We start from the raw sequence: 57671 nt of genomic DNA on the forward strand, positions 1-57671 counted from the left end.
GCTCGGAGATCGAGACTTCCGCCAGCGCGCCGTCGGTGGTGGAGTAACCGCCCGAGATCGAGAAGTCGCCGGTCGATTTCTCTTCCATGTCAACGATCAAAATGACGCGATCGCTGGAGGAGCCGGGCTCGGTGACGATCTTGACGCTCTTGAAGTAGTCGAGATTCTTCAACCGTCGCTCGGCGCGATCGACCAGCGCGCGATTGTAGGCATCGCCTTCCGAGAGATCAAATTCGCGGCGGATCACGTAATCGCGGGTGCGGGTGTTGCCGCGCAGATTGATGCGCTCGATATAGGTGCGCGGGCCCTCGTCGATGTTGAACACGACGGAGACGGTGTGCGCCTCGAAATTCCGGTCGCCGCCGGGACGGACCACGGCAAAGGCATAGCCGCGGCGCGAGGCCTCGATCTGCATCTCTTCGGTCGACTTCTCGACCAACTCGACGTTGTAGAGCGAGCCTGCGCTGACGCGCGAATAGGTGCGGAGCGAGCCCGTGTCGAAGTTGGGAATGCTGGAGCGGAAGTCGACGGAGCCGATGCGATATTGAGCACCTTCCTCGATCTTGAAGGTCACCAGAAAGCCCTTCTTCTCCGGATCGTATTCGGTGAGCGCGGCGACGACCTGGACGTCGGCGTAACCGTTCTTGAGATAGAAGCGGCGGATCAGATCGCGGTCGGCCTCGACGCGATCGGGATCGTAGATGTCGTTGCTGCCGAGGAAGCTGAGCAGGTTGCTCTCGTGCGTCTTGATGATGTCGCGCAGGCGCGAGGCCGAGAACGCGCTGTTGCCGACGAACTCGACTGACTTGACCGAGGTCTTGGCACCCTCCTCGACCGTGAAGATGAGGTCGACGCGGTTGTTCGGCTGTTCGATGATCTCGGGCGTGACGCGGACATCGTAACGGCCGGAGCGCCGGTAGATTTCGGCGATGCGCAGCGTGTCGGACTGCACCAGCGCCCGCGAGAATGATCCGCGCGGCTTGGACTGGATCTCTCCCGAGAGCTGCTCGTCCTTGATCTTCTTGTTGCCATCGAATGCGACGCGGCCGATCACGGCGTTTTCGACCACCGACACCACGATGCGGCCGCCGGCCTGATTGACCTTCACGTCCTGGAACAGGCCGGTCGCGATCAGCGCCTTGAGCCCGTCATCGACGGCGGATTGATCGAGACGGCCGCCCGGGCCGGGCTTGAAATAGGAGCGGACCGTCTCGGCCTCCACGCGGCGATTGCCTTCGACGATGATTGATTGCATCGCCTGCGCCGCCGCCGGCCGCGGCAACAGCGCAAGCGTGAGTGAACTTGCAATCGATACAGCACTCATCGCCACGACGATCAGCCCGGCCCGCAAAAACGACATTCCACACCTCAACGATACCTCGCCTGCTCTGAAACGAGACGGCTGTGGCCGCGGTGTGGCCTGGAGATTGCTGCATTGTTTCCGGTCGTTGAATTTGATTGGTCGATCGGACGCGTGAGCAGCGCGACCGCAATGACCGCGCGCATTGTGGGCGGCGACCGAGCCGCCTCGAAGCGGCCGCGCGGCCGCCTTGCCCATGCAGTGGCCCAGCAACATCGCGCAACGCCGGGATTCTTTACAGGCTCTTAAGTCGGTGCGAGAGGCGGCCGTGTCAGGAAATTCGCACAGGATGTTGTCCGATGAACGCGCATGTAACGACCCGAGCAGTGCTGGCCGCCCTCCTGGCCTCGACCCTCATCGCCCATCCCGCCACCGCCGGCAAGCGCGAGCCGCGAGCGGCCCGGGACGCGGTTTACGAGTACGGCCCGCGCGGCCCCAATCGTTCCTACCAATCCGGTCCGCGCACCCGCATCTATGTCAGCAAGCGATCGTGGCTCGACGGCGGGACCGAGGTGCTCCCCGGCGAGCGCAAGTTTACCGACTATGCCTTTCCGCCCGGCGCCTCCTTCGCACGCAGCAACAACAATCGGCCGCTCGACCGGCAGCCGCTGAGCCCCGACTCCGATCTGGGCGGATTTGCGCAGCGAATTCCGATTTCGTGGTGAGAGGTGTCCCGATAAAAGCGCAAGGCGCTTGAGCGTTGCGGCGCAGAGCCGGACCCACGAAGCAGAGCGTACCATCGCCGGCCTCCGTCGCTCGCTCAAATCGCAGACATGCCCTCGCGATCTCGCGGTGGATTTCACCCGAGCTTTGCTTCGTCTTTCGTCCCTCTTGAGCCAAGAGGGCACAGGGAAGGCCGGGTGCTGACAGACACCCGCGGTCCGCTGCGCGAAATGCACACGCAGAGAGAACCGCACAGCGGCATACAGGTGGTGCCGATCACTCGGCCTTCCCTGCGCGATGGTCGGACGGCTTATGCCGCGCTCTCCCGGGAGCCGAACTTTCCTTTGGCCTCCCTCGCCGTTCGAATTGAATGATGCCGTCCACCCGGTTGGGCTCGCGCGCATCTTCGATCCGGCTTGACCGTAGCAACGACGGTTAGGACCACACGGTTTTGCCGTACGCACGGCCCGCCATGTCGCCGCAGTATTTCCAGCCCTGTCGACGGAACTGAAGACTTACAGGCGAGACGAAGCCTAGCAGCGCCGCTCGTCTACACGCGGCCGCGGGCTCACAGGGACTACCCGCCCTGCCCGCACCTCTCATGCCGACGCTGCCGCGTCCACCGCAAGCCCGGCTCGCGATCAAGACGACCTCGAGATCGCCCCTCTTGGTGAGCCGGGATGGCCGACACATACGCCAAAACCGAATTTCGGTAAAGTGGAATCTTTTCGCGGCGACGGATTGACAGGGGCCGACACAGGGCGCGGACGCGTAGCCCGGATGGAACGCCAGCGCAATCCGCGACGGTGCCAAACACTGGCGAGCAGCCCCGGATTGCGCCTTCGCTCCACCCGGGCCACGGTCTATGGGGCGTCAGCTGTTCGGCCGCGCCGAGACGTCTGGCAATACCTGTTTACATTCAGCAACATTCCAGCTGCCGAAAGGCCACGATCGGCCGGCTAGTGGCGGTCGCCCTCGCTCCCCCCAGAGGACCGCAAGTCTCCCCCGGACCGAGGTCCATGGATTTCAGCCGATTGATGCCGCCATACGTGTTCGTCGCAAGTCCCCTGCCATTTGCCAATGAGGCTCCTCTTCCAAAGCCCGCGCCGTTGCGCAGCCCCAGGTCGCGCGCCGGATTGGCCTGCGCCGCGCTGTTGCTGGGCACGACATTGGCCGGCTGCGCTGTCGGCCCGGATTACGCTGGCCCGCCCCAACTTGCCTTGCCCTCGCACTGGAGCACCAGCACCGCACCGCACCGGGACACCGGCAAGCTCGATCGCTGGTGGCTGCGCTTGCGCGATCCCCTGCTCAACCGGCTGATCGAACAGGCCGTGGAAGCCAATCCCGACGTTGCGAAGGCAAAAGCCGTCGTGCGCGAGGCGCGCGCTACGCTGCAACAGACGGCGGCAGGCCTGTTTCCGTCCGTGAGCGGCTCGGCGTCGGTGACCGACAACAAGACCAGCGGGACCTCCGCCTCGGCCGTCGCCGACACAGCGCCCTACACGCTGCACCAAGGAAGCTTCGATTCGAGCTGGGAGTTCGACCTGTTCGGCGGCACGCAACGGAGCATCGAAGCGGCGGTGGGCGGGCAGCAATCGGCGGAGGAGGATCTGCGCAACAGCCTCGTCACGCTGATCGGCGACGTCGCCGCTTACTACGTTGACGCCCGTGGCTACCAGGCGCGGATCGCGCTGGCGCGGCAAACATCGGTCTCTCAGCGCGACACCGAAAAGCTGACCCGCAGCAAATACGAGGCCGGCAGCGGCAACGCTGTCGATCTCGCCAAGGCCACCGCGCAAGCCGCGAGCACGGAAGCCAACGTCCCGACCTATCGGGCGGCGCTCGCGGCCGACATTCATCGGCTGGGAATCCTGCTTGGGCGACCGCCTGACGGCGTCGCCTCGTTGATGGCCCGGTCCGCGCCCGTGCCGGCGCCGCGCATGCCCCTGCCCGCCGATCTCCTGATGAGCCGCCCCGATCTCGCCAGCGCGGAGCGCAAGCTGGCGCAGGCGACCGCCAGGATCGGCCAGGCCGAGGCCGACCGCTATCCGGCGGTGTCGCTGACCGGCTCGGTCGGCACCTCCGCGATACGCGCCGGCGATCTCGCCAAATATTCGAGCCTGAGCTGGTCGGTCGGGCCCTCGATCACCGTGCCGGTGTTCGACGCAGGCAAGCGCCTGGCCACCGTCAGGATTGCGGAGGCGCAACGCGATCAGGCGTTCGCCACGTTCCATTCGACCCTGCTCACCGCACTCGAGGACGTCGAGAACGCCCTGGTCTCGCTGTCGCGCGAACGCGTCCGTGCCACCAAGCTGTCAGAAGCGGCCAGGAACTACCGCGAAGCCGCACGGCTGTCGCGATCGCTGTTCGAGAGCGGCAGCGCCAGCTTCATCGACGTGCTGGACGCCGAGCGTTCGCTCTATTCCGCCGAGGATTCGCTGATCCAGAGCAAGGTGTCGGCGGCCAAATACTACATTGCGCTGGCAAAGGCGCTCGGCGGCGGATGGTCCGATCCGGTCGACGTGTCGAGGCCGATCATCGCCGACACCAACACGGGACCTCACTTGCGAGAGGCGCAGAAGTGACCGAGATCATCACCGCCAAACGCCTGAAGATCGGCGCGGCGATCGTTGCCGTCGTAACTGCCGGCGTGGTCGCAGCCACGCGCGTTCCGGGAACGTCGAGCAAGGCGCAGTCCTACATCACCGCGCCGGTCACCTTCAGCGATCTGCGCGAGGAGGTTCTCGCGAGCGGCACGCTGAAGCCGGCGCGCCTCACCGCTGTCGGCGCACAAGTGTCGGGACGGATCACCGCCCTCAACGTCCGCGTCGGCGACACCGTCAAGGCCGGCGACGTCATCGCCCAGATCGACCCCGTCACCAAGCAGAACGATCTGCGCAGCTCCGAGGCGTCGCTGAAGAACTACCGTGCGCAGAAGGTCGAGAAGGAGGCCGCGCTGGTTCTGGCCGAGGCGAACCTCGCGCGCCAGCAGGCGACGTTGGCGCAACGCGCCACCTCCCGCAGCGATTTCGACAGCGCCGATTCGACCGTGCGGCAGACCCGCGCCCAGATCGCCGCGCTCGAAGCCCTGATCGTGGGGGCTGAAGCCAGCGTCGAGACCGCGCGCGTCAACCTCGACTACACCCGCATCACCGCGCCGATCGACGGCACGGTGCTTGCCACCGTGGTGCAGGAAGGACAGACGGTCAACGCGGTCCAGTCCGCGCCCACCATCGTCGTGCTCGGCCAGCTCGAGACGATGACCGTACGCGCGGAGATTTCCGAAGCCGACATCGTCAAGGTCAAGCCAGGGCAATCGCTCCACTTCACCATCCTCGGCGACCAGGACCATCGCTACGAGGCCAAGCTGGAGCAGATCGAGCCCGCGCCCGAAGCGATCAAGAGCGACGCCAGCTTCTCCTCGACCACCACGTCGGGTTCGAGCACGAGTTCGAGTTCATCGAGTTCCACCAGCACCGCCATCTACTACATCGGCGTTTTCAACGTCCCCAACAACGAGCTCTCGCTGCGGACCTACATGACCGCCGAGGTGCACATCGTCACCGGCGAGGCCAAGCGCGTGAAGGTCATCCCCGCGCTCGCGCTGATCCGGAAATCCGACGGCCGCAATACCGTCCGCACCCTCAATGGGAGGGGTGACGTCAGCGAGCGCGAGGTCAAGACCGGACTCAACGATCGCACGACAGTCGAGATCAGGTCCGGCCTCGACGAAGGCGAGCGGGTCGTCACCGGAGAGGCCAACGAGCAAACCGCATCGCGCAGCGTGTCGGGCGGCCCGCCCGGAGGTCTCTGACATGGCCGATCCGATCATCGCAATCGAGAACGTTCGGCGGGAGTTCGCGACCGGCGACGTCAGCGTGGTCGCGCTCGACGATATCTCGCTGAGCATCCGGCCCGGCGAGCTGGTGGCGATCGTCGGCTCGTCCGGATCGGGCAAATCGACGCTGCTCAATATCCTCGGCTGCCTCGACCGCCCGAGCTCCGGCACCTACCGCGTCGCCGGCCAGAACGCCTCCGAGCTCGACGCCGATTCGCTGGCGGCGCTACGCCGCGAGCATTTCGGCTTCATCTTCCAGCGCTATCATCTGCTCGGCGACCTCTCTGCCGGCGAGAATGTCGAGATCCCCGCGATCTATGCCGGGATGAAGGCCCGCGACCGCCGTGCGCGAGCCGAGCAGCTTCTCGCAAGACTCGGCGTCAACGACCGGCGAGGCCATCGCCCGAACCAGCTCTCGGGCGGACAGCAGCAGCGCGTCTCGATCGCTCGGGCGCTGATCAACGATGCCGAGGTCATCCTGGCGGACGAGCCCACCGGCGCGCTCGACCGGCGCAGCGGCGAGGAGGTCCTGAAGATCCTGGAGGAGCTGCACCGCGAGGGGAGGACGATCATCATCGTCACCCACGATGCCGATGTCGCCGCACGGGCCGAGCGCGTCATCGAGCTGCGGGACGGCAAGATCGTCTCCGATCGCCGCACCGGAACAACGGACACCCCGGAGCGGCCCGTCACGGTAGCGCGGACGCCGTGGGGCAACGGCCGCCCGGGCTGGTCCGCCGCGTTGCGGCGCCTGCGCGAGGCCTCGCGGATGGCGCTGGTTGCGATGGCCGCGCACCGGCTCCGCGCCTTCCTCACCATGCTCGGCATCATCATCGGCATCGCCGCGGTGTCGTCCGTGGTCGCGCTCGGCAATGCGTCACAGCGCAAGGTGCTGTCCGACATTTCGAACCTCGGCACCAACACGATCGAGGTGTTTCCAGGCAAGGATTTCGGCGACGCGCGGGCGAGCAAGATCAAGACGCTGGTGCTGGACGACGCCCGCGCGCTCGACCGGCAGGCCTTCATTGCGGGGGTCACACCGACGGTTTCGACCAGCACCACGGTGCGGTATCGCGGCAACGAGTCCAACGTGCTGGTGAACGGCGTCGGCGAGAGCTATTTCAAGGTCAAGGGTGCCAAGCTTGCGAAGGGCCGTTTGTTCGACACCGAGGCGACCCGCAACATCGAGCGGCAGGCCGTCATCGACGACAATACCCGCAAGACGTTCTTCGCCGACGACCAGACCGCAGGCGTCGGCCGCGTGATCTGGCTCGGCAAGGTGCCATGCCGCATCGTCGGCGTGATCGCCCAGCAGCAGGGCGGGTTCGGCTCGAACCAGAACCTGTCGGTCTACCTGCCCTACACCACCGTGCAGGCCCAGTTCACGGGCGATCGTTCGCTGCGCAGCATCCTGCTGCGGATCAGCGACGATATCTCGACCAATCTGGCGCAGGACGCGGTGACGACGCTGCTGACGCAGCGGCACAACACCAGGGATTTCGTCATCCTCAACACCGACGACATCCGCCGCACCATCACCAGCACGACGCAGACGCTGGCGTTCCTGGTGGCGGCGATCGCGGTGATCTCGCTGGTCGTGGGCGGCATTGGCGTCATGAACATCATGCTGGTCTCCGTCTCGGAGCGGATCGGCGAGATCGGCGTGCGCATGGCGGTCGGCGCCAGGCGCAGCGACATCCTCCAGCAATTTCTGGTGGAGGCGACCCTGATTTCGTCCATCGGCGGCATCGCCGGCATCGTCGTCGCGGTGCTGCTCGGGCTCGCCGTCAACGTTGCCGTGCCCGGCTTCGAGGTCAGCTATTCGACGTTCTCGATCGGCGCAGCGTTCCTGACCTCGACCGGGATCGGGGTCGCCTTCGGCTTCTTCCCCGCCCGCCGCGCCGCGTTCCTCGACCCCGTGGTGGCGCTGAGCCGCGACTGACCCTAGGATTGCCCATGACCGCTGTGCTTCGGACGGGAGATCCGTCTGCAAATCGACCAACGACCGGCGCCCCCGATGCGATTTCAATCATGACCAGCGGCAGCCCGAACATCCTGATCGTTGAAGACGACAAGCCGACCCGCGAACTCATCTCGCGCTATCTGCGCGATCACGACTTCTCGGTCGACGCGGTCGCGAACGGCAAGGAGATGGACCGCCATCTCTCCCACGACCGGGTCGACCTGATCGTGCTCGACCTGATGCTGCCCGGCGAGGACGGCCTGAGCCTCTGCCGCCGCCTGCGGATGGACTCCACGACGCCGGTCATCATCCTCACCGCGAGGGGCGAGGATCTCGACCGGATCCTCGGCCTCGAAATGGGCGCCGACGACTATCTGGCAAAGCCGTTCAACCCGCGCGAGCTTCTCGCCAGGATCAACGCGGTGCTGCGCCGGCGATCGAGCGGCCTCGCCGCCGGCTCCGCCCCTGCCCGTCTCAAGTTCCAGGGCTGGACCATCGATCTCCGCTTGCGCGAGTTGCGCGACCCGCGGGGCGCGCAGGTGCCGCTGACCAGTGCCGAGTTCGATCTGCTGCAGGCCTTCTGCGAGCGGGCAGGACGCGTTCTCACCCGCGACAATTTGCTGAGCATGACGCGCGGCCGTTCCGGCGGAAGCTTCGGCCGCAGCATCGACGTGCTGGTCAGCCGGCTGCGCCGCAAGCTCGACCGCACGGAAGGCTCATCCATGATCAAGACCGTCCGCATCGGCGGCTACGTCTTCACGCCGCTGGTGGAGGAAGCATGAGCCGCGCCGCCGATATCGTCGCGCTGTTCAGCTTCAGGCGGATCAGCGGCCAGATCGCCGCCTTGATCCTGGGATCGCTGATCCTGATCCACGTCCTGATTGCCGGGTATTTTCTCCTCAACCAGCCGAAACTGCTGGCGGACACGCCGCTGGAGCAGATCGAGCTGATCGTGCGGATCATCGCCAACACGCCGAAAGCCGAGCGCGCGCTCGTCCTCGACAGCGTCAGCCGAACCTTTCCAGCGCTCAAGCTCCAATTGCGAGACGGCGGCTCGGCCTCCACCACGCCGCAGTCCATGCGAACGTCCCTGACCATTCCTTACGCGCTCGGGGTCAAGGCCGAGCTCGTTCGCGGCAGCGGCGCGGAGGACGAGCGCGTCTGGTTCTACCTTCCGGGCGACGACGTGCTCGAAGCCGCGATCGGATCACCGAAGATGCCGGCCTTCGTCAGCGGTCTCTGGACCTCGACGCTGCTGTTCCTCGTGGCGAGCCTGACGCTGCTCGGCGTCTGGGCCGGTCGCGCACTCTCCTCGCCCCTGTCGGCCTTCGCGCGCGCGGCGGAGGACTTCAGCCTGAGCCGGTCCTCCGCGCCGCTGCCCGAAAACGGACCGGAGGAGATCAGGTCCGCGGCGAGAGCGCTCAACCGGATGCGCGATCGCATCGCCACGCTGATGAACGACAGAACCCGCATGCTGGCGGCCATCAGCCATGATCTACGCACGCCGATCACGCGTCTGCGGCTGCGTTCGGAATATATCGAGGATCCGGCACAACGCACGCAGACCGTGCGCGACCTCGACCAGATGCAGTCGATGCTGGAATCGGTGCTGTCGCTCCTGCGCAGCGAGAGCCCGGTCAAGCCGACGCTGGTGGACGTCGCGGCGCTGCTTCAAATGGTTTGCGAGCAGTTTTCGGATTCCGGATTTGCCGTGACCTATTCCGGCCCGAACAGGGCCGCCTTCGTCCTGCGGCCCGACGAAATCACCCGCGCGGTCACCAACCTCGTCGAGAATGCAACGCGCTTCGGAACCCAAATCGACGTCGCGCTGACGACGGTCGAGGACCGGCTCGTCATCGACGTCTCCGACGACGGGCCCGGCATTCCCGACGAGAGCAAGGCGGCGATGCTGGAGCCCTTTGTGCGCGGCGAGGAAGCCCGCACCATGGACGAGGCGGCCGGATTCGGTCTCGGCCTCTCGATCGCGCAGGCGATCGTGACGGCGCATGACGGAACGCTCGAACTGCTCGACAACGCGCCGAAGGGCCTGCGCGTCCGCCTGCGGCTTTCGCGGGCTGCCCGCGGCGATGCGGAAGCACCGCGGACATAAAGCTGCGGCATTTGTCGGGCTTGTCGGTCATCCCGCCTCTGCTTCCCCCTGGAGTTCCCATGTCCTCTGCCGACCGGCCGGCGACGCGCCTTGCGACACGGCTTGCCTTCCTCGTCGCGGGCTTCGGCATCGCATGCTGGGCGCCGCTGGTGCCGTTCGCGAAGACGCGGCTCGGCGTCGACGATGGCGTGCTCGGACTGCTGCTGCTCAGCCTCGGCATCGGCTCCGTCGTCGCGATGCTGCTCACGGGAATCGTGAGCGCGCGCTACGGCAGCAGGCCGATCATCCTGGCGGGCGGGTTCGGCCTGGCGCTGGTGCTGCCTTTGCTCGCGGTCGCGAGCTCGCCCGCGACGCTGGCGCTGGCCCTGCTCGCATTCGGCGCCGCGCTCGGCTCGATCGACGTCGCCATGAACATCCACGCCGTGGAGGTGGAGCGCGCCGCGGCGCGCCCGCTGATGTCCGGCTTCCACGCGCTGTTCAGCATCGGGGGCTTCGCCGGATCCGCGCTGATGACGGCGCTGCTGTCGCTGCAATTCGGCACGCTCGCCTGCACGCTGATCTGCTCAGCCCTGATGCTGATCGCGATGATCATGACCTGGCCGCGCCTGCTGCGCAACGCGCAGGCGCAGGATGGCCCGCTGTTCGTGCTGCCGCACGGATCGGTGCTGCTGCTCGCGCTGCTCGGCGCCATCACCTTCCTGGTCGAGGGCGCGATGCTCGATTGGGGCGCGCTGCTCGTGATCGGCGCGGGCCTCGTCACCGAGGCGCAGGGTGGAGCCGGCTACATCGTGTTCTCGATCGCGATGACGATGGGCCGGCTCGGCGGCGACGCCATCGTTGCGCGCATCGGGGACCGCGCGACATTGCTGTGGGGCAGCCTGATCGCGATCGCGGGTTTTGTGGTCCTGCTGACCGCGCCGGTTGCGGCGGTCGCGATCACCGGATTCCTGCTGATCGGGTTCGGCGCTTCGAACCTCGTACCGGTGCTCTTCCGCCGGGCGGCCCGGCAAACGGTGATGCCGACCGGCCTTGCGGTCGCCGCGATCACGACCGCGGGCTATGCAGGAATCCTGATCGGCCCTGCCGGCGTCGGCTTCGTCGCGCATTTGGGTGGATTGCCGATGGCGTTCTGGCTGCTGGCTGCGCTGATGGGTCTCGTCACGCTGACGGCGCGTGTCGTCACGGCGGATTCGCGCCAGACCGCCGCGAGCTAACCCCTTCCATCTCAAGCATGATTCACGGGGCCGCCGCCGACCCAAGCCATCCACGCAGGTCTGTCAGCCATGCGGCTTTCGGCCGGTTTACTGGACGCCTCGTTCTGCTAGACCACAATAAAATACCTTTTGACTCCCTCGCGGGGGCAATGGCACGTGCCAGCTGATAGTAACCAAGACTCGGTCGTTTCATTCGGGCCATTTCGGCTGTTTCCAAAATCCCGACTCCTGGAGAAGGAGGGAGAGCCGCTTCACGTCGGCGGCCGTGCGCTCGATATCCTGATCCTGCTGGCCGAGCGTCCCGGCGAAGTCATCGACAAGAGAGAGCTGGTCAAGCGCATCTGGGCCGATGTGAATGTCGACGAGGGTAGCCTGCGCTTCCATGTCGCAGCGCTGCGCAAGGTGCTCGGCGACACCGGCAAGTCGGCCCGCTATGTCCTCAACGTGCCGGGGCGCGGCTATTGCTTTGTCGCGCCGTCCACTCAAGCGGCGCCGCAGGTCGCCGCGCCTGTCGCCGCCGACATCAGTCCGCCCCGCTCGTTGCCCGCTCCGCTCGCGAAGATGATCGGCCGCGAGGAGATCGTCGAGAGGATCTCGAACGGCCTGACGCTGCATCGCTTCATGACCCTGGTCGGCCCGGGCGGCATCGGCAAGACCGTCGTTGCCGTCACGGTCGGGCATCGACGCGCGGCGGATTTCGGCGGGCGCGTCTTCTTCGTCGATTTCGGTCCGCTGCGCGACGCCGGCCATGTCACGACCACCATCGCCTCCGTGCTCGGGCTGACGGTCAGCTCGGAAGATCCGACGCCGGCGATCCTGACATTCCTGAAGAGCGGACCGACCCTGCTGATCGTCGACGGTTGCGAGCATGTGCTGGACACGCTGGCGCCGATCGTCGAGCACATCGTTCGCGAGGCGCCGCAGCTTCGCGTTCTCGCAACCAGCCGCGAGTCGTTCCGAAGCGAGGGCGAGCGGATCTTCCGGCTGTTTCCGCTGGATTGTCCCCCCGAGCGCGAGAATCTCGACGTCGCCGAGGTTCTGGCCTATCCCGCCGCCCAGCTCTTCGTCGAGCGCATCGCGCAGAGCTCCGGGCCGTTCCAGCTCAGCGCCGAAGAGGCGCCGCTCGTCGCGAACATCTGCCGGCGCCTCGACGGCATTGCCCTGGCGATCGAGCTCGCGGCGGGCCGTGTCGATGCGTATGGCATCGCCGGCACGGCCTCCCTACTCGACAGCCGCTTTTCGCTGCAATGGCGCGGGCGGCGCACGGCGGTCCCGCGGCATCAGACGCTCGCGGCCGCCCTCGACTGGAGCTATGACCTGCTGCCGCCGGCGGAAAGCGCCATCTTGCGACGATTGTCGGTGTTCGCCGGGCCGTTCGCGCCGGAGGCCGCCGCCGCGGTCGCGTCCGGCGACGGCCTCGGCACCTCGGAGACGCTGGAGGCGATCGACAGCCTGGTCGCCAAATCGCTGATCTCGCCATCCGGCTCGCGAGCGCTGCGTTATCGCCTGCTCGACACCACGCGCACCTACGCACTCGGCAAGCTGCGCGAGCTCGGTGAAGTCGGGCAGTTCGCGCGGCGCCATGCCGAGCATTTTCGCGATGTCTTCGAGCGCGCGGGCGCCGATACCGCGACGCCGCTGCCGGAATGGCAGAGCGCCCATGGTGGGGAGGTGGACAATCTGCGCGCCGCGCTGGACTGGGCCTTCGGGCCCGACGGCGATGCCAAGCTCGGCATCGCGCTGACGGCGACCGCGGTGCCCCTGTGGGTGCGCCTTTCGCTGTTCGCCGAATGCCGCGAGCGCTGCAGGACGGCATTGGCGGCGCTGGGCGAGGACCGCGGCAACGACCGCGTCCGCATGCAACTGCTGTCCGCGCTCGGCTGGTCGCTGATGTATGGCGAGGGCCGCGCGCGCGAAGCGCGCCCGATCCTCGAGACGACGCTCGAAATCGCCGAGCGCCTCGACGACAAGGATTTCCGGCTGCGCGCGCTCTGGGGTTTGTGCATCGACCAGTTCAACAACGGGCAGTTCGGCAAGGCGCGTGCGCTCGCCGACCGTTTTGCGAACGCGGCTGCAAACTCGCCCGACACCACCGATCTCATGTTGGGCGACCGCCTGATGGCCGTCGCGCTGCATTATCTCGGCGACCAGAACGAGGCGCGCCAGCGGATCGACCGGGTCAACGCCTCGCTGCATGTGCTGGTAGCCAAGCCGAAAATCTTTCCGCTCGATCTCAGGATATCGACGCAATATTTTCGCGCCCGCATCCTCTGGCTGCAGGGCTTCGCCGATCAGGCCCAGGCGCTCGCGGCTGAGAACATCTGGGAAGGCCGGGCCAACGGCCATGCGCTGACCTTCTGCAGCGTGCTGGGCCAGGCGGCCTGCCCGATCGCGTTCTGGTCCGGCGATTTCGATGCCGCGGAGCGCCACGGCACCGAGCTGCTCGAGCACACCGAACGTCACGCCATCCGGCTGTGGAGCCTGTGGGCCCGGGCCTTCAACGCCGCGGTCATGGCCAGGCGGGGCGACATCGCGACCGGCCTGCCGCTTTTGCGCGAAGAGCTTAATCGCGCCGGCGATGCGCGCTTTCTGCCGCGCTTTCTCCCGCTGCTCGGCGAGCTCGCCGCATGTTGCCTGGAGGCCGGCGAGGTGAACCGTGGCCTCGAGATGATCGAGGACGCCCTCGCCCGTTGCAACGACCGGCAGGAGCTTTGGTATCTGCCGGAGCTGATCCGGATCAAGGCCGAGCTGATGCTCGCAAGCGCGCGGCATTCAGGGGACGCCGAGGCGCGATTTCGCGAGGCGATCGATATTGCCGTCCGGCAGGGCGCGCGCTTCTGGCAGCTGCGCGCTGCAACCGGTCTCGCGCGGCTCTTGATGGACGCAGGCCGCGGCCCGGAGGCTCATGCGGCTCTCGGTAAGGCCTGCGACGCGCTTAGCGAGGGCAAGGAGATCGCCGACCTGCGCGCGGCCCGCGCGTTGATGAGGCAACTCAGGAACTGACCGCCGCTTACCTCTCACGCTTGCGGGAGAGGGAGTGCACTTCCGGCGCGTCAGCGATCAAGCCTTCGTCGTTCGCGTTTCACTCTCCCACCGCGGCCGCGCGGCGCGGCAGCTTCCAGCCGGGCCGGATGAAGTGGCAGGTGTAGCCGTCCGGATAACGTTCGAGGTAGTCCTGATGCTCCGGCTCGGCCTCCCAGAATTCGCGAGCGGGCGCGAGCTCGGTCACCACCTTGCCCGGCCAGAGGCGTGAGGCCTCGACGTCGGCGATGGTGTCTTCGGCGATCTTCTTCTGCTCATCGCTCGTGTAGAAGATCGCCGAGCGATAGCTGGTGCCGAGATCATTGCCCTGGCGATTGAGCGTGGTGGGATCGTGGATCTGGAAGAAGAATTCCAGCATGGTCCGGAAGCTGGTCTTTGCGGGATCGAACATGATCTCGATCGCCTCGGCGTGGCCTTCGTGGTTGCGATAGGTCGCGTTCTTCACCTGTCCGCCGGTGTAGCCGACGCGGGTGGAGACCACGCCCGGCTGCCTGCGGATGAGGTCCTGCATGCCCCAGAAGCAGCCTCCGGCCAAAACTGCGCGCTCTGTCGTCATATCTCCGCTCCCGATTGATTGCTCGGTCCGTTCCATATCCGTAGCATAGGCTCTCGGCCGCCCGGCCGAAAGCCATGCTGTTCATGCGTGCCCAGGCGCGTCCCGGAGCCGGTGGGACCGCGATGCTCGCCTTAAGCCAGCTTGGCGTCGAGCGTGATCGCTGCGTTGAGCACTTTCGACACCGGGCAGTTTTTCTCGGCCTCGCCGGCGATCCTGGCAAAGCCGGCATCGTCGAGGTTCGGCACCTTCGCGCGCAGCGTCAGCGCGGATTTGCTGATCTTGAAGCCTTTGCCTTCAGGCTCGAGGGTCACGGCCGCTTCTGTCGAGAGCTCGTCCGGCGTGAATCCCGCCATTTGCAGGCCGAAAGCCAGCGCCATCGTAAAGCAACCCGCATGGGCTGCCGCGATCAACTCCTCGGGGTTGGTCCCCTTCTCATTCTCGAAACGCGTCTTGAACGAATAGGGCGTCTGAGTGAGCACGCCGGATTCGCTGGTCAGATGGCCGGTTCCATCGCGACCGGTGCCTTTCCAGACGGCCGTTGCTTTGCGGATCATGTCGGTTCTCCCTGTAAGATTTCAGTATTCGCCTCCCTACCGGAGCAAGGCGACATTGGCGTGGCGGGCGAGGAACGCTGCGCCTTCAGCTCGGCAGCGGTTGGCCGGCCTGCTCGCGCACAACGTAGTCGGCGTACCATTCCGCCCAGCTCTCATCATGTCCACCGGTCCGCCGCTCATGTTCGCCATGCGCTGCCGCCGCCCTGCGGAGTGCAGCCGCCAATTCCGTCTGCGAAGCGAATGTCGTAGCCCTGCCTGCGACGCGTCCCGGCAGTCGCGTTGTCACCTCCTGGAACAGCCAACCGTTGCCATCGGGATCGCTGAACGAGGCAAACGAGCTGTAGCTGCCGCGGTTGGGGTCGGCGCCACTGAGCCGAACACTGCCGAACAGGTACGGCTCGTCCGGCCCGGCGTGAACATCGCCGGCACCGTGGAATGGCGCGCTGACCTCGACACCGCGGTCGAGCAGATCCCGTCGTGCCGCCTCCAGATCGGAGACGATCAGGTAGAGCCCTCGCACCGAGCCGGGTGCGGCGGCCGTCACATTGGTTCCGAAGATCACCGAGCAGGCCGAGCCAGGCGGGGTGAACTGGATCACACGCCAATCGTTTCCAGAAGTGAAGTCGGCGTCCAGCCGCCAGCCAAGGCGCGCGTAGAACGCCTTGGCGCGATCGACATTGGACACGGGGATCACGACGACTTCGAGCTTCCAGTCGGCGCTGGGCGATGTCGAGAGTTCGGGATGGATTCCGAGAGTGGTCATGTCGAGCTCCCTGTCAGCGTGTTCTTCATGCGATGGTGGAACTCCCGCAGCACGAGCTCCCAATCACGACACTGCTCGTCGAGATTGCCAACGAATTGAGATCGAACGACACCGTCGTTCGCTGGAGGGCCGATTCCGGACCCCGCTGGAAGTGCGATTCAGCTCGAAGGCTATTGTGGATGCATCGCGCGCATCTGGCGCGTTAGACGTTGCAAGATTCTGTTATGATCGGCGTCGACCCGGCCGGCCCGCTCGCCCCGCCCGTCGCGAGGGACCAGGAGGGCCTTGCGGGGCGCGCCGTCAGATCGGCGCATCAAATCTGCCGAGCGGCCTGAATTGAGAGCATCTTCAACAAGATACCACCGCGCTCCCGGCTCGCAAGTCCTAACACATTCTAACACGCCAAGCCGCATGGGCGCCGCCATGGTGGAGACATTGCTCGGTGGACATGGCGGGACATGGCGGGACATGGCGCTTCTAGACGATGTGATCGATGCCAGCGGCGGAATGGCACGCTGGAACAGCTTGAGCCGTTTCACGCTCCACCTTTCCATCGGCGGAACGTTGTTCGCCGACGCCGGACATGCCCGGGAATTCAAGGACGTGACGGCGGAAGGCTCGACCCGGACACAATCGCTCCGGTTCACCGGCATCACCGGGGGCGAACGCTCCGGCTCTTTTCAACCCGACGCGATCACCATCGAGAACCTGGATGGTGAGGTCCTGCAGTCCTGGAGCAACCCCGTCCTTGCATTCGCCGAGGTCGGCCCGCCTGCGCTTGCGGATGAACTCTATCTCGTCTTCTTCTGCGGTGTCGCGATCTGGAGTTATCTGACGACGCCGTTCCTGCTTGCGCACCCCGATGTCGTCATCGAGGAGCTGTCGCCCTGGCAGGAAAGCGCCGAAACCTGGCGCCGGCTGCGCGCGCAATTCCCGGCGCACCTGACCATGCTGGCGTCCGAGCAGATCCTTTATTTCGACGAGAGCGCCCTGCAGCGGCGCATGGATCACGATCTCTTCGGGATGAAGATCGCACATTCCTCCTGGGCCCATGACAGCTTCGGCGGCATCGTGGTCCCGACGCTTCGACGCATTCAGACCCTGCGGCCGGACGGAACCGTGATCGCCAAGCCCGTGCTCATGGACGTCGAAATCTTCGATGCCGTGTTCGAATGATGGGTTGGATGGATCCGCGAGCACAGGAGTCACTGCGGCGGGCTGTCGCACCCGGACGCACAAGATCTAACAGAACCTCATCACCCCTAACGGGAGTCCTGGCTGGTTCACCTCTATCCTTCGAGCATGGAAAGCATTGGTTGCGCGCTGCCGGGGGTCGCAAGCAATTGCAACGCAGGAAAGGACGAGCGATGTCGAACAATCTGCAGGCGGCACATGCTGACGGCCCGGCCGGCCCACGGATGGAATCGCCGCGCGTCAGGGTCAATGCCTTGCCGAAATGGCGGCTGCGGCGCGTCGAGCACTACATCGCCGAACATTTCGGCCGCTGCATCAGTCTGTCCGAGCTCGCCAATGTCGCGGGCCTGTCCAGGATGCATTTTGCGGCACAATTTCGCACCGCGACCGGCTACCGTCCCCGCGAATATCTGCTGCATCACCGGACCGAGCATGCGAAGACGCTGCTCGCCACCACCGAGCGGCCGTTGGCGGAGATCGCGCTCGCCGTCGGCTTTAGCACGCAGGCGCATTTTTCGACCGTCTTCAAGCGCATCAGCGGCGAGTCTCCGGCGCGCTGGCGTCTCGCCAACAAGGGCAAACGGATCGCGGTCGAAGCGCGCCTTCCTTCCCCGGAGAACAACTGGGTCGCTGGTGCTCCCTACGCCGGATCGAACGCGCGGATCGGCGGCAGATTGCCGGTGAACTTCTCCACTTCGACCGTCGTCAGCTGACCGGTGCAGCCCTGCGCCAGGGATGAGGTGCCGACGTCACGGGTGAGCACGTTGGGATTGCCGTGAACGCAGAGTGGCGCCTCGTCTTGGGGATCCATCGGATCGTACCAGGCGCCGGTCGGAAGCTGCACGACGCCGGCCGCGATGCCGTCGGTGACGTGGACCGCGGCAAGACAGGCGCCGCGCGCGTTGAACAGGCGGATGATGTCGCCGTCCTTGATGCCGCGCGCGCCCGCATCGACCGGGTTCATGCGCGCGACCTCACGGCCGCGATGCTTCGAGCTAAGCGAATGGCCGCCGAAATCGAGCTGGCTGTGCAGGCGCGTCGCCGGCTGGTTGGCGACGAGGAAACACGGTGCGCCGGGCTTCGGCATGTCGGTCTTCTCCAGCCAGACCGGATGTCCCGGACAATCCGCATCGCCGTGGCCCGCGATCTTGGCCGAATAAATCTCGATGCGGCCACTCGGCGTCGGCAGCGCGTGATTGACGGGATCTTCGCGGAAGCGGCGCAGCCGGCCGCCGTCGTCGGGCTGCTGCGGCACGATGAGGCTGCCGCGCGCCCAGAATTCGTCGAAGCTCGGCGCTTCCAGCCCGCGCTTGGCGAGCGAGGCGCGGGTGGGCTCGTAGAGATGCTCCAGCCATTGCCGCGACGTACGCCCCTCGGTGAAGGGCTCGTGCGCCTCCAGGCGCTCGGCGAGATCGGCGAAGATGTCGTAATCGTCGCGCGCCAGCCCGAACGGCTCGGCGATCCGGTGCATGGCGACCATGAGGGGATCGTTGGTGGAATAGCCGATGTCCTCGCGCTCCAGCGTCATCGTCGCGGGCAGCACGATGTCGGCGTGCCGCGCCGTGGCGGTCCAGGCCAGCTCGTGCACGACGAACGTATCGAGCTGCGCAAACGCCTTGCGCAGGCGGTTGATGTCCTGGTGGTGATGGAAGGGGTTGCCGCCAGCCCAATAGACGAGGCGGATATCCGGATAGGTGCGGGTCTCGCCATTGTAGCGATAGGTGGTGCCGGGATTGAGCAGCATGTCGGCGATGCGCGCCACCGGAATGAAATCGGCAACGCCGTTGCGGCCCTGCCCGAGCGTCGGTCCCGGCACGTCGTTGACGCGGCGGCCGTAATAGCCGATCGCGCCGAGCGAATAGGCGTAGCCGCCGCCGGCAAGGCCGATCTGGCCGAGCGCTGCCGCCAGCACCATGCCCATCCACACCGGCTGCTCGCCATGCTCGGCGCGCTGCAGCGAATGCGAGACGGTGATCAGCGCGCGCTTGCCGGCAGCGCGGCGGGCCAGCTTTCGGATGGTATCCGCATCGACGCCGCAAATCGCGGCGGCCCAGTCGGCGTGCTTGGGCTGGCCATCGCTTTCGCCGGTGAGATAGCGCAGGAAGACCGGCCAGCCTTCGGTGTAGCGATCGAGGAAGGCCTGGTCGTGCAGGCCTTCGCTGACCAGCGTGTGGACGATGCCGAGCATCAGCGCCGTGTCGGTGCCGGGTACGCAGGTCATCCATTCGGCGCCGGCTTCAACGGGAAGATCCTCGCGCAGCGGGCTGACCAGGACAAACTCGCAGCCGCGCTTGCGCGCCGCCGCCATGGCGCCGCGCTCGACATGCTTGCTGATGGAGCCGCCGGCCACCATGGAGTTCTTCAGCGCCATGCCGCCGAAGGCCAGCACGATCTCAGTCTCGGCCGCGATCTGCTCCCAGGTGACGTTGCGCTTGGTGATGTCCTCATAGCCCGCCAGAATCTGCGGCAGCAGCACAGAGGACGCCCCCGAAGAGTAAGAGTTGACCGATCGCACGTAGCCGCCCATCGCGATGTTGAGGAAGCGATGCACCTGGCTCTGGGCGTGATGGAAGCGGCCGGCGCTCGACCAGCCATAGGAGCCGCCGAACACCGCGCCGGGACCGCGCGTATCGCGGATGCGGCCGAGCTCGTCGCCGAGCAGGTCGAGAGCCTTCTCCCAGCTCACCGGGACGAACTCGTCGCGACCGCGGCGATCGTCGGGGCCCGGCCCGCGCTCGAGCCAGCCGCGCCGGATGGCCGGCTGGGCGATGCGCGCCTGGTGGCGGAGCGCACCGGGGAAATTGTCGATGATGCCGTTCGGATCGGGGTCCCCTGCATAGGCCCTGACCTCGAGACCATCAGCGCCCTGACGCGCGGAAAACACGCCCCAATGCGAGGTGTGCGGCTTGAAGCCGTCCGAGAGGTCCAGACCCGGGTCGGGGAAGCCAATCGTATCGTCCATCGCGTATTCCTTGTTCCGGCACGTGGCGCCAGTATACCGATCCCGCCCGGGATGTCGCCGAGATCAGCGCTGACGGAAACGCCGGGCTGTCGTGCGCGAACATGGGATGGTGGCCATCGCCAGATCAGGAGGCGCCGATTCGCGGACAGTGCGCCGGAAACGTGCGATATCTCGCTCCTCTCACAGCGACAACGGACACCTCATGATCAAACGCGATTTGCCGGACGTAGCGGAGATTCACGCAGTGGTCGAGCACAATGGTGTGCTTTACATCGGAGGCATCGTCCCGGAGGACACCAGCCTCGACATGTCGGGACAGGCCAAGGACGTGCTCACCCAATTGACGCAGCTCTTAAAGGATCTCGGGTCCGATCCACACAGCGTCTTGCAGGTGACGATCTACATGACAGATCTGAAGGAGAAGGCAGAGTTCAACGCGGTCTGGAAGGCGGACTTCGCGGAAGTTGATCTGCCGGCTCGCGCCACAATCGGCGTGGCCGACCTCGGTCCGGGCGTCAAGCTCGAGATGACCGTGATCGCCGCCATGCCATAGCGGCGCCCACCAACACCCGGCCTCGGGGGCGCGCCGGCATCAGCCACGAGCGCAGCAATCGACCAGCAACTGCCAGATCCGCTGTGCTTCACTCCTCTGGTGCCCCTCCGGCACCTTCTCGGAGTTGGACTGGCCAAATGCGGCGATGGCGTGCGCCTGGCGCGGCACGATCCATCGTTCCGAGATCGGGTCGTACCATTTTCCGATGTTCACCTCAGTCACGGCGATCAACTCACAGATTTGATCAACGGTTGGCGATGCGCCTGCCGCGGCTTCATTCGAGCCATTTGGCGACGCGCCACCTCAGTTTACCAATCATGAGCTGGCGCGTTCGTTCCGATTGCCTGCATCATCCTGGCCGGGCCGGATGAAGCGTGCGCGGATGCCGCTCGTGCAGCAGCCGGGCGAGCTCCTCACGCTCGGTCTCGCGTCCCTTCATGGCGGTCTCGAACAGCGCCTCCTGGATGTCGCGAGGCATGTCGCCCCACACGTCCATCGCCGCGCGCCCGAGCAAGCCCGCAAGATGATCACTGCCATTGTTCATTCGGCCCTCCTCGTCTGCACACGGAAATGGAACAGCTAGGGCCGGCTAGCGTTCCAGTGTCATCATTGTGAAAAGGAGGCGTCTTTTATGGGATTCTTCACCAAGGACATCAAAACGATGGAAGACCTGCTGCTGCACGGGCTGCAGGACATCTATTACGCGGAGCAGCAGATCCTGAAGGCGCTGCCCAAGATGATCGACAAGGCGACCAACAGGGATCTCGCCGCCGGGCTGAAAGCTCATCTGGACGAAACCAACAAGCAGGTCGAGCGGCTCAACAAGGTTTTCGCCAAGCTCGGCAAGGAGCCGAGCGGCACGCAGTGCCCGGCCATCGACGGCCTGATCGAGGAAGCCGACGCAACCGCCGGCGAGATCGAGGACAAGGCCGTGCTCGATGCGGCGATCGTCGCCAACGCGCAGGCCGTGGAGCACTACGAGATGTGCCGCTACGGCACACTGATCGCCTGGGCGGAAGAGCTCGGCCACGACGACATCGTGCGGTTCCTCACCACCAATCTGAACGAGGAGAAGGCGGCCAACACCAAGCTGAACACGGTGGCGCTCCGCAAGGGCGTCAACGCCAAGGCGTCCAACGCCGCCTGATCGAGATTCGGCGATTGCGAGATGGCGGCCCGGCTTGCCGGCGCCGCCACCTGCTCCTCAGATGAACGGTTTCCCGCCGGTGACGGCGAGCGTGGCTCCCGACGTGTAGCTCGAGAGCGGATCGGCCAGCATGACATAGGCGGTCGCAAGCTCGGCCGGCTGGCCGGCGCGCTGCATCGGGACCTGCTTGCCGAAATTCTTGACCCTTTCCTCCGACATGGTCGAGGGGATCAGCGGCGTCCAGATCGGACCCGGAGCCACGGCATTGACCCGAATGCCCTTCTCGGCCAGCATCTGGGCAAGTCCGCCCGTGAAATTCTGGATGGCGCCCTTGGTCGTGGCGTAGGCCAGCAGCGTCGGGTTCGGCATGTCCGAGTTCACCGACGCCGTGTTGATGATCGCAGCGCCCGGCCGCATGTGCGGCACGGCGGCCTTGGTCAGATAGAACATGGCGTGGATGTTGGTCGCGAACGTCAGCTGCCACTCCTCGTCGCTGATATCCCCGATGTCCTTGAACGTGGCCTGATGCGCCGCATTGTTGACGAGGATATCGATGCCGCCGAGCTCCTCCACGGCCCGGCGCACGATGGAGCGGCAGTGCTCGGGCTCAGAGATGTCGCCGGGAATCAGGACGACCTTGCGCCCTTCCCGCTCCACCAGCGCCTTGACCTCGGCCGCATCCTCGTCCTCGTTCAGATAGGACATGACGATGTCGGCGCCTTCGCGGGCGTAAGCGATTGCCACGGCTCGACCGATGCCGCTGTCGCCGCCGGTGATGAGCGCCTTCTTCCCGGCCAGACGTCCCGAGCCTCGATAGCTCTCCTCGCCGTGATCGGGACGTGGCTTCATCGCACGCGTCGAACCGGGCATCGGCTGCTGCTGCGACGGATAAGGCGGTCTTGGATAGTCGGTCATGAAGCGGCTCCAGCAATGTGCTCCGCTAACAGGGGCCTGCCGGAAGCGTTCCTGTGACCGCACTGCTGCAGCGCGGAACCATTTGCGCCGCAGCATTCGAAAATGAGACTGCCCGTCAAGCCGGGCGAGGCCCTCACGCATGCACCGCGGGCGACTTCGGTTAGCTTCCTTTCAAAGCCGCGGACCTTCGAGAGCCAGCCCTCGAAAGTCACGGGGCGCCGCACCGCCCGGTGCGGCAATAATCGACGACACAGGGAGGAGCACAATGTCGAAATGCAGCATAGGACTGCTCGCGCTGAGCAGCCTGTTTCTTTCAAGCGCGGCGATCGCCCAGGAGAAGATCAAGGTGGGCGTGACCGCGACCCTCGAAGGCACCTACACGGTGCTCGGCGAGGACGGCATGCGCGGCCACCAGACCGCGCTCAACGTGCTGGGCAAGAAGATCGGCGACAAGGAGCTCGAATTCATCGTCGCCTCGACCGACGCGACGCCGGACTCCGCCGTGCGCGCCGTGCGAAAATTGATCGAGCAGGACAAGGTGCAGATCCTGCTGTCGCCGCTCTCCGGCGACGAGGGCATCGCGGTGAAGAACTTCGCCAAGACCCATCCGGAGCTGACCTTCATCAACGCCGCATCGGGCGCGCAGGAAACGACCTATGTCGACCCCGCCCCGAACTTCTTCCGTTACAACATGGATGGCGCGCAGTGGCAGGTGGGCCTCGGCAAATACGCCTATGACGAGAAGAAATATCGCAAGATCGCAACCGTCGGCGAGGACTATTCCTTCATCTACACCCAGGTGTTCGGCCTCGTGCTCGAGTTCTGCGGCGCCGGCGGACAGGTCACCAACCGGCAATGGGTGCCGCTCGGCACCAAGGATTTCGCTTCGGTGATCGCCGCTCTGCCCGACGATGTCGATGCGATCTATCTCGGCCTCGGCGGCGCGGACGCCGTCAACTTCCTCAACCAGTATCAGCAGGCCGGCGGCAAGGCGCATCTGATGGGCGGCTCCATCATGATCGACCAGACCATCCTGTCGTCCAAGGGCAACGCCAAGAACGCCCTGATCGGCACCATCGCGGCGAGCGGCCAGGCCGACACCTGGGAGGATCCGGGCTGGCAGAAATTCGTGAAGGCCTATCAGGACGCCTTCCCGCCCAACAAGCGCTTCCCCAGCCCGTCGCTGCTGGCCACCAATTATTACGGCTCGACCATGGCGCTGATTCTGGCCCTGCGTGAGGTCAACGGCGATCTCAGCGACAATCAGTCGAAGTTCAAGGCTGCGCTGGCGAAGATCGAGATCGACGCGCCGAACGGCAAGATCAAGCTCGATTCCAACCGCCAGGCGATCGGCACCAACTTCGTCACCGAGGTCGTGGATGACGGCAAGGGCGCGCTGTTCAGCAAGGTCGTGAAGGTGATCCCGAACGTGAACCAGACGCTTGGCTACGATCCGGCCGTGTTCTCCAAGATCGGACTGCCGAGCCGCACCGTGCCGGAATGTAAGAAATACTGACGCATCACGACTGCCACCATGCAAGATGGGGGAGCGACTTGCTGACGCGGTCGCTCTCCGCTCTTGCAATCTCGGCGGCGTTGTTGAACGCTGGCCGAAAAGACAAGAACATTCGGGAGGGGAAGGCATGAGCCGTGCGCTCGCCGTCTTCCACGGCCGGTTCGGTCGGGCGACGGTTTATCAGTTGAACCGCCCTTTCAATATCCACGCCCATCGTGAAGGTCATCTGATCTTCCATGTCGGCGGCATGCCCGCATGCATCGACGTTTGCGAGGGGCACTACGATCTCGACGAGACGTCCGTCGTCGCGGTCAATCCCTGGGAACCGCACAATTTCCTGCCCGCCGACATGGAGGGCGGCGCGATCTTCTTCGTGCTCTATGTCAATGCCGAATGGTTCGCGCCCGATGCCTCCGGCACCCACCGGCTGCGCTTCGGCCGCACCCAGTTCAAGCGCACGCCGGCCCTCGACAAGCATATCAGGCGGACCGCCGCGCTCGTTTGCGGCGCACCATCGCTTTCCAGCCTGGATTCCGAGCTGCGGCGGCTGATCGACATCTGTTACGACGAAAGCTGGCAGCAGGCCGAGATCGCGCGCGATCCACGCGCAAATGGATCCGTCACCGATTTCCGCGTGCGCAAATGCATCAAGATGATGTCGGAAAGCCCCGGCGCCGAGATCGAGCTCGACACCATCGCGCGGGAATCCGGCCTGTCGCGGCCGCACTTCTACCGCTTGTTCCGCGTCCAGACCGGCGTGACGCCGAACCTTTATCTCAACACGCTGATCATGGAACAGGCGCTCGAAGCGCTGGTGGCAAGCGAGACGCCGATCGCCGATATCGGCTTCGATCTCGGCTTCTCCTCGCAGAGCGGCTTCACCCGTTTTTTCGCCGCCAATGTCGGGATGGCCCCGACCGACTACCGCCGCGCAGCCAAGATCTTGCGCGCCTGATATCCGCGCGAAAAGATACTCACGATCAAACGTTCCCCTCCGAGCCTCGCTAGGATGCCGGCAACGCGATCCCGAAAGAGGATCGCGAGTCCAGGGAGGACGTGCGTCCATGGCGAGGTGTGCAGCCGCTGCGAGGCTGTCTGACCTGCATTCAGAGGACGGCGCGGAGCGCTACGGCCTGACTGCTGCCTCTCCCCGCTTGCGGGGAAAGGGTTGGGGTGAGGCGGAGCCTCCGCGTGGATGGCGGCAGTTCGACAGGCGGAGCGTCCCCCTCACCCCGATTGCGCTCGCGCGCAATCCGACCTCTCCCCGCAAGCGGGGCAAGGTAAAGACAGGGGGCTCGTCATGAGCCGCTTTGTCGAACGCCATCCGGCCTGGGCACTGATCGTGATCATCGCGATTGCCTTCGCGCTGTGGCTGATCTTCGCGGTCTGGCCGCCGGGCCTCGAAGAGGCCGTCGGCCGCAAGCGCGTCTTCCTCAACGCCGTCTTCAACGGCATCACGCTGGGCGGACTCTACTTCCTCGTCGCCAGCGGCTTCACGCTGATCTTCGGCCTGATGCGCAACGTCAACCTGGCGCACGGCTCGCTGTATCTGTTCGGCGGCTATATCGGCTACGCCATCAGCTCGGCGACCGGCTCGTGGGTCCTCAGCTTCATCGTCGCCTTCATCCTCACCGCCCTGGTCGGCGTGCTGCTCCAGGTGGTCGTGTTCCGCCGGATGGAGGGACAGGATCTCAGGCAGACCATGGTGACGATCGGCCTGTCGATCGTGTTCGCCGACCTCATGCTGTGGGCCTGCGGCGGTGACTTCTACCAGATCCAGACGCCGAACTGGCTGATCGGCCCCATCGAGCTGCCGCTGATCACCGCGGTCAAATCCTCGGGCGAGCCGGTGTATCTCAGATACCCCATGGTGCGGCTGGTGATCTTCGCGGCATCCGTGATCATCGGTGTTGCGATGTGGCTCGCGCTCAATCGCACCCGCATCGGCATGATCATCCGCGCCGGCGTCGACGACCGCGATATCCTCGCCGCGACCGGTGTCCGGATCCAGCTCGTCTTCGTAGCCGTGTTCGCGTTCGGCGCGGGGCTGGCGGGCATCGCCGGCGTCGTCGGCGGCACCTTCCAGTCGCTGTCGCCCGGCGAGGACATCCGCTTCCTGCTTGCCTCCCTGGTGGTCGTGATCGTCGGCGGCATGGGCTCGATCCCGGGCGCCGCGCTCGGCGCGCTGATCATCGGCCTCGCCGAGCAGCTCGGCTCGGTCTACATCCCGACCTATGCCATCGTCGTGACCTTCCTGATCATGGTGCTGGTGCTGGCGATCCGGCCGCAAGGCCTGTTGGCGAGGCGCTGACATGTCGCTCACCCACGATGCCCGCATTGCCGGTCGCCCCGCCACGATGGCGCAACGCGCGGCGCGGACATGGCCGGAGTTCAGCAATCCCGCCGCCTGGAGCGTCGCGCTCATTCTCGTCATCATGCCGCTGATCGCCAACGGCTTCTTCCTGATCGAGATCTTCGCCTCCACCTTGATTCTCGGGACCATGGCGCTGAGCCTGATGTTCCTTGCCGGCTATGGCGGCATGGTCAGCTTGATGCAGCTCACCATCGCGGGCTTCTCGGCCTACATGGTCGCGGTGTTCGGCGTCAGCGGCAACGCCAATATCAGCCTGGGCTGGCCGTGGTGGCTCGCGGTCCCGATGGCGCTGGCGCTGGCGACCGCCTTCGGCACGCTCGGCGGCGCGCTCGCGGTACGCACCGAAGGCATCTACACCATCATGATCACGCTGGCGATCGGAGCTGCCTTCTACTATTTCACCAACCAGAACTGGGCGATTTTCAACGGCCACACCGGCATCAACAACGTGGCCACGCCGCACTTCTGGGGCGTGAACTGGCGCGCCGACATTCCCTTCTATTACATCGTGCTCGCGGTCGCCGCGCTCTGCTACTTCGCGGTCGAGTATCTCTCGCGCGCGCCCTTCGGCCTTGCGCTGCAGGGCGTGCGCGACAATCCGCGCCGCATGGCGGCGCTCGGCTTCAACGTCAATGCGCACCGCGTCGCCGCCTATGCCTTCGCCTCGTTCGTGGCCGCACTCGCCGGCGTGCTCCAGGTCTGGAACTATCGCCAGATCTCGCCGGGCTCGGTCAGCGTCGGGGCCTGCATCGACGTGCTGATCATCGCCGTCGTCGGCGGCATCACGCGCCCGATCGGTCCCTTCATCGGCGCGCTGATCTTCGTGCTGCTGCGCACATTCGCGCTCGACGTTCTGATCAAGCTCGGGCTGGACGGCAACCGGTTCCGGCTGCTGATCGGACTCGGCTTCCTCGCCATCGTGTTCTGGTCCTCGGACGGCGTCATCGGCCTGTGGCAGCGCTGGCGCCAGAGCCAGCGGCCGGCTGCAGATCGACCGGGCGGAGGACGCGGCCATGGATAGCGTCGCGCAGCGCCTCTCGGCCGTCGGCGCCGGCGCCGCGCTGGAGCTGCGCGGCGTGACGCGGCTGTTCGGCGCACTGGCGGCGCTGACCGACATCACCATCACCGTGCGTCCCGGCGAGCGGCGCGCCGTGCTCGGCTCCAACGGTGCCGGCAAGACCACGCTGTTCAACTGCATCACAGGCGATTTCCCGCCCTCCTCCGGCACCATCCGTTTCTTCGGCGAGGACGTCACGCACTTCCCGCCCTACGAACGCATCCGCCGCGGGCTGCGCCGCACCTACCAGATCTCGGCGCTGTTCCCCGGCCTCACCGTGCAGGACAATGTCTATCTCGCCTGCCGTGGCGTCTCGCGCGGGCGCTTCTCGTTCCTGCGGCCGGGGCAGAACGACGCCTTGATGCATGCGGCCGACAACCTCGTGCAGGCCGTGCATCTGTCCGCCGTGAAGGACCAGCGCGTGGTCGAGCTCGCGCACGGCCAGCAGCGCCAGCTCGAGATTGCGCTCGCGCTCGCCGGTGCCCCGCGCTTCGTGCTGTTCGACGAGCCGGCCGCCGGCCTGTCGCCGACCGAACGGGCTGAGCTGATCGAGATCCTGACCTCGCTGCCGGCGCATATCGGCTACATCATCATCGAGCACGACATGGACGTGGCGCTCCGCGTCGTCGAGAGCGTCACGATGATGCACAACGGCCGCATCTTCAAGGAGGGCCTGCCGGAAGAGATTCAGTCCGACCCCGAAGTGCAGGAGCTTTATCTCGGAGGCGGCCATGAATGAGCCCCGCCGCTCCGCCGCCGCGCTCGAGGTCCGCGGCCTCGACGTCTATTACGGCCATTCGCACGCGCTGCAGGGCGTCGACCTCACGCTGGAGAGCGGCGTGTTCTCCGTCGTCGGCCGCAACGGTATGGGCAAGACCACGCTGTGCAAGGCGATCATGGGGCTGGTGAACGTGAGCGGCGGATCGATCCGGGTTCGCGGCGAGGACGTCACGCGGCGGCCGTCGGCCCAGATCGCCCGGCTCGGCGTCGGCTATGTGCCGCAGGGCCGCCGGCTCTGGCGCTCGCTCAGCGTCGACGAGCATCTGCGGCTCGCCGGCGGAATGCGCTCGGGCCCCTGGACCGTCGAGCGCATCTACGACACCTTCCCGCGCCTTGCCGAACGCAAGGGTCACGGCGGCGGCCAGCTCTCCGGCGGCGAGCAGCAGATGCTGGCGATCTCGCGCGCGCTGCTCACCAATCCGCATCTGCTCATCATGGACGAGCCGACCGAGGGGCTCGCGCCCGTCATCGTGGCGCAGGTCGAGGAGATGCTGCTGCGGCTTGGCGAAGACGGCGACATGTCGGTGCTCGTGATCGAGCAGAACATCGGCGTCGCCACCGCGATCTCGCGCAACGTCGCGATCATGGTCAACGGCCGCATCAACCGCATCATCGAGTCCGCCCGGCTCGCCGCCGACCGCGAGCTGCAGCAGCGCCTGCTCGGCGTCGGGCTTCACGCCGAGCTCGAGCCGGACCTCGACGTCGCCACGTCCGGCACCGAAACCAAACCAGCGCCCGCTCCGCGCCGGGACGGGCCGATCCGCATCTACATCTCCAACCCGACGCTGCCGACGCGGTGGTCGCAGCCGGTGCCGATCGCCCGCATCGAGGCGGCGTCGCGCACGCTCTCGACCCAGGTCGCGCGGCTCGACGAGACCGCGCGGCGCAAGCGCGAGCCCGTAGCGGCGCAGACAGCCGGCCCGCCTGTCGTGCTGGTCGTCGGCACGCTCGACACCAAGGGCGTGGAGCTGCGCTTCCTCCGCGACATCATCGCCGAAAGCGGCCTGCGCACGCGCCTCGTCGACGTCTCGACCAGCGGCAGGCATTCCAGCTGCGATGTTTCCGCGCAGGAGATCGCCCTGAACCACGGCCGCGGCGGCTCCGCCGTGTTCGGCCCGGATCGCGGCGCTGCCGTGACGGCGATGGCCGATGCGTTCGCCAATTGGCTGCGGCGCCAGGGCAACGTCGCCGGCGTGATCTCGGCCGGCGGCTCGGGCGCGGCCTCGCTGGTTGCCCCGGGCATGCGCGCGCTCCCCATCGGCGTGCCCAAGCTGATCATCTCCTCCGTCGCGTCCGGCGACGTCGGCCCCTATGTCGGCCCCGCCGATATCACGATGATGTATTCAGTCACCGACGTGCAGGGGCTGAACTCGATCTCGCGCGCGGTGCTGGCCAACGGCGCCAACGCGATCGCCGGCATGGTCAAGGCGCGGCTCGACGCGCGCACGGCGACCGCCCGCGAGGCCGGTGGCCTGCCCTCGGTCGGCATCACCATGTTCGGCGTGACGACGCCGGCGGTGCAGAAGATCGCCGCCGAACTGCGCGACGATTTCGAGTGCCTGGTCTTCCATGCCACCGGCGTCGGCGGCCGTTCCATGGAGAAGCTCGTGGAGTCCGGCCAGCTAGCCGCAATCATCGACCTCACCACGACCGAGATCTGCGACCTCCTGATGGGCGGCGTGTTTCCGGCGACGGAGGACCGCTTTGGCGCGATCATCCGCAGCCGGCTGCCTTATGTCGGCTCGGTCGGTGCGCTCGACATGGTCAATTTCGGCGCGCCCGACACCATTCCCGAACGCTACCGCGGCCGCAAATTCCACGTCCACAATCCGCAGGTGACGTTGATGCGGACGAGCGTCGACGAGAACGAGCGCATGGGTCGCTGGATCGCCGAGCGGCTCAACCAGATGGACGGCCCCGTGCGCTTCTTCTTGCCCGAGGGCGGCGTCTCCGCGCTCGATGCGCGGGGCCAGCCGTTCTGGGATCCGGACGCTGACGCGGCACTGTTCCGCACGCTCGAGCGCGATGTGCGGCAGACCGGCAACCGCCAGCTCATCCGCACGCCCAAGAACATCAACGATCCCGAGTTCGCCGCCACTGTCGTCAGCGCGTTCCGAACCCTGTTCGGCCGCACCGGCGCACGGCGGAGACTAGCGAGGTGACCGATGGCCCGGTTTGAACGCGCTGCCCTTCTGAAACGGTTTCGCGACATGGCGCGTCGCGGCGAGCCGATCGTCGGCGGTGGCGCCGGCACGGGGCTCTCCGCGAAATGCGAAGAGGCCGGCGGCGTTGATCTCATCGTGATCTACAATTCCGGCCGTTATCGCATGGCCGGCCGCGGCTCGCTTGCGGGCCTGATGGCATATGGCGATGCCAACGCCATCGTGGTCGAGATGGCGAGCGAAGTGCTGCCCGTGGTCACCCGGACGCCGGTGCTCGCGGGCGTCAACGGCACCGATCCGTTCCGCGACATGGACGTGTTCCTCGACCAGTTGAAGGCGCTCGGATTTGCGGGAGTCCAGAACTTTCCGACCGTCGGCCTGATCGACGGCACGTTCCGTGCCAATCTCGAAGAGACCGGCATGTCCTATGCCCTCGAGATCGACATGATCGCGAAGGCGCATGACAAGGACATGCTGACGACGCCCTATGTGTTCAGCGAGAAGGAGGCCGCCGCGATGGCGATCGCCGGCGCCGACATCGTCGTCTGTCACATGGGGCTGACGACCGGCGGCACGATCGGCGCGCAGACCGCATTGAGGCTCGAGGACTGTCCGGCGCAGATCGACACCTGGGCCTCCGCCGCGCTCAGCGTCAATCCTGACATCCTGGTGCTGGCGCATGGCGGCCCGATCGCGGATCCCGCGGATGCCGATTTCATCATGAAGAACACCCGCCATTGCCACGGCTTCTACGGCGCGTCCTCGATGGAGCGGCTGCCCGTGGAACGGGCGCTGACGGAGCAGGTACGTCAATTCAAGGCGATCGGCGCGCGATAACGCCGGAAGCGTTCGAGGGAGGAAAAGATGTCGGGGATGTTGGTCGGTGAATTGATCCTCTGGCTGATCGTCGCGATCGTCGTGATCGTGGTCGGCGTCTATATCGTGAACTGGCTCTACCACCGTTCCTCCAAGGAGACCTCGTTCGTCCGGACCGGTTTCCTCGGCGAACGCGTGGTGATCAACGGCGGCGCCTTCGTGCTGCCCTTCATCCACGACTACACGCCCGTCAACATGAACGTGCTGCCGATGGGCATCGTCCGCTCCCGGCAGGATGCCGTGATCACCCGTGACCGCATGCGGGTCGACATCGAGGCCGACTTCTATGTCCGCGTGCAGCCGACCCGGGAAGCGGTCTCGATCGCCGCGGCGACGCTCGGCCGCCGCACCCTGGAGCCCGGGCAGTTGCACGCGCTGCTCGCCGGCAAATTCATCTCCGCGATCCGCTCCGTCGCCTCCGAAATGACGATGGAGGAGATGCACGAGCGGCGCGGCGACTATGTCGCGCGCGTCAAGACCGAAGCGGCGGAGGCCCTCGCCCAGAACGGCCTCGAACTGGAATCCGTCGCCATTACCGATCTCGACCAGACCGACCTCGAATTCTTCAATCCGTCGAACCGATTCGACGCCGAAGGCCTGACCCAGCTGATGCAGGACATCGAGGCCAGGCGGAAGCTGCGCAACGACATCGAGCAGGACTCGATGATCAAGATCCGCACCCGCAATCTGGAGGCCGAGCGGCAGGCCCTCGAAATCGAGCGCGAGAGCGAAACCGCGCGGCTGGAGCAAGAGCGCGACATCGAGATGCGCCGCGCCCTGCAGCGCACGGAAGTCGCCCGTGAACGTGCACTGCGCGAGACCGAGGCCGAACAGGCCCAGATCTCCGCCCGCGAGACCATCGAGCGCGCCCGCATCGCCAATGACCAGGCCATCGCCGAGGCCCGCATCGCCTCCGAGCGGGAAACCCGCCAGAAGGAGATCGAGCGGACGCGGACCATCGAGGAGAAGGAGCTGCTGGCACGGGAGGAGATCGAGAAGACCAGGATCGCCAACCAGCGTTCGATCGACACCACGCGGATTGCGTCGGAGCGCGAGGTGCGCCAGCGCGAGATCGAGCGCATGCGCACGATCGAGGAAGCCGAGATCGCGGCCCGCGAAGCCATCGAGAAGGCGCGGATCCAGCAAGACCGCGTCGTGACCGACGCCCGTATCGCCAACGAGGAGGAGACGCGGCGCCGCGAGATCGAGCGCACGCGCGCCGTCGACGAGGCCGAGATCGCCGCCCGCGAGGCCACCGAGAAGGCCCGCATCGCCCAGACGCTGATCGTCAATGTCGAGCGCATCTCCACGGACGAGCGCACCCGCGCGCTGGAGATCCAGCAGGTGCGCACCATCCAGGAGGCCGAGATCGAGGCACAGCGCGCCGTGGAAGCCGCCCGCATCGCCCGTGAGCGGACGCTCGCCGCCGAGCGCATCGCCGCCGAGCAGAACACGCGGCAGCTGGAGATCGAGCGCAACCAGGCGCTGGACGTCGCCGGCATTACCGCCCGCGAGACCACCGAGGCCAGCCGCATCGCCCAGGAGGAGCGCGTGCGCTCGCTGGAGATCGCCCGCAACCGCGCCGTCGAGGAGGCCGATATCGCCTCCCGCGAGGCGATCGAGGCGGCTCGCATCGCCCAGGAGAAGGCGGTTGCGGCCGAACGCATCCAGGCCGAGCGCGACACCCGCGCGCTGGAAATCGAGCGCACCGGCGTGCTGGAGGCGGCCGAGCTGAAGCGGCGCGACGCCATCGAGCGCCAGCGTATTACCGTCGATCTGGCGCTGGAGGCCGAGCGCATCAACTCCTCGAAGAAGCGCGAGGTGCTCAACATCGAGCAGAAGAAGGCGATCGAGATCGCCGACGAGGACCGCGTCATCGCGCTATCGACCAAGAAGTCCGAGCGGATCGATGCCGACCGCCAGGTCAGGCAGGCCGAGATCGTCGCGCGCAAGGAGGTCGAGACCACGGACGTCTCGCGCGAGCAGGCGCTGGAAGCGGCCCGCATCGAGCGCCGCCGCGCCATCGAGCAGCTCGAGGTCGCCCGCGTGCAATCCCTGCAGGAGGCCGAGATCGCCTCCCGCGAGGAGGTCGAGCGCGCCCGCATCGCATCCGACCGGGGCCTGGATGAAGCCCGCGTCGGCCGCGAGCGCGAGCTGCGCAAGCTCGAGGTCAATCGTGAGAAGGAGGTCGAGACCGTCCTGATGGAGAAGGCGATCGCCATCCATCTCAAATCTCTGGAAGAGTCTGCCGCCAAGGCGTCGGCCGAGGAAGCGCGGATGCGCGCGACCGAAGCAACCGAGCGCGTCATCACGGCGCGCGAGAGCGAGATCGCCAAGCGGCGCAGGACCGTCGAGGTGATGCTCGCCGAGAAGCAGGCCGAAGAGACCCGCATCGCAGCCGAGGCCGAGCGGGTGCGCGCCGCCGTCGAGGCCGAGGCGCAGCGGATGCTCAACGAGGCCGAGAACGTGCTGACCGACCAGGCGCGCTACTCGCTGTTCCGCAGAAAGCTGCTCGACCGGATCGAGGGCATCGTGCGCGAGAGCGTCAAGCCGATGGAGAAGATCGAGGGCATCCGCATCCTCCAGGTCGACGGCCTCAACGGCAACGGGAATGGCGGCAATGGCGGCCGCAGCGCCACCGACGAGGTGATCGATTCCGCCTTGCGCTACCGCGTCCAGGCGCCGCTGATCGATTCCATCCTGGCGGATATCGGCGTCGAGGGCGGCAGCCTTGCCAAGATGCCGGGCCTGATCCGCGAAGCCCGCGACATGCAGGGCATCAAGGAGTCCGCGCGCAAGAGCGGCGGAGGTGGTGGCGGTGACAAGCCGGCGGCCACCCCGCCTGCGGCCGAGGGCGGCGAGCCGCCGGCCGAGCGCGGGCCGCGGAAGAAGAGCTGAGGTCGCACCATGGCTCGCGTCTACGTCTCCACCGTCGTCAACGCCCGCAACGACCGCGTCTGGGCGCGGGTGCGCGATTTCAACGGCCTGCCGAACTGGCATCCGGCGATCGCTGAAAGCCGCATCGAGGGCGGCGAGCCCTCGGACAAGATCGGGTGTGTGCGCGATTTCCGCCTGCGCAACGGCGACCGCATTCGCGAGAAGCTGCTCGGCCTCTCCGACTACGACATGTTCTGCACCTATTCGATCCTGGAATCTCCGATGGGCGTCGAGAACTACGTCGCGACCCTGCGGCTGACGCCGGTCACCGACGGCGACCAGACTTTCGTGGAATGGACCGCGGAATTTGACTGCGCGCCGGAACGGGAGACGGAGCTCGTGAGCAATATCGGCGGCGGCGTGTTCCAGGGCGGGTTCGACGCGCTCAAGCGCGTGTTTGGAGGCTAGCCGTGCCGCACATCGTCAAGAGCACGATCCTGGATACGCCGACCGACGCGGTGTGGAGCGTGCTGCGCGATTTCAACGGGCATGACCGCTGGCATCCGGCGGTCGCGACCTCCTCAATCGAACGCGCGCAATCCTCCGACAAGATCGGTTGCGTCAGGCGATTCAAGCTGAACGATGGCTCCGAGCTGCGCGAGCAATTGCTGGCGCTGTCGGACCTGGAACAATCCTTCAGCTATTGCCTGCTCGATACGCCGGTCCCGATGTTCAACTACGTCGCCCACGTCCGCCTGCTCCCGGTCACGGATGGTGACCGCACCTTCTGGCATTGGGAGTCCCGCTTCACCACGAAGCCCGAGGACAAGGACCGCATCACCCACATGGTCGCCGAAGACATCTATCAGGCGGGCTTCGAGGCGATCCGCCGGCATCTGAAGGAGGCCGCATAGATGGCCGTGACAGTGAAGACTTTTACGAGCGCCAGCGAAGCCGCGGGCGCGCTGTCCTCGGACCGCAGCGCGCGCTATCTCGGCGGAGGCACGCTGGTGATGCGCGCGCTGAACGAGGGCGATGTATCGGTCTCGACAATCGTCCGCGCGCAGGATCAAGCTCTCACCCGGATCGATGCTTCTGGCCCCCGCATCACGCTCGGTGCCGGCGCCACCTTTGCGCGCGTTCTCGCCGAACGCGACCTCGCCTTCCTGCATGCCCCTGCCCGCTCGATCGGCGGCCCGGCCGTGCGCAACATGGGCACAATCGGCGGCAACCTCTTTGCGCCAAGTCCCTATGGCGATTTCACCGTCGCGCTGCTGGCGCTCGATGCGACGGTGGCCGTCGCCGGCGGCTTCGGCGCACGCGACGTCCCGATCGAAGAGTTTTTGCAGGCGCGCGACCGGCAGAGCGGGACGTTGGTGCTGTCGGTGTCCTGCACTCGGCCGGCCAGCGCCGAAGCCTTCCGCTATCGCAAGATCGCGCGCATCAAGCCGAAAGGCGGCTCGGTCATCACGCTGGCCGCGCATCTGCCGATCAGCGGCGGCCGGATCGCGGGCGCCCGGATCGCGCTGGGATCGATGGCGCCGACCCAGATCCGCGCCCGTGCCGCCGAGCGCGCGCTCGAAGGGCGTTCGCTCGATGCTGCGACCATCGCCGCCGCCGCATCCGCGGCCACCGAAGGAACCTCGCCATCCGACAACGCGCTCGGCAGCGCCTGGTATCGCCGCGAGATCGTCGGCGTGCATCTGCGGCGCCTGCTGTCGGGACAGGAATAGAGCCATGGCCAAGATCCCCCTGCAATTTCGCCACAACGGCCGCGACGTCGCGATCTTCGTCGACGGCGGCACCAATCTGCTGGTCGCGCTGCGCGAGCTGATCGGCGACATGACGCCGAAATTCGGCTGCGGCCAGGGCGGCTGCGGCACGTGCAGCGTGCTGGTCGACGGCGCGCTCCACCTCTCCTGCCTGACGCTCGCCGAAACGGTCGCAGGCCGGTCGGTCGAGACGCTCGACGGCATGAAGCAGGGCCCGAACCTGCATCCGCTGCAACGCGCCTTTGCCGATAATTTTGCTGCCCAATGCGGTTATTGCACACCGGGGATGCTGATGGCCGCCAAGGCGCTGCTCGACCGCAATCCGTCGCCCAGCCGCGACGAGGTGATCGAGGCCATCTCCGGCAACATCTGCCGCTGCACCGGCTACGAGCCGATCATCAATGCCATCCTCGCCGCCGCCGGCGGCCGGGTCAGCGCCTGAGGTCAACCATGCTGGAACTGCGCAAGGACATCTTCGCCGACGAGCGCGACGACAACCTCAAGGAAATCGGCAAGGGCACCCAGCGTCAGGACATGCTCGGCCATGTCACGGGCACGTCGAGCTACTTCAACGACCACAAGCTGCAGGGCATGCTGCACCTGAAGGTCGTGCGCTCGACACAGGCCCACGCAAGGCTGCGCCGTATCGACACCACCGAGGCCGAGCGGTCGGCCGGCGTACGCCGGATCATCCGCGGCACCGACGTGCCGGTCAATCTCAACACGCTTCTGAGCCTGATCAATTTCGGCAAGGACGACGAGCCGTCGCTGGCGGTCGACAAGGTCCGCTACAAGGGCGAGCCCATCGTAGCGATCGTCGCCGACAGCGAGCGCGAGGCCTTCGAGGCCATCGCGAAGGTCAAGGTCGACTATGAACCGCTGCCGGCCGTGTTCGACGTCGAGGATGCGCTCAAGCCCGGCGCGCCCGTGGTCAACGAGACCTATCCGAAGAACGCCTTTATCTATCACGACGTCTACGACCACCAGCGCCTGCGCTTCGGCGATGCCGACGCGGCGCTCGCGGGCGCGGACCACGTGCTGGAACAGCGCTATCAGATGTCGCCGATCGAGCATGCGCCGACCGAGACCAACGGTGCCATCGCTGCGCCTGACACCAACGGCCGCTACGTCGTCTATACCTCGACGCAGGCGCTGTTCTTCTCGGTCGACACCTGCGCCAAGATTTTGGACGTGCCGTCCAACACCTTCCACTTCATCGGCGGCACCGTCGGCGGCGGCTTCGGCGGCAAGGTGGATACCTTGACTGAGCCGCTCGCCATCCTCGGCGCCATGCTGACCGGGCGTCCCGTCCGCTACGTGTTCGGGCGCGAGGAGGAGATGCAATATGGTCCGCCGCGCGGCGCCGAACGCATCTACATCAAGGACGGCGTGATGCGCGACGGCCGCATCGTCGCCCGCAAGATCCGGGCCTATTTCGACAGCGGTGCCTATACAAGGCTGTCCAGCTACGCCGCGGTGAAATGCGCCGCGCATCTGCCGGGCCCTTACACCATCCCGAACGTCTATGGCGACGTCTACTGCGTCTTCACCAACCGCACGCCTGCCACCGCCATGCGCGGCTTCGGCGTCACGGCGATGGACTTTGCCATCGAGTGCCAGATGGACAAGCTCGCGAACCTCGTCGGCATGGACCCGATGGAGTTTCGCATCCTCAACGCCTATCGCGACGGCGACATGAAAGCGCACCGGCGCGAGGCCAAGAACACCGCGCTGATCGAATGCGTCCAGGTCGCGGCCGAAAAGGCCAAATGGCCGATCCGTGACGAGTTCAGACGCGCCTCCTCGCGCAAGGACGGCGGCGGCAGCCGCGCCGCAATCCCGCCGACGCCGACGGACTCTTCGCGCGCACGTCCAGCCGCGCCGGTCCAGCAGCGCACCAGCTATGACCGGCTGCCGCCAACCGTCACGCGAGAACCGCCGCGCGATCCGCCCCCGCCGGCGCCGCCGCCTCCCCCGCCGCGCCCGGCCGCGCCATCGCACGGAGCGACGCGGTTCTCGTCCGTGTTCGGCACCAGGAGACGCTGAGATGACCAGGCATCGCGGACGCGGCATGGCGTCGATCAACTATCCCATCGGCATGAATCTCGGCGGCGATCCGAGCCAGGCCCTGGTGCATTCCAATCCCAGCGGCAAGTTCACGGTGGCGCTGTCGTCGATCGACCTCGGCCAGGGCATGAAATCGGTGACGCGGCAGATCTGCGCCGAGACGCTCGGCGTGCCCGTCGAGGACGTCTATGTCGACACCGCCGATTCCGACACCGGTCCGCACTGCATGGGCTCGTTTGCCTCGCGCGGCACCCACCGCGTCGGCAACGCCGTGATGGCGGCCGCCCGCGAGGCGCGCGGCGTGATGATGGAGGCAGCGGCCGAGGAGCTGGAGGTCAACGCGGCCGATCTCGAAACCGACGGCCTCGGCAACATCCACGTCAAGGGCGCGCCGCACCGCTCGATCTCGACCAAGGACGTCGCGATTGCCGCACAGTTCAAGCAGGGCAAGACGATCTCGGGACGCGGCATCTTCCTCGTTCCGCTCTCCAACGTCGATCCTGAAACCGGCGAGATGTCGCCGGCGACCTGCTACGCCCATGCCTGCCTCGTCGCCGAGGTCGAGGTCGACGACGAGACCGGCGAGGTCGCGATGGTGCGCATGGATTCCGCCTATGAGCTCGGCCGCGCGCTCAACCCGCGCCTGGTCGAGCAGCAGCTGGTCGGCGGCGCCTGGATGGGCGTCAGCCACGCGCTCTACGAGACCCCGGAGCCCTATTATCCCGATCCCGTGCATGGACCGCGCGACTTCGTCGAATATCTGATGCCCGGCCCCGGCGACATCTGCCCGCACGACATCGCCGTGCTCGAGCGTCCGGCGCCCGATGGTCCTTTCGGGGCCAAGGGGCCCGGTGAGATGTGCGCCAACCCGGTGCTGCCGGCCGTTGCGAACGCGATCTTCAACGCCGTCGGCGTCCGCATCGACGACCTCCCGATCACGCCCGAAAAGGTGTTGCGCGCGATCAAGAGCCAGGGCGGCGCGCGGCCGCAGGCCCGGCGTTAGAGGATTGGGCCGTGGCGGTTCGCAGCAACATCGTCGGCATCGACAGCCCGGAGGCGCTGGAGAAGGCGCTGCGCGCGGCCTATTACCTCGCCGACGAGGGCCTTGCGACATCAGCCTATCTCGGCCTCGCCCTCGGCAAACCGCTGCTGCTGGAAGGCGCGCCGGGCGTCGGCAAGACGGAGGCCGCCAAGGCGATCGCCGCCGTGCTCGGCCGCCGCCTGATCCGCCTGCAATGCTACGAGGGCATCGACGCCTCTGCCGCGCTCTATGAGTGGAACTATCCGCGCCAGATGCTGGCAATCCGCCAGGCCGGCGACGAAAGCATCGACATCTACGGGGAGACCTTCCTGATCGAGCGTCCCATGCTGGCCGCGCTGCGCGCGCCGGATTCCACCGTGCTCCTGATCGACGAAATCGACCGCGCCGACCAGGAGTTCGAGGCCTTCCTGCTCGAATTCCTCTCCGACTTCCAGATCTCCATTCCGGAGCGCGGCACGGTGCGCGCGGCCGAACGCCCCGTGGTCGTGCTGACGTCGAACCGGACGCGCGATCTGCACGAGGCGCTGCGCCGCCGCTGCGTCTATCACTGGATCGACTATCCGACCGCGGAGCGCGAGGCGCGCATCATCATGATGCGCGCCTCCAGCGTCGCCGAGGCCACCGCCCGCGCCGTCGTCGCAGCCGTGGAGAAGCTGCGGCGCGAGCCCCTCAGCAAGGCGCCGGGCATCGCCGAGGCGGTCGACTGGGCGGAGGCCGCGACGCTCCTCAACAAGGGCGGCGCACGCTGGCCGGATGCGTTCAAGCGGTCGATCGGCGTGGCGCTGAAGGACGAGGAGGATCTGCATTTCATCTCGCCGCGGCTCGATGCCATGCTGGCGGAGGCGACAGCATGAGCACCGAACCGCAGCTGCCGCGCGCCGCCCGCATCTTCGTCGCCTTTGTCCCGCTGCTGCGGGCGAACGGCTTTGCCGTGGCGCCGGAGCAGACCACGACGTTCCTGGCCGCCGTCGAGCTGCTCGGCCCGCGCACCATCGAGCACGTCAGGCAAGCCGCCCTGGCGACGCTGGCGCCGCCACCCGAGCGCCGCGCGACCTTCAACCGGCTGTTCGATCTGCACTTCCGCGGCAGCGAGGCCATTGCGCGCGACGACGAGGGGGAGGAGGACGAGACGGTCCGGCTTCAGGAAGAGGGCCGCGGCGACGAGGAGCCGCTGCTGTCCGATGAGGCCAGCGAGTCCGGCCTGACTGCAACCCGTACCGAGGCGCTGGTCGAGCGCCGCTTTGGACCGGCCGCGGGCACAGACGCCCTGCGCCGCCTGGCGCGGGAGGCGCCACGACGCCTGCCCCGGCGGCGCGGCCATCGCCGCATGCGCGCGCGGCGCGGGCCGTTTGCCGATCTGCGCCGTACTTTACGCGACTCTGTCCGCAGCGACGGCGAGATCCTGCGGCTCGGTCACATGAAGCGGCGGCAGCGCCCACGCAAGTTCCTGCTGCTGGTCGACGTCTCCGGCTCGATGAAAAGCCGCACCGAGGAGAACATGAAGCTGGCGCATGCGCTGGTGCAGGCGGCGCCCAATGTCGAGGTGTTCACCTTCGGCACGCGGCTGACGCGCGTCACCCGCCCGTTGCGGCTGAAGCGCCGCGAGCAGGCGATGAACGCCGCCGCGCATCTGGTCAGCGACTGGGACGGCGGCACCCGCATCGGCGACGCGCTGCAGGCCTTCCTCGCCGTGCCTCGCTTCGGCGGCTATGCCCGCGGCGCCGCTGTCGTGATCGTCTCGGACGGACTGGAGCGCGGCGAACCCGATGCGCTGCGCGATGCGGTCGCAAAGCTGTCGCGGCGGGCCTGGCGCCTGAGCTGGCTGACGCCCCTGGCGACGAGCCCCGGCTTCCGCCCGCAGACCGAGGCGCTGATCGCCATCGAGCGCTTCGTCGATGACCTCGAAGATGGCGGATCGAGCGCGTCGATCGTCGCGCATATTCTGGCGCTGGGACGAAGGAGAGCGGCGTGACCGATATTGTCGACGGCCATCATCACATCTGGCGGCAGGCCGACCTGCCCTGGCTGATCGGCCCGATGCAACCGCGCATCTTCGGACCTTACGAGCCGATCCGGCGCGATTATCCGATCCAGGAATATCTCGACGACCTCAAAGGCACCGGCGTCACCCGCTCGGTCTATGTGCAGACCAACTGGGCCAACGACCGCTTCGAGGACGAGGCCGCATGGGTGCAACAAACTGCGAACGAACACGGCTGGCCGCACGCGATCGTCGCCTATGCCAATTTCGCCGTGGACGACGCCCGCCCGCAGTTCGACCGCCTGAAGCGCTACCCGTTGGTGCGCGGCGTGCGCATGCAGCTGCACTGGCACGAGAATCCGCTCTACCGCTTTGCCGCACGTGCCGATCTCTGCGCCGATCCGATGATCCAGCGTAACATCGCCCGCCTCGCCGACTATGGCTGGAGCTTCGACCTTCAGGTCTTCACGCCGCAGATGCCGGACGCCGCGGCGCTCGCCGAAGCCTGCCCCGAGGTGACCTTCATCCTCCAGCACGCCGGGATGCTCGAAGACCTCTCGCCCGCGGGACGCGCGGCCTGGCGTGCCGGCATGGCCCGGCTCGCGGCCTGTCCCAACGTGGTCTCCAAGCTCTCGGGGCTTGGCACCTTCATCCATCGCAATGATCCCGCGCACGTCGCCGCCGTGCTCGCAGACACCGTCGCGATCTTCGGCGCCGAGCGCTGCCTGTTCGGCTCCAACTTTCCGATCGAGAAATTGTGGACCAGCTATCGCGAGCTCGTTGAGGCTTTTCGCGCCGCCGCCGCGCCGTTCAGCGCCGAGCAGCAGGACGCCATCTTCAGGACGACCGCAACGCGCGTCTACCGGCTTTGACAGACAAGAAACAGATCAGGGAGGGCAACGAATGGCGCTGGAGATCAAGATCCTGGACTACGGCGATATCGAGCTGGAATCGAGCTTTCTGGTGCTCGGCCGCGACTGCGGTCGCACCCGCCGCGTCCTCACCCTCGGCTTTCTGATCCTCGGCGGGAAATATCCTGTCGTGGTCGACACCGGCTACCGCTCCAACCAGATCATGGAGACGCTGGGCATGCGCGGGCTGCAGTACCACGAAAACATGATCGAGAACCAGCTCGCGCGCCACGGCGTGCGCATGGGCGACGTGCGTTTCGTCTGCCATACCCATCTGCACATCGACCATGCCGGCAAGGACGATCTGTTTCCGATGAACACGACCGTCGTGCTCAACCGCAAGGAGCTCGAATATTCGGTGTCCGGCCTGATGCATCCGCAATATCCGGCGCCCGACATCAAGCATTTGATCGACCGGCTGCACACCAAGAGCGCGCTACGCTTCCTCGACCTCGAGATCACCGGCCCGATCGAACTGATGCCCGGCGTCTATTGCGACGCTGCCAACGCGCATACGGAGGGCTCGATGAACGTCATCGTCGAGACCGCCGATGGCATCGCCACCATCTGCGGCGACGTGATCTACGACTTCAACGACCAGATCGTGACGCCGTTCAACGAGATCCACGATTGGGAGCCGCGGACCACCGGCAACCACGGCACCAGCAAGCGCGCGGAGAAGGCCTCGATCAAGAAGCTGCTGAGCAATTCGCGCTATCTGCTGCCGGTGCACGACCGTCCCGCCAAGATCGAAGGCGGCAACGTCGTCGGACGCCTGCACGACCAGGTCCCCGGCCCGATCGTGCAATCGCTGCCGGCACGCAACTGGTTCCCGGCGTAACGCGACTCGAGGATCGACCGATGACCCACGTCACCTTACGAAGCGAATTCGAAGCGCTGATCGACCCCTATGCCCCGGTCGCGCAGGTCGGCACGGGTTTCGACTTCACGGAAGGGCCGATCTGGCATCCAGTCGATCACTACCTCCTGTTCTCGGACATGCCGGGCGACGTGCGCCGGCGCTGGGATGCGCGGCGCGGCGTCGCCGAGGTCAAGCGCCCCTCCAACAAATGCAACGGCATGACCTACGATGCCGAGCTCAACCTCATCGTCTGCGAGCACGCGACATCATCGCTGATCCGCGAACGGCCGGACGGGCGGCGCGAGGTGCTGGCGTCGCATTTTGGGGGGCAGGAGCTGAACAGCCCGAATGACGTCTGCGTGCACTCGTCCGGCGCGATCTATTTCTCGGACCCCTGGTACGGCCGGATGCCGGTCTTTGGTGTCGAGCGGCCGCGCCAGCTCGGCTTCCAGGGCGTCTATCGCGTCGTCCCCGGCAGCGAGCCGAAGCTCGTGGTCGAGCGAAACCTGTTCGACCAGCCGAACGGGCTGTGCTTCTCGCCCGACGAGAAGCTGCTCTATGTCAACGACACCGTGCAGGCGCTGATCCGCGTCTTCGACGTCAATGCCGACGGCTCGCTCTCGAATGCCCGGGTGTTCGCAAGCGGCATCAAGTCCGAACTGGAGCCGGGCCTGCCCGACGGCATGAAGTGCGACCAGCATGGCAATGTCTGGGTCACCGCGCCCGGAGGCGTCTGGGTCTATTCGCCGCGCGGCGAGCTGCTCGGCAAGGTGCGCGTGGCCGAGCTGGTCGCCAACCTCGCCTGGGGCGGGCCGGATTTCCGCACGCTGTACCTGACCTCGACCCATTCGGTCTATGCGATTCCGACCAAGGTCGGCCCGCGGCACGAGCCCTATATGAGCGGGCGGCGAAGCGGCGGCGGTGCGACCGCAAGCGCCGTGCCGCAGGCGCCCATCCTCGCCGACGGCGAGATGCGGCTCGATCCCCAGCGCTGCGCCATGATCATCCAGGACCTGCAGAACGACGTCATCATGGACGGCGGCGCCTTCGCCGAATCAGGCGCGCCCGGCCACGCCAAGCAGCAGCATGTCGTCGAGAATGTCCGCCGCCTTGCGGAGACCGCCCGCGCGCGAGGCGTCGCCATCATCCATGTCTGGTTCGTCGTCGAGCCAGGCGCGCCCGGCGTGACGCTGAATGCGCCGCTGTTCGAAGGGCTGGTCGACAGCAAGGCGATGGTGCGCGGAAGCTGGGGCGCTGCGCCCGTCTCCGGTCTCGAGCCGCGGCCCGGCGACTTCGTCGTCGAGAAGATGCGCATGAGCGCGTGGGAGGGCACGCGGCTGGAGACGATCCTGAAGGCCACCGGGCGCGACATGATCATCAACACCGGCGCCTGGACCAACATGTCGGTGGAGCACACCGCCCGCACCGGGGCCGACAAAGGCTACTTCATGATCGTGCCGGAGGATTGCTGCTCGACCATGAATGCGGACTGGCACGCCGCCTCGATCAACTTCGCCATGCAGAACGTCGCCATCGTCACCCGGACGGATGCCGTCATCCGGGCGTTGGGATGATCCGTGGCCAAGCTCCTGCATCTGTCCTGCTCGCCCCGCGCCGACTCCGTCTCGAGCGCCGGCGCGCGCGTCTTTCTTGACGGCTTTCGCCAGGCCCGGCCGGACTGGGACATCGATGTCGTCGACCTCTGGCGGGAGCGGATGCCGGAATTCGCAGGTCCCATCGTCGAGGCCAAATATGCACGGATGAACGGACAGGCCTTCAACGACGCGGAGCGTGACAGCTTTGCCGAGGCCGAGCGAATGGCGACCCGCTTCGCGCTCGCCGATCGCGTGCTGATCTCGACGCCGATGTGGAATTTCGGCATCCCCTACAAGCTCAAGCAATGGTTCGACATCGTCGTCCAGCCCGGGCTGACCTTTCGGTTCGACCCATCGCAGGGCTATCTCCCGTTGCTGAAGGACCGGCCGACGCTGGTGATTCTCGCCAGCGGCAGCGATTTCGCCACCGGCATGAATCGCGGCCGCATCGACATGGCAACGCCCTATTTGCGGGACATCCTGCGCTTCATTGGGATCGACAATGTCCGTTTCGTGCCGATCGGGCCAACCACCGGACCGCAGCAGCCGATCGAGGCTGCGCGTGACAGGGCGCACCGACGTCTGGCCGCGATGGCCACCACTTTCTGATGCAGCGGCGTCGCTGGATCCGGTTAAGGCGAGACCGAGCCTTGCGCATCCCCTGATCGAGCCTGACGATAGAGGTGCCCTGGCTCGGCCCACAGGAACCCATTCGAGAACGGCACACCGGGATAGGCCGCCGCAAGGCGGCGATTGCCGCCATCGACATCGTCGCGGCCGTCGAGCACGTCGCGAAAGACCCTGGCGATCTCGACCATGTCGCAATCCTGCGGCGACAGGCGCAACGAGCGAACGTTGCTCTCGCGCAGGAGGCCGGCCTCGCCCAGCAGATTGGCGCAGCTGTGAGACAGGGTCTGCACGCCGTTGACGGTGAGGAACTCCTGCTGCTCCAGCGTGTTCAGCAGCAGACCGTCCGGATCCTTCTCGCAGACGAAGCGACAATTGTCCTTGGCGAGCTTGTGGAGGCGCGCATGATAGCAGCGCGCGGAGATGGCGAGCGGCACCCTGCCGAACGCGAACACCTCGGTGATGACATCGGGGATTGCCTTCGCGATCGCCGCGATCGAAGCCAGCGGCAGCTCCGGCGGCAGGCAGATGCGCCTCGCCCCGTGCGCGGCGTGAAAGGCCGCGCTGGCTTCGTTGTAGATGTTGACGAAGGGCCCGATGGCGTGCGCCCGGCCCGCCAGCGTCCTGAGACAGGTCAGATCATTCACCTCGACCAGTGCGCCTTCGGCCGAAGCGAGCTCTTCGGTCTGGCGGCGCTCGCGCCGCAGCGAGACCAGGATCAGCGAGCCGAGCAGCACTTCTTTGCCTGCGCTTTGCAGCCGTTCGACCACGGCCGGGATGTGGTCTGCAAAGAACGGCGATCGTTTCGAGCAGACGATCTCGCCGACTGAGACGACATCGACAGGCGCTTCGTCGGCGATACGGAAATAGAAGTCGCGCCAGCGTTCCGGCGCCCAATTGTACAAAACTGGACCGAGGCTGAGTTGCATCTTCCGGACCTCACATAGTCGAAACGATTAGCGCCAATTCTTGCGATAGGCGCCGAGCGTGGAGGCCTGCCCTTCTGTGAACGGCTTCAGGCTTGCGATGTCCGCCTCGCTCCCGCTCTCCAGCGCCGCGAGCGCGTGACGGAAATGGCGCACCACGCTTTCGACATAGGCGCGGCCGCGCTGGCGGCCCTCGATCTTGAGCGCGGTGACGCCGGCATCGCGCAAGCCCCTCAGCAGGGTCGTGGCGTCCAGGCTGACGGGATCCTCAAAGATGTAACCGGCGCCCTGCGCGGTCGAGAAGCGGCCCTTGCACAGCGTCGGATAGCCCGCGGGCTCGCTCACGGCGAACCGGTTGATGGTGAAGCCGCCCAAGCTCGACTTCGTCCCGTCCGCGGTCTGTTCGTAGGTCACATGGCTCGGCGGCGAGCAGACGCCCTGCATGTTCGGCGACTTTCCGGTCGCATAGGACGATAGCGAGCAGCGCCCCTCCGCCATCACGCAGAGCCCGCCGAACACGAAGACCTCGGTCTCGCAGGCGGACTCGCGGGTGATCTCGGCAATCTCGGGCACGCTGAGGACACGCGGCAGCACGACGCGCCGCGCCCCGAAGTTTTCGGCGTAGAAGGCGATGGCATCCGGGTTCGCGGCGGCGGCCTGAACCGAGACGTGCAGACGTTGGTTCGGATGGCGCCGCGCGGTGTAATCCATCAAGCCGATGTCGGCGAGGATCAGCGCATCGGCTCCGGCAGTCACCGCATCGTCCACCGCGCGATGCCAGATGTCGACGGCGGAGGCGCGCGGGAAGGTGTTGATGGCCACCAAGACCCGCGCGCCGCGGCTATGCGCCAGCGCGATGCTCTTGCGCATCTCGTCGCGGCTGAAATTCAATCCCGGAAAGTTGCGCGCATTGGTCTCGTCGGAGAAGCCGCAATAGATCGCGTCGGCGCCGGCATCGATGGCGCTCTTCAGCGCAGCCGGCGTTCCGGCGGGACAGATCAGTTCCATCATCTCGATGACTCGCCTTGGCCGGATGAGCCGATCACGCGGCCACGGGCGGCCGCGAAAGCGCGCCTCGCCGGCGCGCCCAGCGGACCAAACAACGAGGACACTTCAGTAGCGAGATCGAGCTGGGCGTCGTCGATCGCATTGCGCAACGCCAGCACCGCCTCGACATCGCCCTCGACGACGAGCTCGCGCGAGAACATCAGGGCATCGCCATCGACCCTGCCTTCGAGCAGGGCCAGGAGATTGGCGAGCGAAGCGGAGATCCGCGCGTCCAGGCCTTTCGGCAGCTCGCGCACGACGGACAGGCGCGGCGGCCTCGCCTCGACCACGAAGGCAAAGGGCAGATCGATCGGCTTGATCCCGAACCGCGCGCGCGCGTGATCGCCGAGCCGGTCGAACATTGCAGGATTGCGCCGGTGGATCCTCTGCAGGACGCCGCCGAGAACGAGCTGCAACGGCAGCAGAGGTAGCGGACGCATGGCAATTGCGACGAGCGGCGGAATCGTCGGCAATTGGCCGGGCGATGCGGCGGACGGATCATTCATGGCCCACATCTGGACGGATTGCACGCCGCTGTATTTGAGCGGGAACAATGAAGACCGAAAACAACACGGCTAGCTGTGATTTTTTGGGAGCTTGTCCAGTTGCAACGTGATGTGCCGCGCTTTCGCGACTTGTCCGACTTCCTGCGCTTCATCGAGAGCCGGGGACAGTTGCGACGCATTCGCGAGAAGGTCTCCGTCGTCCACGAGATCACGGAAATCCACCGGCGTGTGCTTGAGGTACACGGACCGGCATTATTGTTCGAGCAGCCGGTCAGGGCCGATGGCCGCCCCTCGGAGATGCCGCTCCTCACCAATCTGTTCGGGACGGTCGAGCGGATCGCATGGGGCATGGGAATCGCGCCCGACCGTCTCGAAGAGCTTGGCGCGCTGATGGCCGAGCTCCGCGCGCCGCGACCGCCGAACAGCATCAGGGATGTCTTCGACAAGCTTCCGCTCGCCCGCGCCGCGCTGGCGACGCGTCCGCGCACGCGCACGGCGGCACCGGTCCAGGATTGCGTCACGATGGGGCCCGACATCGATCTCGCGCGATTGCCGGTCCAGATCTGCTGGCCCGGCGAGCCGGCGCCGCTGATCACCTGGCCGCTCGTGATCACCGTGCCGCCGGAATCCGCGACGGCCGACCAGGAGGAGAATGTCGGCGTCTACCGCATGCAGGTGCTCGGCCGCGACCGCGCCATCATCCGCTGGCTCGCGCATCGCGGCGGCGCCCGGCATCACCAGCAATGGAAGGCGATCGGGCGCGACATGCCGGTCGCGATCGTCATCGGAGCCGACCCCGCCACCATCCTGGCGGCGGTGCTGCCGCTTCCCGAGACGATGTCGGAGCTGCGCTTCGCCGGCATCTTGCGCGGCGAGCGGCCCGACCTCGCGCCATGCCTCACCGTCCCGCTCGCGATCCCGGCCGAGGCCGAGATCGTCATCGAGGGCTTCGTCTCCGCGACCGAAACCGCGCCCGAGGGTCCGTATGGCGATCACACCGGGTACTATAATTCCGTCGAGGAATTCCCGGTGATGCGCGTGACGGCGATCACCACCAGGCGGCAGCCCGTCTACCTCTCGACCTTCACGGGCCGGCCGCCGGACGAGCCGTCGCGGATCGGCGAGGCGCTCAATCGCCTGTTCGTTCCGCTGATCCGTCAGCAATTCCCTGAGGTGACCGATTGCTGGCTGCCGCCGGAGGCCTGCTCCTACCGGATCGCGGTCGCGGCGATCAAGAAGCGCTATCCCGGACAAGCGCGGCGGCTGATGCTGGGCCTGTGGTCGATGCTGCCGCAGTTCAGCTACACAAAGCTCCTGATCGTGGTCGACGACGATATCGACGTCCGCGATTGGCAGGGCGTGATGTGGGCCGTCTCGACGCGCAGCGATGCCTCGCGCGACCTCGTGACCCTCACCGACACGCCGATCGACTATCTCGACTTCGCCTCGCCGAAATCGGGGCTTGGCGGCAAGCTCGGCATCGACGCCACCACCAAGATCCCACCGGAGACGGATCGCGAATGGGGCGTTCCGCTGGCCATGGATCCTGCCGTGGTCGCGCGCATCGATGCGATGTGGGCTACACTCGGCCTGTCCACCACGGCGCGCGCCCCGGCCCTCTCATGAGCGGGCGGCAAGGCATCATCGTCGGCATCAGCGGCGCCTCGGGCGCCGCGATCGGCATGCGCATCGTCGAATTGCTGGCCGACAATCCGGATTACGCGGTGCATCTCGTGGTCTCGCCCGCGGCCGAGCGAACCTTGAACGAAGAAGTGGGCAGCAATGCGCTGGCGCGGGTGCGCGCGCTCGCCTTCCGCGACCATTCTCATTCGGACATCGGGGCCGCGATCGCCAGCGGCTCTTATCCGGTCGCGGGTATGATCGTGGCGCCGTGCTCGATCCGTACGCTCTCGGCGATCGCCTGGGGGCAGCTCGACAACCTCCTGGCCCGCGCGGCCGACGTGCAGCTCAAGGAACGGCGCCGGCTGGTGTTGCTGGTCCGCGAGAGCCCGCTGCATCTCGGCCATTTGCGCAGCATGCTGAAGGCGACCGAGATCGGCGCGATCATTGCCCCGCCGATGCCGGCCTTCTATCTAAAACCACAGTCGATGGACGAGGTGATCGACCAGATCGCCGCCCGGGCGATCAACCTGCTCGACCTCGCGAGGCTGCGCGCACCCGCAAAGATCTGGTCCGGCCCCGGCTCCGAAGGCGAGTAGCCGGCGCAGTCGCCTCGCCAGCTCAATTCACCTCGGCAAAGCCGAGCGACGACCTGACGCCCGGCGAGATCATCGAGGGTTGCCAGGGCGGGTCGAACGTCATGGTGACGTCGACCGAGTCCACTCCGGGAACGAGGCATGCGCTGCTCGCGACCCCCACCTTGAGGAAGGACGCGGCGGGACAGCCGCGTGTCGTCGCCGTCATGGTGATGTGCACGGCGCCGTCGTCGACCTGGACATCATAGATGAAGCCGAGGTCGACGATGTTGTGCCCGAGCTCCGGATCGATCACCACCTTCAGCGCCTGCTTTATCCTGGCGACGAGATCCTCATCATGGAAGGTCATGCGTGCACCCTCACCGTCAGTTGATAGGAATCCTTTTGCGGCGTGAAGTCGCCGCGCCATTGATGGCCGCGCTTCTCCAGCTCCCGAAACAGGAAGACCGGTTCGCGACTGAGCAGGGCGTGGAGCGTCTGGCCCGGCGCGAGCCGTTCCAGGGCAGCCAGAATGCGCACCATCGGCTCCGGCCAATCGTCGTCGCTCGCGGCAGCGGAGGCCGGTTCAGCTATTCCGACCGAGCCATCGTCCGGCATGAAGCGGATCTCCCATTCGCCGCCTTCCAGCTCGGCCTCGCGATGAGCAAAGCCCTTGCTCGCCATGACGTCGAACAGAGGAACCGGCTTGAAGGGAGCATAGAGCCGCAGCCCCTCTCCGGGTTCGAGCCGTTCGAGCGCGGCCATGATGATCGAGAACGGCTCGCCGCCTGCGCGCAGGATCGGCCGGACATCGACGTCGACGAATGCGGTCATGGCAATCTCCTTTCAGTTCCGTGAGACCAGAAGATGAGGCATGGCCGCTCCCGTCGGCAGGCGCAGCGGCTCCGCTACGTCCGCAAGCCGCCGAGCCCTGATGAACTCCTCGCTCAGGCCGAGCGTCGCAAGCGTCACCACAGCGACGGCGATGCGGAAGCCGAGTGCGGCGTCGAATAGCAGCATCAACGTCGCCGTCCAGCTTCCGGCAAAGAACAGCACAAACCATTTCAACGCGCGGCGCTCGGCAACGAGATCCTGGACGCGCGGCGTCGGCACTCTGCCCATCACCGGGCCGTAGGTCTCGAGCCAGGTCAGGAACGGCACGATCTTGTAGAGATTGGCGAGCACGAGGCCGGTGAGCCAGCCGAACGCGACGAGAAAGACCAGCGCCCCGACATGGGATGAGAAGGCGCCGGTCGCAAGAAGCGTAGCGCCCAGCATTGCGGCGGCGGCGAGACTCGCCAGCGCGACGAGGCTCATGCCCGTGTTGAGCTCGAGCGCACGACGTTTGCGGGTCCTGTGCAGGCTGAGCACGTCGCGACCGTAGGCGGCCAGCGACAGCAGCGCTGCCGCTCCTGCAAGCAGAAGCGCCAAATTCAGCCCGGTCATGCGCCAGAGCGCAAGCACGCCGCCGACAAGTCCGACAGCCAGCGCGGCGATGCCGGCAAGCCAGGCCAGCCGGCCGAGCCGCGCATCGCCGTCGGGCGCGAGCATGAACATCGCAAGCAGGCGATAGCTGACGCCCATCGCTGTGAATGTCAGCCAACCACCAAGCCCCGCAATCGCGTGGATCGGAATGCCGGAGACCAGCAGGTCCGGCCATTGCGCCCCGGTAGCGGTTCCGGACAGCACAAGCGAGAACAGGCCGCCGAATGTCGCCGTGACACAGATGCAGGCAAGCCCACCCGCGACGAACCGCGCCGGTCCGGGCAAGGGACGGGCCGACCATAGCGTCATGCCGAGATTGGCAACGACCAGAGCGAACCCTGCGATCAGCAGGCCAGCGCCAAGGGGAAGCAGCCAGGGCGGCCCGTTGAAGTGCCCGCCTAGAACCAGAAAGCCTGCGAGCAGAACCGTCAGCCCCAGCGTCAGCAGCGCGAGAGCCGGCAGCGTCCAACGCTCCGCATAGAGCGGCCTTGCGACCAGCACCGGCACGAATTGGAACAGCGCGCCACACAGGACGGTGCTCAACCAGCCGATGCTGACCATGTGAACGACGACGAGCGTATCCGGGCCGCCGATGTCCTGGTTCGGAAAGCCGAATCCGATGACGATCAGCGCTTCTGCAAGCAGCAGCCATACGATTGCGACCGCGAAGTAACTGATGGCCCATTTACAAAGGCTGGTTCCGATCACGAATTGCTTCCCATCGTCCGCGCACGAAATCCCGTGTCGGCGCTCGAAACGGTAAGCGGCTGCAGTCGCGGCCACTTTGTCGAGGCGCAAACTGCGATGCCATTCACGACAATGGGAAATCGCATTTGAACATTCAGCAGAAGTTGTCATGCCCGGGCTTGTCCCGGCTGCGCGGCCGAAGCCGCTTCGGCGCGGCGAGGGCCCGGGCACCCACGTTCTTTGTGCTGCGTGGCAAGGCGTGGACGCCCGGGACAAGCCCGGCCATGACGCCGTGGGTACTGGCGCCCTTTCGCGACAAACGAAGGGCGCAATACCCCGGGCAGCGCGGAAGGATTGATTCAGCGCAAGAGCGCTGCCCGCGGCGCTGATATTCAAGACGCTCAAATCAGCAGGGAATGGTCGGATGATGCTGAAGAATTGGTGCGCGGTTCTCGCGATTTCAGTGGGCGCGATCACATCCGCGATTGCTCAATCCGACTTTCCGCCCTCCGCGAGCGCGAAACAAGAAGCGCCTCGCCTCGTCGAGGTCATGAGCATGGCACAGCTGGAGCATCTCAAGCTGTGGTATGCAGGCAAGGCGAAGAACTGGGACCTGGCCGCGTATGAGTTGCGGCAGCTGACGAATAGCTTGGCCGAAGCAGCCATTTTCTACCCGGCGGTGCCCGTCAGCAACGTGACCACGATGAAGGAGCCGCTGCTGTCAATCGCCGACGCGATCGCGGCGGGCGACGATCGCAAGTTCGCCGCTTCCATGCGCGTGCTGACCGACGGCTGTAATGCTTGTCACGGCTCGATGGGCCGCGGCTTCATTGCCATCGCCGTTCCGACCGGCGGGCAACCGCCCGCCAATCAGATATTTCCGCCGTCGGGAAACAGCCGCAGGCATTGATGCGGCCAGCCCGCTCGCGATGATCGTTGCTCTTGGTGTCTGCCTCGTGACGGCGTGAGCATGCCGGCCGGGGCTGGATTGCGTTGCATCAATCCGGAAATCGAGCAGCCCCGTACCCTGGTTTCGCCCAAGTGTCAGCGACCGCCGAGCCCATTCATGATCGAACGATTTAGCCTGGCCAAGCCCTTGGCTGCAACGTTCTGGCAAACGCCAAAGGACGAGCTCTATCGCGCGCTCGGCTCCGGCCCGGACGGCCTGTCACGCATCGAAGCCGACCGACGGCTGGCGATCGTCGGCGCAAACCGCGTCGACGCCTCCCAAGGCCGGTCAGCCCTGCGCAAGCTCGGCCAGCGTCTCTGGAACCCGCTGGTTGCCATACTGCTGGCGGCGGCGCTCGTATCCGGGTTGAGCGGCGATATCGGCAGCTTTGCCATCATCGCAACCGTGCTGTCCCTGTCCATCACGCTCGATATCGTCCAGGAGCATCGCGCCGAGCTCACGGCCGAGACGTTGCGGGAATCGGTGGCGATCCAGGCTGACGTTGTCAGGGACGGCAAGGATGCCACGATTTCGGTGACGGCTCTCGTCCCGGGGGACGTCGTGAAGCTCCGTATCGGCGATTTGATACCGGCCGACGGCATCGTTCTCGAGGCGCAGGATCTGCAGGTCAATGAAGCCCTGATGACAGGCGAGCCGTTCCCGGCGTTCAAGACGGACGGCGCCTGCTCTGCTTCATTGCCGGCGGACGCCACGAACGCCCTGTTCGCGGGAACCAGTACCGTCGGCGGAAGCGGCAAGATGTTGGTCGTGACGACGGGAGGCCGGACGCGCTTTGGCGCGATCGCCTCGGCAATGGCCGCCAACTCACCACCCACGGCTCTCGAGCAAGGTGTCCGCAGGCTCGGACTTCTGATCCTTCGGCTGACACTCTTCCTCACTCTCTTCGTGCTGATGGCTCATCTCGTCGCGCAACGTAACGCAATGGAGTCCTTCCTCTTCGCCGTCGCGCTCGCCGTCGGCTTGACGCCCGAACTGCTGCCGATGGTGATGACGGTGACCCTCGCCCGCGGCGCGCTGCGCATGGCGAAGCGAAAGGTCATCGTCAAGCGGTTGTCCGCGATCCACGATCTGGGGGCGATGGACACGCTTTGTGTCGACAAGACCGGCACGCTCACGGAAGCCAGGATCACCCTGGCGGCGCATATCGAGCCGCAGGGGCGATCCAGTGACCACGTTCTGAGCCTCGCCCGCCTGAACAGCACGTTCCAGGCCGGCGTGAGAAGCCCGCTCGATGACGCGATCCTGTCAGCGAGCCGCGATGATCTCGACGGCTGGGTTCGGCTCTCGGAGGTCCCGTTCGACTTCGAGCGGCGCTGCCTGTCCGTTCTAGCGGTACGCAACGGCGAGCAGACGCTGATCGCCAAAGGGGCGCCGGAATCCATCCTGTCGCGCTGCGTTGCCGTGGAAATCGATGGTCTGGCTCATCCGCTCGACGCTGCCTGGCAACAGAAGATGGCCGACATCCAGGCGCGTTATGCCGGCGACGGCTTCCGGCTCCTTGCCGTCGCCATCAAATCCATTCCGGCCGGCCAGCAGACCATTGCCGTCGGCGACGAGACCCATCTGACCCTGATCGGCTTTTGTGCCTTCGCCGACCCGCCGAAGCAGGATGCAGCCTCGGCGATCGACGCGCTCAGCTCGCTCGGCGTGACCATCAAGATCATTTCGGGTGACCATGGCGCCGTGGTCGCGCACGTCGCGCGATCCGTCGGCCTCAGAGCGGACCGGATCATGACCGGCGCCGAGATCTCCGAGCTCACCGATGCCGCGCTGGTTGCCCGGGTCGATGACATCGACCTGTTTGCCCGGATCGACCCCGATCAGAAACGACGGATCATCGCCGCGCTCCGGCACCGCAATCACGTCGTCGGCTTCATCGGGGACGGCGTCAATGACGCCCCCGCGCTCCATGCCGCTCATGTCGGCATATCCGTCACGGGCGCGACCGAGGTCGCCCGCGCGGCCGCCGACATGATCTTGCTGGCGCCCGACCTGTCCGTGCTCGCGGCCGGCGTGCGCGAAGGGCGCAGGACGTTTGCCAATATCCTGAAATATGTCCGGATGGGAACGAGCTCGAATTTCGGCAACATGCTGTCGATGGCCCTCGCCTCGATCATCCTTCCCTTCCTGCCGTTGCTGCCGCTGCAGATCCTCCTGAATAATCTGATCTACGATCTCTCCGAAATCGGCATCCCCTTCGATGACGTCGACCCTGAAGACGTTGCCGGGCCCGAATCCTGGGACATGGCAAGCATCCTCCGCTTCACCATCATCATGGGAATGGTGTCGTCCCTGTTCGACGCGATCACTTTCGCCGTTCTCCTCAAGCTGTTCGATGCGGATGCGCCGATGTTTCAAACCGGATGGTTCCTGGAATCGATCACGACCCAGATCCTGGTGATCTTCGTGATCCGTTCTCGCAAATTGCCGTGGCGCGCGAACCGCCCGCACAACATCCTGATCGCGACATCTCTCGGCGCCCTGCTTGCCGGCGTGGCGCTCGCGCTTGGCCCGTGGGGAGGCGCATTCGGCTTTACCGGGCTTTCCGCAGGACTAATGGCGACGATCATCGCCATTGCCATTGCCTATCTGATCTCGGCGAACATCGCCAAACGGCCGGCAATCGCAGTTCCGCAACGCCCGAGATAAGAGTCAGGTCGCGTCTGGATAGATCTGCTCGCGGTGGACTTCCCGGCCGCTCTCATCGATGACGACGATCCGGAGGTCGGGGTGGCCTTTGGGCTTATCCCTGCGCACCTTGTCGGCCAGGCTCTTGCTGTGCACGATGGCGGCACCATCGCTCACAAGCTCCAATCCGGACCTGTCACGAACAGGGACCCCATCCTTCATATCGAAATAGTATGTGGGCATGAACTCATTCCCGCGTTTCACGCGGCTCGGTTGACGTCATCATCCCAGAGGCGAAGCTGCCGAGGCGGGATGCAACGTGGCACCCCCTGGGAACCGCATTCTAATGAACCAGCCGGGTCAAAATCTTGAGCCGGATCAAAAGCGGGAACTTTCAGCAAGGGCCCCGCTTCAAGCCCGTCCTATGCGGTATCATGGCAGCGACAACGTTGTCGCATGTCCATCTGACGGAGAAGGTTTTTTCTCCTCCACCGCCGCCGCGGTAACATTCAACAGTCAGCGTACCGGAGCGTGCGCACTGCCCGCGATGTGCGACGTTACGGCAGATTGTCCCTCAGGAAAATGTCGATGCGGATGCGTTCCTGGTCGGGGCTGATGGGCTCGCCCGAACAATGCGCGAGCAGGATGCGCGCCGCAGACCGTGCCTCGTGCCCAGGATCCTGGTTGATGATGGCATCGAGCGTGCCGCGGACCAGGAATCGCCGCGTGTGCTGAGTGAGCTCGTGGGTGATCCAGACCACCTCGCGTGCGCGGCCGGAGGCCTCGAGCGCATCGGCGATGCCGCGGTTTCCGGCGCCACAGCAGTAGATGCCGCGAAGGTCGGCATGGTGCGCGAGCAGCGCGGCGGTGAGCTCCCGCGTCCGCTCGCTGTCGTCGCGGCCTTCGATGACCGGGAGCGCGACCAGGCTTGGATATTCGCTGGACAGGATCTGGTGGAAGCCGAACTGCCGCTCGGTATGATCGCGCAGCGACAACGATCCCGCGATCACGGCGACCGTTCCCTCGCGCCCGGCCAGGAATCGTCCCATCAGCGTTGCGGCAGTCCGCCCCGCGGCCGGGTTGTCGATACCGACATAATGCAGGCGGCGCGAACTCGGCGCGTCCGACACCAGCGTGACCACGGCGACCCCGCGCGCGGTGAGCTCGTCGATGGCGGCGCGCACCCTGGGATGGTCCAGCGCGATGACGGCGACGCCCTGATAGGCCGGCGACAGGTTTTCGAGCGCGCCCGCCAGCACATCCGGATCGAACACGTCGACATGGAGGATATCGATGAAGCCGCGTTGACCGGCGAGCCACTCCGTGGTGCGCTGGACCTGCTCGGTCAGATTGGTCATGAAGCTGTTGCTGCCGGTCGGCAGCACGAAGGCGAAGCGAAAACTCTGCCCGCGCGCCAGCCGGGCGGCCGCCACGTCCGCGCGGTAGCCGAGCTTGGCGACGGCGGCCTCGACACGCGCAACGGTCTTGGCGCGGACGCCCTCGCGCCGGTTGACGACGCGATCGACGGTCGCAAGCGAAACGCCCGCCGCACGCGCGACGTCCTCCAGCGTGGCGCGAACGGCTGGCTGCATCGCGCCAGCCGTCATTCGCGCGCCGCCCACAGCATGCCGCGGGTCATCAACGTCCGGATCTCGGGCACGTCGAGCTCGTAGGCACGGTGGCCGAGCGAGGAATAGAACACCCTGCCCGCACCGTAACGCTTCTTCCAGACCACCGGCATCACCACGCCGTCGATCCAGGGCGCGTGCTCGCCGGTGAAGCTGGTCGTCGCCAGGACCTCGTTGGCGGGGTCAACATGCATGTAATATTGCTCGGAACGATGCTCGAAACTGTTCAGGCCCTTCATGATGGGGTCGTCCGGCTTCGTCAAGTC

At 66.2% G+C, this 57671-nt stretch carries 52 protein-coding genes and 1 pseudogene (2 of these 53 running past the window's edge); 36 read left to right on the plus strand and 17 right to left on the minus strand.

Translation table 11 applies throughout. The features are described 5' to 3' along the window. Positions 1-1324, minus strand: partial view of an outer membrane protein assembly factor BamA gene (gene bamA, locus ML401_RS26375; protein ID WP_376717388.1) — the 5' portion only. The gene continues 1154 nt to the left of window position 1, outside the view; only the first 1324 of its 2478 coding nucleotides appear in the window; the start codon lies at positions 1322-1324; its stop codon lies beyond the left edge, outside the window. A gap of 335 nt (positions 1325-1659) precedes the next feature. Between bamA and ML401_RS26380 the strand changes: the two genes are divergently transcribed. The 8 genes from ML401_RS26380 (at position 1660) to ML401_RS26415 (ending at position 14151) form a co-directional block, all read left to right on the plus strand. Further along, positions 1660-2025: a hypothetical protein gene (locus ML401_RS26380; protein WP_211416492.1), complete on the plus strand. Its 366-nt coding sequence runs from the start codon at positions 1660-1662 to the stop codon at positions 2023-2025. A gap of 1017 nt (positions 2026-3042) precedes the next feature. Beyond that, on the plus strand, positions 3043-4608 hold the full coding sequence (locus ML401_RS26385) for an efflux transporter outer membrane subunit (RefSeq protein WP_285807460.1): 1566 nt from the start codon (positions 3043-3045) through the stop codon (positions 4606-4608). Next, a complete protein-coding gene (locus tag ML401_RS26390; RefSeq protein ID WP_285807461.1) occupies positions 4605-5837 on the plus strand; it encodes an efflux RND transporter periplasmic adaptor subunit in 1233 nt (410 codons plus the stop codon). Before ML401_RS26385 ends, ML401_RS26390 begins: the two co-directional genes overlap by 4 nt. A 1-nt stretch (position 5838) precedes the next feature. Next, the gene (locus ML401_RS26395; protein ID WP_285807462.1) at positions 5839-7803 is read left to right on the plus strand and encodes a MacB family efflux pump subunit; all 1965 of its coding nucleotides are present in this window, start codon (positions 5839-5841) and stop codon (positions 7801-7803) included. A gap of 89 nt (positions 7804-7892) precedes the next feature. Continuing rightward, entirely contained in the window at positions 7893-8606 is a 714-nt protein-coding gene (locus ML401_RS26400; RefSeq protein ID WP_259217318.1) for a response regulator, read from the plus strand. After that, positions 8603-9934, plus strand: coding sequence for an ATP-binding protein (locus tag ML401_RS26405; RefSeq protein WP_285807463.1), 1332 nt, complete (start codon positions 8603-8605; stop codon positions 9932-9934). Before ML401_RS26400 ends, ML401_RS26405 begins: the two co-directional genes overlap by 4 nt. A gap of 59 nt (positions 9935-9993) precedes the next feature. Continuing rightward, entirely contained in the window at positions 9994-11148 is a 1155-nt protein-coding gene (locus ML401_RS26410) for an MFS transporter (RefSeq protein WP_285807464.1), read from the plus strand. Between the two features lie 156 nt (positions 11149-11304). Next, a complete protein-coding gene (locus tag ML401_RS26415; protein WP_285807465.1) occupies positions 11305-14151 on the plus strand; it encodes a winged helix-turn-helix domain-containing protein in 2847 nt (948 codons plus the stop codon). 79 nt (positions 14152-14230) lie between these two features. Here ML401_RS26415 and msrA read toward each other — a convergent pair whose 3' ends face one another. The 3 genes from msrA to ML401_RS26430 all read right to left on the minus strand — a co-directional run bounded on the left by msrA (position 14231) and on the right by ML401_RS26430 (position 16063). After that, entirely contained in the window at positions 14231-14746 is a 516-nt protein-coding gene (gene msrA, locus ML401_RS26420) for a peptide-methionine (S)-S-oxide reductase MsrA (RefSeq protein ID WP_285807466.1), read from the minus strand. Between the two features lie 131 nt (positions 14747-14877). Then, a complete protein-coding gene (locus tag ML401_RS26425) occupies positions 14878-15300 on the minus strand; it encodes an OsmC family protein (RefSeq protein WP_211416483.1) in 423 nt (140 codons plus the stop codon). An 85-nt stretch (positions 15301-15385) separates the two neighbouring features. Continuing rightward, positions 15386-16063, minus strand: coding sequence for a VOC family protein (locus tag ML401_RS26430; RefSeq protein WP_211416482.1), 678 nt, complete (start codon positions 16061-16063; stop codon positions 15386-15388). A 468-nt stretch (positions 16064-16531) separates the two neighbouring features. Between ML401_RS26430 and ML401_RS26435 the strand changes: the two genes are divergently transcribed. Continuing rightward, a complete protein-coding gene (locus ML401_RS26435) occupies positions 16532-17239 on the plus strand; it encodes a hypothetical protein (protein WP_376717389.1) in 708 nt (235 codons plus the stop codon). Between the two features lie 239 nt (positions 17240-17478). Continuing rightward, positions 17479-17970 (plus strand): annotated as a pseudogene (locus ML401_RS26440) (helix-turn-helix domain-containing protein); the annotation flags it as partial. Here ML401_RS26440 and ML401_RS26445 read toward each other — a convergent pair. After that, on the minus strand, positions 17898-20219 hold the full coding sequence (locus ML401_RS26445) for a molybdopterin guanine dinucleotide-containing S/N-oxide reductase (RefSeq protein ID WP_285807468.1): 2322 nt from the start codon (positions 20217-20219) through the stop codon (positions 17898-17900). The pseudogene ML401_RS26440 and the gene ML401_RS26445 sit on opposite strands and share 73 nt — an antisense overlap. Before the next feature lie 202 nt (positions 20220-20421). Here ML401_RS26445 and ML401_RS26450 point away from each other — a divergent pair, with 202 nt between their 5' ends. Continuing rightward, entirely contained in the window at positions 20422-20772 is a 351-nt protein-coding gene (locus tag ML401_RS26450) for a RidA family protein (RefSeq protein ID WP_212067482.1), read from the plus strand. Between the two features lie 39 nt (positions 20773-20811). On the opposite strand, the gene ML401_RS26455 is transcribed toward ML401_RS26450, so the two are convergent. Together ML401_RS26455 and ML401_RS26460 are read right to left on the minus strand one after the other, a co-directional pair. Continuing rightward, on the minus strand, positions 20812-20994 hold the full coding sequence (locus ML401_RS26455; RefSeq protein WP_211416624.1) for a hypothetical protein: 183 nt from the start codon (positions 20992-20994) through the stop codon (positions 20812-20814). A 127-nt stretch (positions 20995-21121) separates the two neighbouring features. Then, positions 21122-21316, minus strand: a complete 195-nt coding sequence (locus tag ML401_RS26460; RefSeq protein ID WP_194403629.1) for a hypothetical protein — start codon at positions 21314-21316, stop codon at positions 21122-21124. An 87-nt stretch (positions 21317-21403) separates the two neighbouring features. Here ML401_RS26460 and ML401_RS26465 point away from each other — a divergent pair, with 87 nt between their 5' ends. After that, complete coding sequence (locus ML401_RS26465) at positions 21404-21919, plus strand: ferritin-like domain-containing protein (RefSeq protein ID WP_194403630.1); 516 nt, start codon at positions 21404-21406, stop codon at positions 21917-21919. 57 nt (positions 21920-21976) lie between these two features. Here the strand turns inward: ML401_RS26465 and ML401_RS26470 are convergent, their stop codons facing one another. Further along, a complete protein-coding gene (locus ML401_RS26470; protein ID WP_285807469.1) occupies positions 21977-22834 on the minus strand; it encodes an SDR family oxidoreductase in 858 nt (285 codons plus the stop codon). A gap of 265 nt (positions 22835-23099) precedes the next feature. Here ML401_RS26470 and ML401_RS26475 point away from each other — a divergent pair, with 265 nt between their 5' ends. The 20 genes from ML401_RS26475 to ML401_RS26570 all read left to right on the plus strand — a co-directional run bounded on the left by ML401_RS26475 (position 23100) and on the right by ML401_RS26570 (position 45315). Next, on the plus strand, positions 23100-24350 hold the full coding sequence (locus ML401_RS26475) for an ABC transporter substrate-binding protein (RefSeq protein WP_212067485.1): 1251 nt from the start codon (positions 23100-23102) through the stop codon (positions 24348-24350). A 127-nt stretch (positions 24351-24477) separates the two neighbouring features. Continuing rightward, the gene (locus ML401_RS26480) at positions 24478-25305 is read left to right on the plus strand and encodes a helix-turn-helix transcriptional regulator (RefSeq protein ID WP_285807470.1); all 828 of its coding nucleotides are present in this window, start codon (positions 24478-24480) and stop codon (positions 25303-25305) included. 345 nt (positions 25306-25650) lie between these two features. After that, positions 25651-26661: a branched-chain amino acid ABC transporter permease gene (locus ML401_RS26485; protein ID WP_285807471.1), complete on the plus strand. Its 1011-nt coding sequence runs from the start codon at positions 25651-25653 to the stop codon at positions 26659-26661. Position 26662: 1 nt separating this feature from the next. Further along, on the plus strand, positions 26663-27745 hold the full coding sequence (locus tag ML401_RS26490; RefSeq protein ID WP_285807472.1) for a branched-chain amino acid ABC transporter permease: 1083 nt from the start codon (positions 26663-26665) through the stop codon (positions 27743-27745). Next, positions 27738-28520, plus strand: coding sequence for an ABC transporter ATP-binding protein (locus ML401_RS26495; RefSeq protein WP_211416473.1), 783 nt, complete (start codon positions 27738-27740; stop codon positions 28518-28520). The genes ML401_RS26490 and ML401_RS26495 overlap by 8 nt, the downstream gene beginning before the upstream one ends. Continuing rightward, a complete protein-coding gene (locus tag ML401_RS26500) occupies positions 28513-30723 on the plus strand; it encodes an ABC transporter permease (RefSeq protein WP_285807473.1) in 2211 nt (736 codons plus the stop codon). Before ML401_RS26495 ends, ML401_RS26500 begins: the two co-directional genes overlap by 8 nt. 3 nt (positions 30724-30726) lie before the next feature. Beyond that, positions 30727-31560, plus strand: a complete 834-nt coding sequence (locus tag ML401_RS26505; RefSeq protein WP_211416471.1) for a phosphoenolpyruvate hydrolase family protein — start codon at positions 30727-30729, stop codon at positions 31558-31560. A gap of 27 nt (positions 31561-31587) precedes the next feature. Continuing rightward, positions 31588-34497 (plus strand): flotillin family protein, encoded by a 2910-nt coding sequence (locus ML401_RS26510; protein ID WP_285807474.1) that lies wholly within the window; start codon positions 31588-31590, stop codon positions 34495-34497. 9 nt (positions 34498-34506) lie between these two features. Next, positions 34507-34944, plus strand: coding sequence for an SRPBCC family protein (locus ML401_RS26515; protein ID WP_061882131.1), 438 nt, complete (start codon positions 34507-34509; stop codon positions 34942-34944). Between the two features lie 2 nt (positions 34945-34946). Further along, the gene (locus tag ML401_RS26520; protein WP_211416468.1) at positions 34947-35390 is read left to right on the plus strand and encodes an SRPBCC family protein; all 444 of its coding nucleotides are present in this window, start codon (positions 34947-34949) and stop codon (positions 35388-35390) included. Beyond that, positions 35391-36209: a xanthine dehydrogenase family protein subunit M gene (locus ML401_RS26525; protein WP_285807475.1), complete on the plus strand. Its 819-nt coding sequence runs from the start codon at positions 35391-35393 to the stop codon at positions 36207-36209. Positions 36210-36213: 4 nt separating this feature from the next. Further along, positions 36214-36690, plus strand: a complete 477-nt coding sequence (locus ML401_RS26530; protein WP_285807476.1) for a (2Fe-2S)-binding protein — start codon at positions 36214-36216, stop codon at positions 36688-36690. 8 nt (positions 36691-36698) lie between these two features. Further along, entirely contained in the window at positions 36699-38294 is a 1596-nt protein-coding gene (locus ML401_RS26535; RefSeq protein ID WP_259217302.1) for a xanthine dehydrogenase family protein molybdopterin-binding subunit, read from the plus strand. A 1-nt stretch (position 38295) separates the two neighbouring features. Next, positions 38296-39318 (plus strand): xanthine dehydrogenase family protein molybdopterin-binding subunit, encoded by a 1023-nt coding sequence (locus ML401_RS26540; protein ID WP_211416465.1) that lies wholly within the window; start codon positions 38296-38298, stop codon positions 39316-39318. Positions 39319-39329: 11 nt separating this feature from the next. Next, entirely contained in the window at positions 39330-40211 is an 882-nt protein-coding gene (locus tag ML401_RS26545) for a MoxR family ATPase (protein WP_194403644.1), read from the plus strand. Next, entirely contained in the window at positions 40208-41329 is a 1122-nt protein-coding gene (locus tag ML401_RS26550; RefSeq protein ID WP_285807477.1) for a VWA domain-containing protein, read from the plus strand. The genes ML401_RS26545 and ML401_RS26550 overlap by 4 nt, the downstream gene beginning before the upstream one ends. Next, entirely contained in the window at positions 41326-42210 is an 885-nt protein-coding gene (locus tag ML401_RS26555; RefSeq protein ID WP_285807478.1) for an amidohydrolase, read from the plus strand. Before ML401_RS26550 ends, ML401_RS26555 begins: the two co-directional genes overlap by 4 nt. Positions 42211-42241: 31 nt before the next feature. Then, on the plus strand, positions 42242-43090 hold the full coding sequence (locus ML401_RS26560; protein ID WP_018318076.1) for an N-acyl homoserine lactonase family protein: 849 nt from the start codon (positions 42242-42244) through the stop codon (positions 43088-43090). Positions 43091-43110: 20 nt separating this feature from the next. Then, positions 43111-44685 (plus strand): isochorismatase family protein, encoded by a 1575-nt coding sequence (locus ML401_RS26565; RefSeq protein ID WP_285807479.1) that lies wholly within the window; start codon positions 43111-43113, stop codon positions 44683-44685. 3 nt (positions 44686-44688) lie between these two features. After that, positions 44689-45315, plus strand: a complete 627-nt coding sequence (locus ML401_RS26570) for an FMN-dependent NADH-azoreductase (protein WP_285807480.1) — start codon at positions 44689-44691, stop codon at positions 45313-45315. A gap of 23 nt (positions 45316-45338) precedes the next feature. On the opposite strand, the gene ML401_RS26575 is transcribed toward ML401_RS26570, so the two are convergent. The 3 genes from ML401_RS26575 to ML401_RS26585 are packed head-to-tail and all read right to left on the minus strand — an operon-like array spanning position 45339 to position 47812. Then, complete coding sequence (locus ML401_RS26575) at positions 45339-46262, minus strand: U32 family peptidase (protein ID WP_285807481.1); 924 nt, start codon at positions 46260-46262, stop codon at positions 45339-45341. Between the two features lie 27 nt (positions 46263-46289). Continuing rightward, positions 46290-47267, minus strand: a complete 978-nt coding sequence (locus ML401_RS26580; protein ID WP_285812748.1) for a peptidase U32 family protein — start codon at positions 47265-47267, stop codon at positions 46290-46292. Continuing rightward, the gene (locus ML401_RS26585; RefSeq protein WP_285807482.1) at positions 47267-47812 is read right to left on the minus strand and encodes an SCP2 domain-containing protein; all 546 of its coding nucleotides are present in this window, start codon (positions 47810-47812) and stop codon (positions 47267-47269) included. Before ML401_RS26585 ends, ML401_RS26580 begins: the two co-directional genes overlap by 1 nt. Before the next feature lie 99 nt (positions 47813-47911). Between ML401_RS26585 and ML401_RS26590 the strand changes: the two genes are divergently transcribed. Together ML401_RS26590 and ML401_RS26595 are read left to right on the plus strand one after the other, a co-directional pair. Then, a complete protein-coding gene (locus ML401_RS26590) occupies positions 47912-49438 on the plus strand; it encodes a UbiD family decarboxylase (protein ID WP_285807483.1) in 1527 nt (508 codons plus the stop codon). Continuing rightward, positions 49435-50031: a UbiX family flavin prenyltransferase gene (locus ML401_RS26595; protein WP_285807484.1), complete on the plus strand. Its 597-nt coding sequence runs from the start codon at positions 49435-49437 to the stop codon at positions 50029-50031. The genes ML401_RS26590 and ML401_RS26595 overlap by 4 nt, the downstream gene beginning before the upstream one ends. Before the next feature lie 22 nt (positions 50032-50053). On the opposite strand, the gene ML401_RS26600 is transcribed toward ML401_RS26595, so the two are convergent. From ML401_RS26600 to ML401_RS26610, 3 genes are read right to left on the minus strand one after another with little or no spacing between them, the layout of a single operon-like run. Next, complete coding sequence (locus ML401_RS26600; RefSeq protein WP_285807485.1) at positions 50054-50377, minus strand: metal-sulfur cluster assembly factor; 324 nt, start codon at positions 50375-50377, stop codon at positions 50054-50056. Beyond that, entirely contained in the window at positions 50374-50841 is a 468-nt protein-coding gene (locus ML401_RS26605; protein ID WP_285807486.1) for a DUF2249 domain-containing protein, read from the minus strand. The genes ML401_RS26600 and ML401_RS26605 overlap by 4 nt, the downstream gene beginning before the upstream one ends. A 12-nt stretch (positions 50842-50853) precedes the next feature. Beyond that, positions 50854-52200, minus strand: a complete 1347-nt coding sequence (locus ML401_RS26610; RefSeq protein WP_285807487.1) for a hypothetical protein — start codon at positions 52198-52200, stop codon at positions 50854-50856. A 403-nt stretch (positions 52201-52603) separates the two neighbouring features. Here ML401_RS26610 and ML401_RS26615 point away from each other — a divergent pair, with 403 nt between their 5' ends. Both ML401_RS26615 and mgtA read left to right on the plus strand, forming a co-directional pair. Next, positions 52604-53089, plus strand: coding sequence for a hypothetical protein (locus ML401_RS26615; protein ID WP_285807488.1), 486 nt, complete (start codon positions 52604-52606; stop codon positions 53087-53089). A 156-nt stretch (positions 53090-53245) separates the two neighbouring features. Then, positions 53246-55798 (plus strand): magnesium-translocating P-type ATPase, encoded by a 2553-nt coding sequence (gene mgtA / locus ML401_RS26620; RefSeq protein ID WP_285807489.1) that lies wholly within the window; start codon positions 53246-53248, stop codon positions 55796-55798. A 3-nt stretch (positions 55799-55801) separates the two neighbouring features. Here the strand turns inward: mgtA and ML401_RS26625 are convergent, their stop codons facing one another. The 3 genes from ML401_RS26625 to ML401_RS26635 form a co-directional block, all read right to left on the minus strand. After that, positions 55802-56020 carry a DUF6894 family protein gene (locus ML401_RS26625; protein ID WP_212067508.1) on the minus strand — a complete coding sequence of 73 codons (219 nt, stop codon included), beginning with the start codon at positions 56018-56020 and terminating at the stop codon, positions 55802-55804. 314 nt (positions 56021-56334) lie between these two features. After that, positions 56335-57384, minus strand: a complete 1050-nt coding sequence (locus tag ML401_RS26630; RefSeq protein ID WP_285807490.1) for a LacI family DNA-binding transcriptional regulator — start codon at positions 57382-57384, stop codon at positions 56335-56337. After that, on the minus strand, positions 57381-57671 hold the end of the coding sequence (locus tag ML401_RS26635) for a ThuA domain-containing protein (RefSeq protein ID WP_285807491.1). Its footprint extends 354 nt past the window's final position; only the last 291 of its 645 coding nucleotides appear in the window; its start codon lies off the right edge, out of view; its stop codon occupies positions 57381-57383. Before ML401_RS26635 ends, ML401_RS26630 begins: the two co-directional genes overlap by 4 nt.

It is taken from the genome of Bradyrhizobium sp. 62B, assembly GCF_030272265.2.
Lineage (GTDB): Bacteria > Pseudomonadota > Alphaproteobacteria > Rhizobiales > Xanthobacteraceae > Bradyrhizobium.

Excerpts from the sequence above, each read along its gene's own strand:
- ML401_RS26380 (WP_211416492.1), top strand. The coding sequence starts at position 1,660 with ATGAACGCGCATGTAACGACCCGAGCAGTGCTGGCCGCCCTCCTGGCC.
- ML401_RS26385 (WP_285807460.1), top strand. The coding sequence starts at position 3,043 with ATGGATTTCAGCCGATTGATGCCGCCATACGTGTTCGTCGCAAGTCCC.
- ML401_RS26395 (WP_285807462.1), top strand. The coding sequence starts at position 5,839 with ATGGCCGATCCGATCATCGCAATCGAGAACGTTCGGCGGGAGTTCGCG.
- ML401_RS26400 (WP_259217318.1), top strand. The coding sequence starts at position 7,893 with ATGACCAGCGGCAGCCCGAACATCCTGATCGTTGAAGACGACAAGCCG.
- ML401_RS26405 (WP_285807463.1), top strand. The coding sequence starts at position 8,603 with ATGAGCCGCGCCGCCGATATCGTCGCGCTGTTCAGCTTCAGGCGGATC.
- ML401_RS26410 (WP_285807464.1), top strand. The coding sequence starts at position 9,994 with ATGTCCTCTGCCGACCGGCCGGCGACGCGCCTTGCGACACGGCTTGCC.
- msrA (WP_285807466.1), bottom strand. The coding sequence starts at position 14,746 with ATGACGACAGAGCGCGCAGTTTTGGCCGGAGGCTGCTTCTGGGGCATG.
- ML401_RS26425 (WP_211416483.1), bottom strand. The coding sequence starts at position 15,300 with ATGATCCGCAAAGCAACGGCCGTCTGGAAAGGCACCGGTCGCGATGGA.
- ML401_RS26430 (WP_211416482.1), bottom strand. The coding sequence starts at position 16,063 with ATGACCACTCTCGGAATCCATCCCGAACTCTCGACATCGCCCAGCGCC.
- ML401_RS26435 (WP_376717389.1), top strand. The coding sequence starts at position 16,532 with ATGGCGCTTCTAGACGATGTGATCGATGCCAGCGGCGGAATGGCACGC.
- ML401_RS26445 (WP_285807468.1), bottom strand. The coding sequence starts at position 20,219 with ATGGACGATACGATTGGCTTCCCCGACCCGGGTCTGGACCTCTCGGAC.
- ML401_RS26450 (WP_212067482.1), top strand. The coding sequence starts at position 20,422 with ATGATCAAACGCGATTTGCCGGACGTAGCGGAGATTCACGCAGTGGTC.
- ML401_RS26460 (WP_194403629.1), bottom strand. The coding sequence starts at position 21,316 with ATGAACAATGGCAGTGATCATCTTGCGGGCTTGCTCGGGCGCGCGGCG.
- ML401_RS26465 (WP_194403630.1), top strand. The coding sequence starts at position 21,404 with ATGGGATTCTTCACCAAGGACATCAAAACGATGGAAGACCTGCTGCTG.
- ML401_RS26470 (WP_285807469.1), bottom strand. The coding sequence starts at position 22,834 with ATGACCGACTATCCAAGACCGCCTTATCCGTCGCAGCAGCAGCCGATG.
- ML401_RS26475 (WP_212067485.1), top strand. The coding sequence starts at position 23,100 with ATGTCGAAATGCAGCATAGGACTGCTCGCGCTGAGCAGCCTGTTTCTT.
- ML401_RS26480 (WP_285807470.1), top strand. The coding sequence starts at position 24,478 with ATGAGCCGTGCGCTCGCCGTCTTCCACGGCCGGTTCGGTCGGGCGACG.
- ML401_RS26485 (WP_285807471.1), top strand. The coding sequence starts at position 25,651 with ATGAGCCGCTTTGTCGAACGCCATCCGGCCTGGGCACTGATCGTGATC.
- ML401_RS26490 (WP_285807472.1), top strand. The coding sequence starts at position 26,663 with ATGTCGCTCACCCACGATGCCCGCATTGCCGGTCGCCCCGCCACGATG.
- ML401_RS26495 (WP_211416473.1), top strand. The coding sequence starts at position 27,738 with ATGGATAGCGTCGCGCAGCGCCTCTCGGCCGTCGGCGCCGGCGCCGCG.
- ML401_RS26500 (WP_285807473.1), top strand. The coding sequence starts at position 28,513 with ATGAATGAGCCCCGCCGCTCCGCCGCCGCGCTCGAGGTCCGCGGCCTC.
- ML401_RS26505 (WP_211416471.1), top strand. The coding sequence starts at position 30,727 with ATGGCCCGGTTTGAACGCGCTGCCCTTCTGAAACGGTTTCGCGACATG.
- ML401_RS26510 (WP_285807474.1), top strand. The coding sequence starts at position 31,588 with ATGTCGGGGATGTTGGTCGGTGAATTGATCCTCTGGCTGATCGTCGCG.
- ML401_RS26515 (WP_061882131.1), top strand. The coding sequence starts at position 34,507 with ATGGCTCGCGTCTACGTCTCCACCGTCGTCAACGCCCGCAACGACCGC.
- ML401_RS26525 (WP_285807475.1), top strand. The coding sequence starts at position 35,391 with ATGGCCGTGACAGTGAAGACTTTTACGAGCGCCAGCGAAGCCGCGGGC.
- ML401_RS26530 (WP_285807476.1), top strand. The coding sequence starts at position 36,214 with ATGGCCAAGATCCCCCTGCAATTTCGCCACAACGGCCGCGACGTCGCG.
- ML401_RS26535 (WP_259217302.1), top strand. The coding sequence starts at position 36,699 with ATGCTGGAACTGCGCAAGGACATCTTCGCCGACGAGCGCGACGACAAC.
- ML401_RS26540 (WP_211416465.1), top strand. The coding sequence starts at position 38,296 with ATGACCAGGCATCGCGGACGCGGCATGGCGTCGATCAACTATCCCATC.
- ML401_RS26550 (WP_285807477.1), top strand. The coding sequence starts at position 40,208 with ATGAGCACCGAACCGCAGCTGCCGCGCGCCGCCCGCATCTTCGTCGCC.
- ML401_RS26560 (WP_018318076.1), top strand. The coding sequence starts at position 42,242 with ATGGCGCTGGAGATCAAGATCCTGGACTACGGCGATATCGAGCTGGAA.
- ML401_RS26565 (WP_285807479.1), top strand. The coding sequence starts at position 43,111 with ATGACCCACGTCACCTTACGAAGCGAATTCGAAGCGCTGATCGACCCC.
- ML401_RS26575 (WP_285807481.1), bottom strand. The coding sequence starts at position 46,262 with ATGCAACTCAGCCTCGGTCCAGTTTTGTACAATTGGGCGCCGGAACGC.
- ML401_RS26580 (WP_285812748.1), bottom strand. The coding sequence starts at position 47,267 with ATGGAACTGATCTGTCCCGCCGGAACGCCGGCTGCGCTGAAGAGCGCC.
- ML401_RS26585 (WP_285807482.1), bottom strand. The coding sequence starts at position 47,812 with ATGAATGATCCGTCCGCCGCATCGCCCGGCCAATTGCCGACGATTCCG.
- ML401_RS26595 (WP_285807484.1), top strand. The coding sequence starts at position 49,435 with ATGAGCGGGCGGCAAGGCATCATCGTCGGCATCAGCGGCGCCTCGGGC.
- ML401_RS26600 (WP_285807485.1), bottom strand. The coding sequence starts at position 50,377 with ATGACCTTCCATGATGAGGATCTCGTCGCCAGGATAAAGCAGGCGCTG.
- ML401_RS26605 (WP_285807486.1), bottom strand. The coding sequence starts at position 50,841 with ATGACCGCATTCGTCGACGTCGATGTCCGGCCGATCCTGCGCGCAGGC.
- ML401_RS26615 (WP_285807488.1), top strand. The coding sequence starts at position 52,604 with ATGATGCTGAAGAATTGGTGCGCGGTTCTCGCGATTTCAGTGGGCGCG.
- mgtA (WP_285807489.1), top strand. The coding sequence starts at position 53,246 with ATGATCGAACGATTTAGCCTGGCCAAGCCCTTGGCTGCAACGTTCTGG.
- ML401_RS26625 (WP_212067508.1), bottom strand. The coding sequence starts at position 56,020 with ATGCCCACATACTATTTCGATATGAAGGATGGGGTCCCTGTTCGTGAC.
- ML401_RS26630 (WP_285807490.1), bottom strand. The coding sequence starts at position 57,384 with ATGACGGCTGGCGCGATGCAGCCAGCCGTTCGCGCCACGCTGGAGGAC.